46 protein-coding genes and 1 tRNA gene (1 of these 47 running past the window's edge) are annotated in these 57,671 nt (G+C 44.5%); 27 read left to right on the forward strand and 20 right to left on the reverse strand.

Translation table 11 applies throughout. The annotated features are described in order from the left end of the window. The first annotated feature begins 308 nt into the window (after window positions 1-308). Together AC58CZ_RS11910 and rimI are read left to right on the forward strand one after the other, a co-directional pair. The gene (locus AC58CZ_RS11910; protein WP_494224673.1) at window positions 309-836 is read left to right on the forward strand and encodes a redoxin family protein; all 528 of its coding nucleotides are present in this window, start codon (window positions 309-311) and stop codon (window positions 834-836) included. 290 nt (window positions 837-1,126) lie between these two features. Next, window positions 1,127-1,618 (forward strand): ribosomal protein S18-alanine N-acetyltransferase, encoded by a 492-nt coding sequence (gene rimI / locus AC58CZ_RS11915; RefSeq protein WP_494224672.1) that lies wholly within the window; start codon window positions 1,127-1,129, stop codon window positions 1,616-1,618. Window positions 1,619-1,697: 79 nt separating this feature from the next. Here rimI and AC58CZ_RS11920 read toward each other — a convergent pair whose 3' ends face one another. Genes AC58CZ_RS11920 through trxB form a run of 3 tightly spaced genes read right to left on the reverse strand, consistent with a single transcriptional unit; the run spans window position 1,698 to window position 4,001 of the window. Beyond that, window positions 1,698-2,132: a MerR family transcriptional regulator gene (locus AC58CZ_RS11920; protein WP_494224671.1), complete on the reverse strand. Its 435-nt coding sequence runs from the start codon at window positions 2,130-2,132 to the stop codon at window positions 1,698-1,700. 33 nt (window positions 2,133-2,165) lie between these two features. Beyond that, entirely contained in the window at window positions 2,166-2,978 is an 813-nt protein-coding gene (aat, locus tag AC58CZ_RS11925) for a leucyl/phenylalanyl-tRNA--protein transferase (protein ID WP_494224670.1), read from the reverse strand. After that, window positions 2,979-4,001 carry a thioredoxin-disulfide reductase gene (gene trxB / locus AC58CZ_RS11930; protein WP_277077510.1) on the reverse strand — a complete coding sequence of 341 codons (1,023 nt, stop codon included), beginning with the start codon at window positions 3,999-4,001 and terminating at the stop codon, window positions 2,979-2,981. Between the two features lie 812 nt (window positions 4,002-4,813). Between trxB and AC58CZ_RS11935 the strand changes: the two genes are divergently transcribed. Both AC58CZ_RS11935 and AC58CZ_RS11940 read left to right on the forward strand, forming a co-directional pair. Then, a complete protein-coding gene (locus tag AC58CZ_RS11935; RefSeq protein WP_494224669.1) occupies window positions 4,814-8,143 on the forward strand; it encodes a DNA translocase FtsK 4TM domain-containing protein in 3,330 nt (1,109 codons plus the stop codon). A 233-nt stretch (window positions 8,144-8,376) separates the two neighbouring features. Then, window positions 8,377-9,870, forward strand: coding sequence for an amidase family protein (locus AC58CZ_RS11940; RefSeq protein WP_494224668.1), 1,494 nt, complete (start codon window positions 8,377-8,379; stop codon window positions 9,868-9,870). A gap of 49 nt (window positions 9,871-9,919) precedes the next feature. On the opposite strand, the gene AC58CZ_RS11945 is transcribed toward AC58CZ_RS11940, so the two are convergent. The 8 genes from AC58CZ_RS11945 to dapC form a co-directional block, all read right to left on the reverse strand. Next, window positions 9,920-10,690: a DODA-type extradiol aromatic ring-opening family dioxygenase gene (locus AC58CZ_RS11945; RefSeq protein ID WP_430284607.1), complete on the reverse strand. Its 771-nt coding sequence runs from the start codon at window positions 10,688-10,690 to the stop codon at window positions 9,920-9,922. Between the two features lie 204 nt (window positions 10,691-10,894). Beyond that, the gene (gene rlmH, locus AC58CZ_RS11950; protein ID WP_212563868.1) at window positions 10,895-11,383 is read right to left on the reverse strand and encodes a 23S rRNA (pseudouridine(1915)-N(3))-methyltransferase RlmH; all 489 of its coding nucleotides are present in this window, start codon (window positions 11,381-11,383) and stop codon (window positions 10,895-10,897) included. An 89-nt stretch (window positions 11,384-11,472) separates the two neighbouring features. After that, the gene (locus AC58CZ_RS11955) at window positions 11,473-12,021 is read right to left on the reverse strand and encodes a DUF421 domain-containing protein (RefSeq protein ID WP_212563867.1); all 549 of its coding nucleotides are present in this window, start codon (window positions 12,019-12,021) and stop codon (window positions 11,473-11,475) included. Window positions 12,022-12,170: 149 nt separating this feature from the next. Further along, window positions 12,171-12,656: an ABZJ_00895 family protein gene (locus AC58CZ_RS11960; RefSeq protein ID WP_075106890.1), complete on the reverse strand. Its 486-nt coding sequence runs from the start codon at window positions 12,654-12,656 to the stop codon at window positions 12,171-12,173. Between the two features lie 152 nt (window positions 12,657-12,808). Continuing rightward, window positions 12,809-14,797 carry a D-alanyl-D-alanine carboxypeptidase/D-alanyl-D-alanine endopeptidase gene (dacB, locus tag AC58CZ_RS11965; RefSeq protein ID WP_494224667.1) on the reverse strand — a complete coding sequence of 663 codons (1,989 nt, stop codon included), beginning with the start codon at window positions 14,795-14,797 and terminating at the stop codon, window positions 12,809-12,811. Window positions 14,798-14,896: 99 nt separating this feature from the next. Continuing rightward, the gene (locus tag AC58CZ_RS11970) at window positions 14,897-15,502 is read right to left on the reverse strand and encodes a 3'-5' exonuclease (RefSeq protein WP_494224666.1); all 606 of its coding nucleotides are present in this window, start codon (window positions 15,500-15,502) and stop codon (window positions 14,897-14,899) included. A gap of 34 nt (window positions 15,503-15,536) precedes the next feature. Beyond that, on the reverse strand, window positions 15,537-17,483 hold the full coding sequence (locus AC58CZ_RS11975; RefSeq protein WP_494224665.1) for a DUF294 nucleotidyltransferase-like domain-containing protein: 1,947 nt from the start codon (window positions 17,481-17,483) through the stop codon (window positions 15,537-15,539). A gap of 142 nt (window positions 17,484-17,625) precedes the next feature. Continuing rightward, complete coding sequence (dapC, locus tag AC58CZ_RS11980) at window positions 17,626-18,858, reverse strand: succinyldiaminopimelate transaminase (protein ID WP_494224664.1); 1,233 nt, start codon at window positions 18,856-18,858, stop codon at window positions 17,626-17,628. Between the two features lie 253 nt (window positions 18,859-19,111). On the opposite strand from dapC, the gene AC58CZ_RS11985 reads away from it, so the two are divergent. Next, window positions 19,112-19,783: a hypothetical protein gene (locus tag AC58CZ_RS11985; protein WP_212563861.1), complete on the forward strand. Its 672-nt coding sequence runs from the start codon at window positions 19,112-19,114 to the stop codon at window positions 19,781-19,783. Window positions 19,784-19,818: 35 nt separating this feature from the next. Here AC58CZ_RS11985 and glnD read toward each other — a convergent pair whose 3' ends face one another. Both glnD and map read right to left on the reverse strand, forming a co-directional pair. Further along, entirely contained in the window at window positions 19,819-22,575 is a 2,757-nt protein-coding gene (gene glnD / locus AC58CZ_RS11990) for a [protein-PII] uridylyltransferase (RefSeq protein WP_494224663.1), read from the reverse strand. A 363-nt stretch (window positions 22,576-22,938) separates the two neighbouring features. Next, window positions 22,939-23,730, reverse strand: a complete 792-nt coding sequence (gene map / locus AC58CZ_RS11995; RefSeq protein WP_392397124.1) for a type I methionyl aminopeptidase — start codon at window positions 23,728-23,730, stop codon at window positions 22,939-22,941. A gap of 299 nt (window positions 23,731-24,029) precedes the next feature. Here map and AC58CZ_RS12000 point away from each other — a divergent pair, with 299 nt between their 5' ends. From AC58CZ_RS12000 to AC58CZ_RS12040, 9 genes are all read left to right on the forward strand, one after another. Next, a complete protein-coding gene (locus tag AC58CZ_RS12000; protein ID WP_494224662.1) occupies window positions 24,030-25,106 on the forward strand; it encodes an alpha/beta fold hydrolase in 1,077 nt (358 codons plus the stop codon). Between the two features lie 59 nt (window positions 25,107-25,165). Beyond that, entirely contained in the window at window positions 25,166-26,269 is a 1,104-nt protein-coding gene (locus AC58CZ_RS12005) for a lipase secretion chaperone (RefSeq protein WP_494224661.1), read from the forward strand. 530 nt (window positions 26,270-26,799) lie between these two features. After that, window positions 26,800-26,931, forward strand: a complete 132-nt coding sequence (locus AC58CZ_RS12010; RefSeq protein WP_257785223.1) for a hypothetical protein — start codon at window positions 26,800-26,802, stop codon at window positions 26,929-26,931. A gap of 434 nt (window positions 26,932-27,365) precedes the next feature. After that, window positions 27,366-27,854: an META domain-containing protein gene (locus tag AC58CZ_RS12015; RefSeq protein ID WP_494224660.1), complete on the forward strand. Its 489-nt coding sequence runs from the start codon at window positions 27,366-27,368 to the stop codon at window positions 27,852-27,854. Between the two features lie 156 nt (window positions 27,855-28,010). Continuing rightward, window positions 28,011-29,030, forward strand: a complete 1,020-nt coding sequence (locus tag AC58CZ_RS12020) for a Xaa-Pro aminopeptidase (protein ID WP_494224659.1) — start codon at window positions 28,011-28,013, stop codon at window positions 29,028-29,030. Between the two features lie 177 nt (window positions 29,031-29,207). Further along, window positions 29,208-29,726: a hypothetical protein gene (locus AC58CZ_RS12025; RefSeq protein ID WP_494224658.1), complete on the forward strand. Its 519-nt coding sequence runs from the start codon at window positions 29,208-29,210 to the stop codon at window positions 29,724-29,726. Between the two features lie 15 nt (window positions 29,727-29,741). Continuing rightward, complete coding sequence (locus tag AC58CZ_RS12030; protein WP_494224657.1) at window positions 29,742-29,882, forward strand: DUF2256 domain-containing protein; 141 nt, start codon at window positions 29,742-29,744, stop codon at window positions 29,880-29,882. A 79-nt stretch (window positions 29,883-29,961) separates the two neighbouring features. Then, window positions 29,962-31,182 carry a DNA (cytosine-5-)-methyltransferase gene (locus AC58CZ_RS12035; protein WP_494224656.1) on the forward strand — a complete coding sequence of 407 codons (1,221 nt, stop codon included), beginning with the start codon at window positions 29,962-29,964 and terminating at the stop codon, window positions 31,180-31,182. Continuing rightward, window positions 31,179-33,068, forward strand: coding sequence for an ATP-binding protein (locus AC58CZ_RS12040; protein WP_494224655.1), 1,890 nt, complete (start codon window positions 31,179-31,181; stop codon window positions 33,066-33,068). The genes AC58CZ_RS12035 and AC58CZ_RS12040 overlap by 4 nt, the downstream gene beginning before the upstream one ends. Before the next feature lie 285 nt (window positions 33,069-33,353). Here AC58CZ_RS12040 and AC58CZ_RS12045 read toward each other — a convergent pair whose 3' ends face one another. Beyond that, window positions 33,354-34,283, reverse strand: a complete 930-nt coding sequence (locus tag AC58CZ_RS12045) for a bile acid:sodium symporter (protein ID WP_494224654.1) — start codon at window positions 34,281-34,283, stop codon at window positions 33,354-33,356. 209 nt (window positions 34,284-34,492) lie between these two features. Then, window positions 34,493-38,296: a methionine synthase gene (metH, locus tag AC58CZ_RS12050; protein WP_494224653.1), complete on the reverse strand. Its 3,804-nt coding sequence runs from the start codon at window positions 38,294-38,296 to the stop codon at window positions 34,493-34,495. Between the two features lie 570 nt (window positions 38,297-38,866). Between metH and AC58CZ_RS12055 the strand changes: the two genes are divergently transcribed. After that, a complete protein-coding gene (locus AC58CZ_RS12055; protein ID WP_494224652.1) occupies window positions 38,867-39,421 on the forward strand; it encodes a fasciclin domain-containing protein in 555 nt (184 codons plus the stop codon). Between the two features lie 427 nt (window positions 39,422-39,848). Further along, on the forward strand, window positions 39,849-40,451 hold the full coding sequence (locus AC58CZ_RS12060; RefSeq protein WP_494224651.1) for a fasciclin domain-containing protein: 603 nt from the start codon (window positions 39,849-39,851) through the stop codon (window positions 40,449-40,451). Between the two features lie 220 nt (window positions 40,452-40,671). On the opposite strand, the gene AC58CZ_RS12065 is transcribed toward AC58CZ_RS12060, so the two are convergent. After that, on the reverse strand, window positions 40,672-42,210 hold the full coding sequence (locus AC58CZ_RS12065) for an amino acid carrier protein (protein ID WP_494224650.1): 1,539 nt from the start codon (window positions 42,208-42,210) through the stop codon (window positions 40,672-40,674). Window positions 42,211-43,229: 1,019 nt separating this feature from the next. Between AC58CZ_RS12065 and AC58CZ_RS12070 the strand changes: the two genes are divergently transcribed. The 4 genes from AC58CZ_RS12070 to AC58CZ_RS12085 all read left to right on the forward strand — a co-directional run bounded on the left by AC58CZ_RS12070 (window position 43,230) and on the right by AC58CZ_RS12085 (window position 46,953). Then, window positions 43,230-43,856 (forward strand): LemA family protein, encoded by a 627-nt coding sequence (locus AC58CZ_RS12070; protein WP_494224649.1) that lies wholly within the window; start codon window positions 43,230-43,232, stop codon window positions 43,854-43,856. Between the two features lie 123 nt (window positions 43,857-43,979). After that, a complete protein-coding gene (locus AC58CZ_RS12075) occupies window positions 43,980-45,164 on the forward strand; it encodes a TPM domain-containing protein (protein ID WP_494224648.1) in 1,185 nt (394 codons plus the stop codon). A 98-nt stretch (window positions 45,165-45,262) separates the two neighbouring features. Beyond that, entirely contained in the window at window positions 45,263-45,787 is a 525-nt protein-coding gene (locus tag AC58CZ_RS12080) for a TPM domain-containing protein (RefSeq protein ID WP_058024323.1), read from the forward strand. A 167-nt stretch (window positions 45,788-45,954) separates the two neighbouring features. Further along, entirely contained in the window at window positions 45,955-46,953 is a 999-nt protein-coding gene (locus AC58CZ_RS12085; protein WP_494224647.1) for an adenosine deaminase, read from the forward strand. 98 nt (window positions 46,954-47,051) lie between these two features. Here AC58CZ_RS12085 and AC58CZ_RS12090 read toward each other — a convergent pair whose 3' ends face one another. Then, window positions 47,052-47,852 (reverse strand): NAD-dependent protein deacylase, encoded by an 801-nt coding sequence (locus AC58CZ_RS12090; RefSeq protein WP_494224646.1) that lies wholly within the window; start codon window positions 47,850-47,852, stop codon window positions 47,052-47,054. Window positions 47,853-47,887: 35 nt separating this feature from the next. Here AC58CZ_RS12090 and AC58CZ_RS12095 point away from each other — a divergent pair, with 35 nt between their 5' ends. After that, window positions 47,888-48,250 (forward strand): hypothetical protein, encoded by a 363-nt coding sequence (locus AC58CZ_RS12095; protein ID WP_494224645.1) that lies wholly within the window; start codon window positions 47,888-47,890, stop codon window positions 48,248-48,250. Between the two features lie 133 nt (window positions 48,251-48,383). Here the strand turns inward: AC58CZ_RS12095 and AC58CZ_RS12100 are convergent. After that, window positions 48,384-48,460, reverse strand: a tRNA-Arg gene (locus tag AC58CZ_RS12100). Between the two features lie 352 nt (window positions 48,461-48,812). Here AC58CZ_RS12100 and AC58CZ_RS12105 point away from each other — a divergent pair. The 4 genes from AC58CZ_RS12105 (at window position 48,813) to queF (ending at window position 52,488) form a co-directional block, all read left to right on the forward strand. Further along, the gene (locus AC58CZ_RS12105; RefSeq protein ID WP_494224644.1) at window positions 48,813-49,469 is read left to right on the forward strand and encodes a c-type cytochrome; all 657 of its coding nucleotides are present in this window, start codon (window positions 48,813-48,815) and stop codon (window positions 49,467-49,469) included. 299 nt (window positions 49,470-49,768) lie between these two features. Beyond that, the gene (locus tag AC58CZ_RS12110) at window positions 49,769-50,731 is read left to right on the forward strand and encodes an ABC transporter ATP-binding protein (protein ID WP_058024026.1); all 963 of its coding nucleotides are present in this window, start codon (window positions 49,769-49,771) and stop codon (window positions 50,729-50,731) included. Window positions 50,732-50,760: 29 nt separating this feature from the next. Continuing rightward, window positions 50,761-51,534: an ABC transporter permease gene (locus tag AC58CZ_RS12115; RefSeq protein WP_057762348.1), complete on the forward strand. Its 774-nt coding sequence runs from the start codon at window positions 50,761-50,763 to the stop codon at window positions 51,532-51,534. An 84-nt stretch (window positions 51,535-51,618) separates the two neighbouring features. Next, the gene (gene queF, locus AC58CZ_RS12120; RefSeq protein ID WP_494224643.1) at window positions 51,619-52,488 is read left to right on the forward strand and encodes an NADPH-dependent 7-cyano-7-deazaguanine reductase QueF; all 870 of its coding nucleotides are present in this window, start codon (window positions 51,619-51,621) and stop codon (window positions 52,486-52,488) included. 117 nt (window positions 52,489-52,605) lie between these two features. On the opposite strand, the gene AC58CZ_RS12125 is transcribed toward queF, so the two are convergent. Further along, window positions 52,606-54,324, reverse strand: a complete 1,719-nt coding sequence (locus tag AC58CZ_RS12125) for a proline--tRNA ligase (RefSeq protein ID WP_494224642.1) — start codon at window positions 54,322-54,324, stop codon at window positions 52,606-52,608. A gap of 594 nt (window positions 54,325-54,918) precedes the next feature. On the opposite strand from AC58CZ_RS12125, the gene AC58CZ_RS12130 reads away from it, so the two are divergent. After that, a complete protein-coding gene (locus AC58CZ_RS12130) occupies window positions 54,919-55,662 on the forward strand; it encodes a DUF4230 domain-containing protein (RefSeq protein WP_494224641.1) in 744 nt (247 codons plus the stop codon). A 1-nt stretch (window position 55,663) separates the two neighbouring features. On the opposite strand, the gene AC58CZ_RS12135 is transcribed toward AC58CZ_RS12130, so the two are convergent. Continuing rightward, window positions 55,664-57,283, reverse strand: coding sequence for an FAD-binding domain-containing protein (locus AC58CZ_RS12135; RefSeq protein WP_494224640.1), 1,620 nt, complete (start codon window positions 57,281-57,283; stop codon window positions 55,664-55,666). Window positions 57,284-57,484: 201 nt separating this feature from the next. Here AC58CZ_RS12135 and AC58CZ_RS12140 point away from each other — a divergent pair, with 201 nt between their 5' ends. Then, window positions 57,485-57,671: the 5' portion of a phosphoribosylanthranilate isomerase gene (locus tag AC58CZ_RS12140; RefSeq protein ID WP_093069531.1), read on the forward strand. The gene runs 485 nt beyond the window's last position; 187 of the gene's 672 nt are visible here — the first part of the coding sequence; it begins with the start codon at window positions 57,485-57,487; the stop codon falls past the right edge of the window.

Consider the following 57,671-nt stretch of genomic DNA (forward strand, 5'->3'; position numbering starts at 1 on the left):
GTACTGTAGGCGCTGGTGTTGTTGCTAACGTATTGAACTAAGACTTAAGTCTCAGTAATGAGATTATGAATTAGTCATAAAAAAGCCATCCTATCTAGGGTGGCTTTTTTTTTGGGGTGTGAATGAGGAGAAGGGGTTAAATACTAGGGTTTTTCTCTCATTTGAAAAAATAAATTCTAAAGCTATAAATTACAAGGACTGCTTCATATACAGTAGATTAAAGATTTGCTTATAGATAGCTATAACCCTTATTATATAATGGCAGGATTTTAAAAATAAAAACACAATAACTTAAATCGGAGTAAATAATGATTACCCATGTACCTGATGTAACTTTTAAAACTCGTGTTCGTGATGAATCTATCGGTGGTGAAAACCCATTCAAATGGTATGATCTAACCACAGATGAGTTATTTGCCAATAAAAAAGTAGTGGTATTCTCTCTACCAGGTGCCTTTACGCCAACGTGTTCGACCAGTCATTTGCCTCGCTATGAAGAGCTTTACAATGAGTTTAAAGCGCTAGGTGTTGATGAAGTTGTTTGTGTTTCTGTCAATGATGCCTTTGTCATGTACCAATGGGGCCTGAAGCAAAACCGTGAAAACGTTTTCTTGCTTCCTGATGGCAATGGTGAGTTCACTCGTAAAATGGGCATGCTGGTTGATAAGAGCAATCTTGGCTTTGGTATGCGTTCATGGCGATATTCGATGTATGTCGATAATAAAGAAATCAAAAAAGTGTTTAAAGAAGCGGGTTTTGATGATAACTGTCCAACAGATCCATTTGAAGTATCAGATGCAGATACCATGTTAGAATATCTGAAAAGTAATGCTTAATCACAATTCTTAAGTGTGTTGACGTTTGACTGGTATCATCAGGCGTCGATAAATACTTGAATGCTAAAGCTCAAATACTGTTGAACTGCTTAATCCTTAAGTATAAGGACTAAGCAGTTTTTTTATGTTTTCTACAAAAATTTTGGCAATATTAAAAGAAATACCTAAGATAGTGTTAAATATGAGGCGCGAAAGCGGGTATTTATGACATAAATAATGTCATTTCTGAGTAATTATAAAAATGACGATAAGATAGCATTTATTGCATAAGAAAAATAAAGGGAGAAGCGGTGTTTATTATAAAGAAATTAGCAATCAGTACATCAGAGCGGCAACAAGCGCTTCAAGCCGTTGCAAATATCGAAGCGCTCGTACAGCCGCACGACGCATGGACTGAGCAGACGTTGGCTGGGATGCTCGCGCAAGATAGTATGCATATGCTCATAGTTTATAAACAAGAAGATAAAGCCGATAATAATAAAGTCATTGGCTACTGCCTCTATCAAGTGATTTTTGAGCAAGCAGAGATTTTGCGTATTGGCACGCATCCTGATTATCAACGACAAGGCATTGCTTCACAAATTATTGATAAGTTGCATGAAGTATTGCAGAGTAATCAGGTGGAAAATTTGTTGTTAGAAGTACGAGCAGACAATCATGCTGCGATAGCGTTATATGAAAAGCAAGCATTTGCAGTCATTCATAGACGCAAAGGCTATTATAAGTCACCGAATCAGTCCGCAGTTGATGCACTCATTATGCAACATGTCTATGGTGAGTGAAGAGAGTAAATTCTCATTAGGAGTTATAAGCGTGGTTTCTTTAAAGATAAATTATTTATCTCAACCAACGTTATCGTATTTAACTTGATGGTATTTTCTTTTTACAGATATTAGTGTCTAATTGATAATTGCTGTCTGCTTTCATCCGTGCAAGAACATCTATACGCTCGCTCAATAACTCTACCATCACGCTTATATTGGCTTGCTGTTTTTTAACTTGTTCTAGCTTTTGCTGAGTCAGCATGAGCTGCAAATCAATATCCAATTGGCCATCATAGTAATCGTTTAAGCTGTTTTTGATTTCAGTAAGGGTGAAGCCAATGGCTTGCGCGCTTTTGATTAGCTCAATACGTTCGACGCACTCGGGATGAAACTCAGTATATAAACGTGAGCCTGCTTGACGCTTACGTGACCTTAATAGGCCCAACTGTTCATAGTGACGCACGGTGTCTTTGGTTGTATTGGCTTTTGCTGCCAGCTCTCCGATTAGCAGAAATGAGGTATCAAGCGCCATAAAATTCTCTTAACTCTTTAGCTTTTGTAGATTTCATGATTGATGCTGCCAAGGATTTGCTGTATCGAGAAGGGATACGGCCAATGGTTGATGAAAATTATTGTGCCAATTGATGGAGCGATTGCTTATTAAGCGGTCTAATTGAGCAAGAAAGTCAGGACGCGGTAGAGTAGTGGCACCCAAACTCATGAGATGATCATTAGGTAACTGGCAGTCGACAAGTGCAACATGGCTTTGCTCACATAAGCGCATCAACCCCCAAAACGCGAGTTTTGACGCATTAGAGGCACGATGAAACATGGATTCGCCAAAGTAGATGCCATTTATTTTTAGCCCATACAGTCCACCAATGAGCTGACCTGTCTCGTCCCACACCTCAATGCTATGGGCAAAGCCCTGTGCATGCAGTTTGGTATAAGCCTCAATCATCTCTTCATGAATCCAAGTGTGTTCGCCTTCGGGCAGGTCATTATTAAGACCATCGCTACGCGGCAGACTACAGGCATGTATGACATCATCAAATACCTTATCAATTGTCAATTGCCAGCGCATGCGCTTCGCCTGTTTTCGTAAAGATTTACTCGGTTGATAATCAGATGGGACGATCACACAACGCGGCTCAGGACACCACCAAGCGATAGGCTCATCTTCATTGAACCATGGAAACAGTCCTTGTGCATAAGCAGATATTAATGTATCGGGTGCAAGATCGCCACCCATTGCGACAATACCAATGCCCTCAGGATCGATAGAGATAGGATCAGGAAAGTCATAACGCCCAAGACTTTGTAAAGTCTCAGGCGTGATGTATTGATCATGATCGCCATGTTGCGCAAAGTTATTCATTTAGTCTTCTTGATCAGCAGTCAGCGTTGACGCATAGGTATGGTCTTTCGCCGTTGCCTCACCGATAGCATCCAAATATTTCTCAGCATCCAGCGCTGCCATACAGCCAGTACCAGCAGAGGTAATGGCTTGACGATAGACATGATCAGCCACGTCACCTGCGGCAAACACCCCTTCGATACTGGTCTGCGTGGCATTACCATTCAAGCCACTATTGACGACCAGATAGCCATCTTTCATATCCAATTGACCTTTGAATAGGTCGGTATTAGGCTTATGACCGATGGCGACAAACATACCCATTGTATCTAATTGTTTGGTGCTGCCATCAATCATTGATTCGATAACGACACCATTGACGCCCATGTCATCACCGACAACTTCTTTGACTTGATGGTTCCATTCGATTTTAACATTACCGTTTTTGGCTTTTTCAAACAGCTTGTCTTGTAGGATTTTTTCAGATCGTAAGCTATCACGGCGATGCACTAAAGTGACTTCAGAAGCAATGTTAGAGAGGTATAAGGCTTCTTCAACGGCTGTATTACCACCGCCAATCACGGCGACTTTTTGATCTTTATAAAAGAAACCGTCACAAGTGGCACAAGCGGATACGCCAAGCCCTTTAAATTTGGTTTCTGATTCTAGACCTAGGTACTGGGCAGAGGCACCTGTTGAGATAATCAGGGCATCACAAGTATAGGTGCCATTGTTACCTGACAGCTCAAAAGGACGTACATTCAAGTTAACATCATTGATATGATCATAAACCAATTCTGTACCGAAACGCTCAGCATGTGCCTTCATACGCTCCATTAATGCAGGACCGGTCAAATCATGCGCATCGCCTGGCCAGTTATCAACCTCAGTAGTGGTCGTCAATTGACCACCCACTTCTATACCCGTCACCATAACAGGTTTGAGGTTGGCGCGTGCTGCATAGACCGCAGCCGAATAACCGGCAGGACCTGAGCCTAAAATGATGAGCTTTTCGTGACGTGAAGCAGTAGTGTCAGTTGCCATAAGTGGTTCCTTTCTAAATATACGAATGAAAAATATGAGTTATAAATCTAATAAAAAAACGTCAAGCGTTGCTACTAATATGGTTTTTCTAATTGCTGTGTGATAATAACATAAGGGTAGATAGCAAAAAGTGCAAGTTTGCTAAAACAAACACAGCTATCATTAGAATCAAAGCATGATAACCTTGAAATACTCGTGCTAGAAACAGCTGGTATTTTATAGGGTCTATACAAAATTGTTAGCAGTATTCTGTTAGGGCGTGTTGAACATTCGCAAATAGGCACTGCTGATCGCTAAAATTGTTCCAGACAAGGCACAAAGCGACGATAATGCAGATGCCTTAGCGAGATTGTAACGCAGTATGGGGCAATTTTAGCATCAGCCCGCAGGGACAGGACTCTTTTTTGCCGCTTCATCGTTAAAAATAAGCGCTTAGAGTGACTAAACTTATTATTTTTAACATCGAATCGCCTAAAAAATAGTCGCTGTCAGTGCCATGGTCGAATGTTCAACACGCCCTAGTAACTTTTGGATTATTCGCAGATTTTTTGCGCAAATCGTACATTGATTTACTTTCTTGCACGCTTTCTTTATAAGAGTGTCGCCACTGCACCTATGTATTTGTTATTATAAGAAGTTATGCCAAGTGTGATAGGGCTTAAGCGATGACTGCTATGCTCAGGCCTTTTGAGAGGTGAATCTCAACCAAACACTTTGCTAGGTACCTTTATATGTCAGCACTTTATGTCAGCATGATTAGACTTAATCATGCACTGGCGACCATTTAGTATTAACAACAAGGCAGATTTTACGTGATATCAGCACCGCTTATTGAGTATTTAAAAAAGGGAATATTTACCCTCCTTGGGTTAATACTGGCTGTTTATTTGTTTGTTATTTTAATGACTTACACAGGCAATGATCCTAGCTGGTCGCACATCAGTAGTGATATGACGACTATTAACAATATGGGTGGCCAGACGGGCGCTTGGTTGTCCGACTTGCTCTATAGCTTTTTTGGCTATGGTGCATGGTGGTTTTTAGCGTTTGTGGTTTATGAGTCTATCCTTATTTGGTGGGACAATAAGCCGACGTTTTGGCTCATGCGACTGGTCGCTTATGTGTTTTTGCTGTTGAGCGCCAGTGCATTATTTGCACAACTGGTTGCCTTAATTCAGCAAGTAGCCAATCCTGCATCAACGGGACTTGAAGGCGTGGCTGGTGGTATCATCGGTCTTGAGTTGCAGGAACGTTTGGCACAGTTGCTATCGCAGTGGGGCAGTGTGGTTTTCTTGGCGGTGTTCGTTGTGATTACCGCGACCTTTGCCTTTAACATCCATTGGCTCGCTATATATCAGAAGATTACAGCATTATCTTGGCTTGGCTCAGGGTTAAAAAATAAAGAAGATGCTGCCGAGTTGGATGAGCAAAGTGAGGTGACGCAAGACCGTGACAGTATCAAAGAGGGAAATCCCAATCAAACAGCCGAGTATGAGCAGCTGCCACTTGAGTTGCAATCAGCTGACGATGCGAATAGTGCTCACGCAGTAGATAATAGTGGCAGATTCAGCAATGTATTATCAGATTTTTTGTCGACGTCAGGATTGGCTGATAGTGTGAAAGCATCTATGGCGACAGCAAAAGCAGCAGCAACGTCTAGCGATGAAAAAAGTGAGTCACCATACGCGGTCGCAGCGACTGCTAATGCTACGGTTGGCAGTACAGTCAGTGACACCAACACATCAACGATACCAAACCCTATCGTAGCGCCTGCTCGCAAAGTCGAGCCAAGCTTTGCATGGAATGATGCAAATACGGTTGATGATCTGCTCGCGCGTGAACAGATGGCTTATAGCACTAACAGCATAGATAATTCTACTGTGCCTAACTATGCACAGAGTGAAGTCGTCACTGACGTGTCATTAGAAGAAGCAGTACAAACCTCTGTGGCAGCACCGATGGTAGAAACAGAAACTCAATCAGATTTATCTAATCAAGAGCTAGCTACTCAATCCTCAATGGATGAATCAACGAATGCTCAAGCTGTCAATCAGGTTATTACTGAGCCGGAAGACTCTCACCCAGATGATATAACGGAGAATGTCGATAAGTTGGCAGAAGCATGGTTGGCGGAGCATGGCAATATATCAGAACCTGTTGCAAAATCGTCAGTTGCTACTGCTGAGGAAACTAATGTCACTAATCAAATTCCGCAAGAAGAGCTATCAAGGCCTACGTCAGACGCCACTAATAGCATTCTAAGTGACGACTCTTATGGGCTCTCTGCTGCACAGTCCGAACTACTACAACGTGATGAGTCATCGCCTGTACCTGAGGTCACAGTGGCTCAGCCATCAGTAGAAGTGGCCGCATCAGTATCAGAAATTTCGGATATGACACCGACCAACACGCCGCCTGCCAATCCAAAAGCGGCGCCAACTGTGGAAGCGGTCAGTTCGGCCTCAAATACGCAGCCTGTAGCCCCAGCTAAACCTTCTGTCAGCTTTGCGGTACCAGAAGGTGATAGTAGCAACCATATCACAGATATGATGCCAGAAGATGACAGTGAAGACACGGCTTCACCCGTCATGCCGCATATCAGCGATGACGAAGCATTCAGCAAAAAATCGCGCTCAATGCAGACGGCTGCCTATCGCAGTAGCCTAACCCCTATTCCAGAAGTGTCTATATTGGACAAGCCTGATCCTGACCGTAAGCCTAGCTATACCATTGCTGAGCTTGAACAATTATCTGAGCTGCTTGAGATCAAGCTCCAAGAGTTCAATGTAAAAGCCAACGTCGTCAACGCTATCCCAGGGCCTGTGGTGACTCGTTTTGAAGTGGAGCTGGCGGCTGGTGTCAAAGCCAGCAAAGTTACTGGTATTTCACGTGACTTGGCGCGCTCATTATCGATGGCCTCTTTGCGTGTGGTCGAGGTCATCCCTGGTAAGCCGTATATTGGTATCGAAGTGCCCAATAAAAAACGTGAAATGGTACGCTTAATCGAGCTACTTAGTACCGAGATGTTCAAAGACCCTAAAGCACAAATCAGCATGGCGATGGGTAAAGACATTGGCGGTAACCCCATTATTACTGATCTGGCGCGTGCCCCGCATATGCTGGTTGCTGGTACCACAGGCTCTGGTAAATCGGTATTGGTCAACTCAATGCTATTGTCGATGTTACTCAAGTACACGCCCAATCAATTGCGACTCATCTTGATTGATCCAAAGCAGCTGGAGCTTGCCAACTATAATGACATTCCGCATCTGCTTACCCCAGTTGTCACTGACATGACTGAGGCCGCTAGCAGCTTGTCATGGTGCGTGGCCGAGATGGAGCGCCGCTATCAGCTAATGAGCTTACTCAAGGTTCGTAAGCTCAACGAGTTTAATAAAAAAGTCATCGCGGCAGAGAAATCAGGCAATCCAATGCTCGATCCGTTATGGCGACCAAACGACAGCGTAAGTATCAGCCAAGCGCCAAAGCTCAAAACCTTACCCATGATTGTTATTGTCGCGGATGAGTTTGCCGATATGATTATGCAGGTGGGCAAGCAAGCTGAAGAGCTCATCACGCGCTTGGCACAAAAATCACGTGCGGCTGGTATTCACTTAATGCTAGCTACTCAGCGCCCATCAGTCGATGTCATTACGGGTTTGATTAAAGCCAACATTCCTGTGCGTGCAGCATTACGAGTCAACTCAAAAGTCGATTCGCGTACGATTCTGGATAGTGGCGGTGCTGAGGACATGCTCGGTAACGGTGATATGTTGTTCTTGGGGCCAGGTCAGATTGAACCAGATCGTGTGCATGGTGCTTATGTCAGTGATGAAGAGGTCAACCGTGTCTGTGACGCATGGCGTGAGCGCGGTGCGCCCGATTATATTGACAACATGGCAGGAAATTTTGAGCTATCTAGTCCGGGCGGTGGTAGCACGGCTAATGCCTCTGGTGAAGATGATGATCTATATAATGACGCCGTCGCCTTTATTATGGAAACGCGTAAGGTCTCAGCTTCTAGTATCCAGCGTAAGTTCAGTATCGGATATAACCGCGCAGCCCGTATTGTCGACTCAATGGAAGATGCTGGACTGGTCAGCTCGATGGGCAAAAGTGGTAAGCGCGAACTGTTAATGTAGTGCTTAGTATTGAATGAATAATGAAAAAACGAGTCATGAAAGTGGCTCGTTTTTTTATGAAAGAGATTTAAGATTAATTTCATTTATAAACGAACTAGCTACCAAAATTTTCAAATGACCAGTGAGTTTGTTTATCAACCATAAGTCATGGTTTTTTATAATAAACTGACAGTTACTGATGAAATAGATATTTAAAAAATCTTACTACAATTACTCTCCAAGGAAGGTTGGTTATGTTTAAAGAATATACCCAGTACGATGCACTCGCCTTAGCGGCACTGGTTAACTCAGGTGAGGTCAGTGCAAAGGAGCTATTAGACGCCGCCGTTTATCAGGCCAATAAACTCAATCCCAAGCTAAATGCCATTATTCACCGTTTCGATGAGCGCGCTTACAACGCGGCGCAGGCAGGACTGCCTTCTGGCGTATTTACTGGCGTGCCGTATTTGCTAAAAGATTTATCATTTAGTTTTGCAGGTGAGCCTATTACGATGGGCAGCCGCAGCGTCAATATCCTCTCAGAAAAAGACAGCGAAATCGTCAAACGCATGAAAGCGACAGGCGTCAATACCTTTGGCAAAACCAATACGCCAGAGTTTGGCTTGATTATCACCACTGAGCCAAAAGCCCATGGCGCCACTCACAACCCGTTTAAAAAAGGCTATAGCTCTGGTGGCTCGTCGGGTGGTAGTGCCGCGGCAGTGGCGAGCGGTATCGTACCGATGGCAGGCGGCGGTGATGGTGGCGGTTCGATACGGTTTCCATCTGCCTGGTGCGGTACGTTTGGCTTAAAACCAAGCCGTGGCCGCAATCCGCTTGGCCCTAATCTTGGTGAAGGCTGGGATGGGGCAGTGGCCGATCATGTGATTACGCGTTCGGTACGTGATAGTGCCGCGATGCTCGATGCCACCAGTGGCGTGGAGATTGGCGCGCCTTATGTCATTGCGCCGCCAGACGGCACGTTTTTGCAGGCGGCGATGCGCGCGCCAAGGCCATTGAAAATCGCGTTACAGCAGCAGCCACTGATTGCCAATACCGTAGTAGACAAAGAAGTCCTTGCTGTACTGGAGCAAACCGCTAAGCAATTAGAGTCTATGGGTCATCAAGTGATACCTGCTGAGCCAAATATCAATATTGAGCAGTTTTGGCATGACTTTATCGTCGTGGTCTGCGCGCATACCGCTTTTACGATTGATAATATCGAGCGCGAGTTTGGGCCCGCCCATATCAAAAACCTAGAGCCGCAAACCTACAATATGGCGCTACTCGGACGTTCGCTATCAGCAGTGGACTTGGTTCATGCCAAACACGGTTGGCATAACAGTCAGTATCAAACGGGACTGTTATTAGAAACCTACGATATGATTTTGTCCCCGACGGTACCGACGCCTGCGGTCAAGCACGGCGTGCTACCACCCAGCCGCATGGATGAGATGATGATGCGTAGCGCTGGGGTGCTCAATAAAGGGTTTGACATGGGTAGATACGCTTTTAAGTCAGGCATGATCGAAAAGCTAAGCGCGCCTGTGCTAGGAAAAATGGGCTTCACATTGTTGGGCAACGTCACAGGATTACCAGCCATGTCGGTGCCGGTAGGCATGAGTAAAAAAGGCTTACCAATTGGCATGCAGCTGATTGGGCGTATGAATGATGAGGCGACGCTATTTAGTCTGGCTGGTGAGATGGAGCGTGCGGGTTTATTTACCAAACCTGCCTTTGAAAAGTAGGTTTGGTTTGTGTGCTTTAATTAGATAAGTAGGAAATAGTAAATAGAAGCTAATCAAAGCGGTAAATATCCATGCCCAAACTATGATGGGCCATACTCTGATGAACGACAGAAACGCGCTGACCGGCACCTAATGCAAAAAACAATGGCAGCAAATGCTCATCACTAGGGTGAATGTCTTTGTACTCTGGATATTGTTGCCAGTCGAGGGCAGTGGGTATGTCTATCTTGAGCTGCTGGAGCAACCACTGCTTAAATCCTTTAGCAGCCTGATCGATGCTATCGGCTTCCCAGCGTAGCGCTTGCAAGTTGTGGGTGATATTACCTGAGCCAATAACAAGAATTTTCTCATCACGCAGATGCGCGAGCTGCGCGCCCAATTGATAGCAAGCAATGCTATCGTAATGCTGCGGCAGTGACACTTGAACGATAGGCACATCTGCCTCTGGGTACAGGTGTCTGAGCGGTGCCCAAACGCCATGATCACAGGCACGTACAGGATTGACGCTACATGTGATACCGCGTGCGGTGAGCTGCTGAGCAAGTGTCTCAGCCAGCGCTGGTTGACCTGATGCAGGATACTGAAGATCGTAAAGCTCAGGCGCAAAACCCGAAAAATCATGCCACGTTTTTGGCTGCGGGTTACTGCTAATCTCGAGCTTTGCTGATTGCCAATGCGCCGACATAATGACGATAGCACGTGGCTTAGGTAAGTTTTGCCCGATACGTGCCAATGCACTGGTCGTGGCAGATTGCTCAATCGCAAGCGTGGGTGCCCCGTGCGAGATAAACAACGCAGGTAGTTTGGATGCATTGGGCATTATAGCAGACGCACTTTCCCATGCCGCAGCAGAGGTAATAGGTGTCTGTACAGTGTCGTGATGATGATCACGCTGATGCGTAGTCTGAGAGGCTTTGGATGTCGCGCGTTTTGGATATTTCATGTTCCATCTATTAGGGCGTACGCCAGTTTTTCAATCTATTTTGGGATTGACGTTTTAAATCAAAAAAAGCTTGGGGTTTGGTTAATTACCGCGATGATAAGGGTGGTTATTGTTGATACTCATCGCGCGGTATAGCTGCTCCATTAGTACAACGCGTACCAGCGGATGCGGCAATGTCAGTGCTGATAATGATAACTTTGCGTCGGCTTTTGCTAACACTGCTGGTGATACGCCATCTGCACCGCCGATGACCAACGCAATATCATCACCTTGCTGCATGCCATCAGCGAGTTTATCAGCCAATCCTTCCGTTGAAATCATCTTACCTTTGACGTCTAGTACCCATAATTGCTCACGGCTCGCGGCATTATGAGCGGCCAATATCGCTTGACCTTCTTGCTCACGGTACTGTGCTAGATTGGCATCTGATGGGTTTTTTGCCCGTTTTGCAGCGGCAATCTCTATAATCTCTGTGCTCAGCATGGGCTGAATACGCTTAAAATACTCATCAAAACCTGTTTGCACCCAGCTAGGCATCTTATTGCCAACGGTCAAAATTCTAACCTTCATAGTACGTACCATTTTTTAAATTGAAAAATTTTTACATTCGAGCACTGAATCTGAGTATTGATAGCCATCAGTGCTCAATTATCTAATCACTACATCAAAGGGGTAATGGTCTCTGACACGCTGTGATCTACATCCTGCTCATCATCACTCGTATCGGCTTGGCGTTGTTTTGGAATCACGCTGAGTTTGGCATCAGACTCGAAGACAATGGCTTCGATATCATCAAAATTATTGACCCCTTCAGCGCGCATCGCACATTCGATCTCTTGACGAGTCAGGCGCTCGGCACGCATCGCTTCTGGCAAAAACTGCCCTTGATAAAAGACAATACGTGGATCAGACAGAATAACACTGCTAAATTGCGGTGAGATAGAGGCGTATTTGGTTATCAAAAACTGTAAGAGATAGAGTACCAATATCGACGAAGCCCCTTCGATGAAAGGGATATTTTTGAGCAAAATGGTACTGGCACCCAATGAGCCAATCATGACGGTCACGATCCAGTCAAAGTTATTGAGCTGTGACGTCGAGCGTTTACCAGAGGCTTTGGTCACCAACACAATCAACACGTAGACCATAACAGTCGTTAAAACAATGCGACCGAGCTTATCTATGTTGTCAAAAAAAACCGTTTCCATGATGTTTGCTCCTATTATAAAGTAAAACAAATAACCGCTAAAATTTGACTTCTCAAAGTTAGCCTAACGGATTTTACGTATGAGTAGGAGAAAACTTTGTATTACCTTGTAGGTGGTCGGTTATGCTCGTTGTAGATGGTCTGGTATGCTCATACTGTTTTGGGAGCAGGGTTCAAGAAATGGTTGATGGCCCATAGGCTGATACGCGTACTGACCAAGGTGAATACCAGCATCAGCACCAATGAAGAAAGCAAGGGCAAAGGCCGCGCCATAGCCATCTCGAGTAATACCTCACGGCTAACCCCATCAAATAACCAAAACCATATGGCTAAAAAATAAAGGACCGTCAATAACCAAACCACCGCAACACCGCCAAACATGAGCCGGTTGATTTCATTTTTAGCCAAAGCGCGCTGCTGATGTTTGATGAATTTGCTGACCGCAATATAAGCACCGACGATGATAGAGACGACCATGACCAGTTGCGAATTAAGCGCAATCTTGGTCTGAATCATCATAAATATGGCGCTGGCAAGGATGTAACCAATGGCGAAAAACCCAATATATTGCGCCAGTTTAAGCTGACTTGACGCAAGCGTGCGAGGCTTACTGAGATTGGTTGTCTGGCGTGACATAAGCTTGCCTTTATAAAGGTAAAAATAAAAGTTTTAAAAATGTATTCATAAACATAGCAGTCATAATTGCTGTGCAAATAATCATGCCACTTGCGTCAAAATATCTGCTGCTGCTTTACTACTGCTTACTAAGCATCGCTTTAGCAAAACCATTAGCGCTGAGCGGTCCAGTCAAGTACTGCATCTAGTACAGGCCGAGCAGTGTACGGATTGAGCGCTTGCTCGGTATTGATGAGTCCGACAACCACATAGTCTTGACCTGATAATCCTTTGACATAGCCTGCCATTGAGGTGACGTTATTTAGTGTGCCTGTCTTGATCCACGCTCGGCCAATCGCTGCTGAGTCAGGTAGTCGCTCACTATGAGCGGCAATGGTGCCACTGACTCCAGCGATACCTAACGAGTCTACATACGCATCAAATCTTGGATGATTATAAGCATAGGTCAATAGCTCGCTTAGATTGGCAGCGGTGATGGTACAGTCGCGGCAGAGTCCCGAGCCATTGGTCAAATAAGGCGGCGGTGTGCTTAGGTTGGTTTGCCACCATTGGCTGATGTGTGTTAGCGCTGCAGGATAGTCAGTATGCATCGGCTGATACTGGTATAAGCTGGCGGCCTTTTGCGTGCTGTTTTTAGCAGGCATATTGGCGCGCTCAGTTGTGTCATAAGCGCCGATGGATAAGGCAACTTGCTCTGTCATGACATTGTTTGAAAAATGATTGATGTCATAAATTTGCTGCGTTAAGTCCAATGAAGGATAGCTGACCAAGGGCAGAGGTGACACGGTGATCGCACTGAGGCCTTGTAATGATTTTGAAGTATTTTTGGCATCGTAAGGGGTTTCTTGTGAGATCACTTGTCCGCTCAGTGTATTGCCTAGTGCTTGCCATTTTGCAGCAATGACGTGTGCGGCAAACGTTTTGGCATCAGGATACGCCACATAAAACACATGCTCACCGCAGCTTTTTGGCAGGTTGGCATTGAGTGCTAGCCGCTCCGCTTGCCACTGCGGCGATAGGCTGTAGCTTACCTGTCCGCAAGCCGCGTCGCGAGTGCGGATCTTATTAGGGAGTTGATAGTTAGCCAGTCGCGGCTTATAAGTCAAGCTTGCGTGGTCGTTGTCCAAAGGATGAGTCTTGATACCGACGGTGCTAAAGTTCACCAAAAACCCATCTGGACTGGCGTTGTAAGGACGCATTGGCGCATTGTCAAAGGCGGCAGGATCTTTGCTCACCGACTCAAAAATGCTGCTATCAACGATGATATCGCCATTGATATGGCGAATACCCGCCGCTTGCACTTGATAAAGGAGCTGCTTTAATCGCTCATGAGTCATCTTAGGGTCGCCGCTGCCTTGAATGATCAAGTCGCCCATCAAGGTATCACCGACTTGTATACCCGTATGATAAACTCGCGTGTGCCACACAAAACCTGCCCCCAATGTATCAAGCGCGATAAAAGTGGGTACCAACTTCATGGTGCTGGCAGGCGTGCGCGGTACATCAGGCTGATGTTTCAATAGTGGTGAAAAGGAGATTTTTACCGAGGCATTATCCGTGCTCACTGCGCTATTGTCATCATTAGTAAGGGAAGGGTTCTCATCAGGTACAACCGTCGGTATGCTCTCTACACTCTGATACGTATAAGGATCATCAGTATACGTATGTATTTTTCGCTCATGCTGTTCAATCGTACGCTGTTCAATAGTGATTAGCGCGCTTTGTGAGTCAGTATGAGTGGTGACGTTGGTCGCTGGGTTATCTGTCTTTGTCACGTTTTGGCTGCTATTGTTTTCATTAGCAGTCACAGCGTTATAGTCAGAGGGTCGCGTCGATTGGCGATCCGTATCACGGCTATCAATCACTTGCACAGACGCGGGCAGTCGACTGGCATTTTTGTCACCCACAGGCGTTACGATAAGACTGATATCAGACTCTGTCAGATTGGCACGTGACAATGCTGCTTCAATGGGGGCTGGTAGAGCCGCCTGTGCATAAGCAGGCGCTATGATCATCGCGGCGAATAGCGTGAGGGTAGGCAGACGTTTATTAGATAAGTGAGAGGGTAATACACGGCTACAGATTGCGGCAGTTTTGGCAGTAATGGGCGACTGATGGTCGCGCTTTGAACGGTATCGCATGAGCATCTTTCATCAGGTGGCAAAAACTGCTTATGGTAACATGAGTTGCTGTTTTCGCATATGCTCTCAGAAGCTCAATTTTATCGTCAATAATAAAGGCTAGCGTACATGCAAAAATGCCATCGCCGTCATTATTGCATCGTTATAAGCATCATGGGCACCAAGCTCAGGAATATCATAATGCGCCAGAATATTAGTCAAATGCTGCGTTTGATTGGGAATACCTTGCGTACGGTCGCCCATACGTCGACTGTATAATTGACGCACATCGATGACTTTGTTGGGCAGGGTCGTTCCCATATAGCGTTTGACCAAAGGATTTAAAAATACCATGTCGAGCTGTGTGCAGAACCCGACGATGGGTCGGTTATCAATAAAAGGTAACAAGAGAGCCAGCATCTCGTCATAACTCATGCCATGCTCTACATCAGCAGTACGCAGACCATGAATGACAATTGTATCCCGATCTGGCATTACAGGCGGTCTGCAAACTAAGTGCATGCCATTACCCGTATCGATCGTATTGCCATTGATATGTATCGCTGCCACGGATAATAAATGGTGCTTTTTGGGGTTCAGGCCAGTCATTTCACAGTCAATCGCTACCCACTGCTCAGCCGACGGTGTGGTGAACATTGATGCCAGCTCCGGACGCTGTAGCTGCGTCTTTTGCCAAGCGCAAGATAACTGCTGTAACCAGCTCATGTTGATCATCCATTTATTTATTCTATTGCTATATTTATGCTATTTCTAACTGATAGTGTTGACGCAGCTGATTTTTAAAACTTTTTACCACGGCCAGACATTCTTTGAGCAGGTCGCGTTCTAGTGCGGTTAGTGTCGTTGGATCGACTTGCCTTGCCTGTTTGTCATCGGTTGACAGTGCGACTGATAAACGCTGCGCCATAAAAAACTCCAAGGCTTCCAATAATGTATCAGCGCGCTCTTGGGTCAGGGCATGAGACTGCACCAATGCCTTTAGGCGATCTTTACTGCTAGGCACATCGAGCACATCATTTTCTAATGCCAACGTACGAATACCATGAACCAATGGAAAGATCCCTGCTTTTTTTAGATCAATATCTGCTGATATAGATTTACCCCCTATCAAAGGCACAAACTTTTGCCACCACTGATTGACATCGCCAAACTGCAATGCTGCACGGGCAAACTGACGTACAAACATTGGATCGGCTTGTCTGTGAGCCATTCTTAAATGCTGACGTACCTGTGTAAGTAGGGTTTCATCACCGCAGACGTATTCGCCATCCATTATGGCAGACAAGTAGATGCCATGCATGGGGTCAGTGTTCCTAAACCATGAGGCGATCTGTTTGTTGAACTGCTTGAGTGGTTGTCGCCACATAGGATTGGCCATCATAATATTGCCATCACACAGCGGATAGCCAAGCGTTGCCAAGTGATTATTAAAGGTATCGGCAAACTGTGCCAAATCCGGATGCGTATAGCCATCACGAATGAACAGGGCATTGTCTTGATCGGTACGCATGATTTGCTCGCCGCGACCTTCTGAACCCATGACGATGAGACAAGTGTTGCTTATCACTTCATCAGGTACGATCAGCTGCCAGAGCTTGGTAAATACTTGCGCATTCAACGTCTGTACCATGCGGCTGATATTACCGATTTTGACACCGTTTTGATGCTGCGCACGAATATAGCGACCGATGAGTTCGACTGCGGTATCTAGGCTTGGTAGATCGGTTGCTTGCTCGATTTGAATACTAATAAGCTGTGAGTGATGACCAATGTGGGCGAGCATATCGCTTTGTCCAAGCACGCCGACGACATCACCACTGCTATCAATGACCGGCAGCCTGTGAATGCGATAGCGGGTCATGGTGAGCAACGCATCGCCAATCTCGTCAGTGGCCTTGATCGTACGTAGGTTAAAATTGGTATAGCGCTGGCAAAGCGTAATAGCGGGATCTTGTCTGTCACTCACAGCACGGCAAATATCCGTATCGGTGAGAATGCCTAACAGCAGTTTTGGCTGCTCAGTGTCTCGTATATTTTCTACATAGTTCAGCGGTCGTACCAATACGTGCTTTAGCCCAGCCTTGGTCATGATACGCGCAGCTTCGTACAAGCTGTTATTGGCATCGACAATATGTACTGGCAATAAATGGACGTCGCTGACAGGTTGCAGCATGATTTGCTGCACTTCTTGTTGATGGGTATAGCCAGCAGGGTTTAGGGCTTTGTTGCTACGGCGCTGTCGCAATGCCTTTAGTCTTTCGGGTAGCTTGTCTGATAGCATTTGGCGTACCAGATGATTTTGCGCGCTGATTTTATCGACAGTCGCACCATCGACTTGTAGTAGCAATGTCTCTTCACTGGCCCGAAACTGGTACGGCTGTATAGGCGTGTTTTTACTTTCTGGCACACCATTTTTTATGAGTGACTCAGGTAAGCGGCGACTATCAAACCAGTCATTATTGTTTGGCTCATCAGAATGGTTGCTGCCCAAATAAGAGGCGACAAATTCACCACTCAGTGATTGCTCAATTTGTCCTTTGATGACCACATATAGATACTGCAAGTCTGCTGCGGGTAGGATCTCATTTCTAGCAAGATAACAGATCTTCGTGTTTTTTCTGATGCTTTGACGTTCAGCTAGACTCAGTACGTCAAAGGGCGGCTGGGTAAAGTCAAGATGGGGCATGGCATCATCCTTGATGGTATATTTTGCAGTAGAGACTTTACTATAGCACTATTCATGCAAAAAGCCTCTAATAACCCTATTTATATTGTGGTTATTAGAGGCTGCTTTATTAGCTTAAGATAAAAGCTTTTTGAGTGACTGTTTATGCCGCCAGCAACTTTCGAATACGACTGATTGCTTCGCGGCTCTCCTCGACACTCGCGACCAAAGCAACACGGACATAGCCTTTTCCAGGATTATTCCCATCAACCTCGCGTGACAAGTAGCGTCCTGCCAATGCATGGATATTGGCCTGCTCGTATAATGCTTTGACAAATACTTCATCATCGCAATCGAACGGTTCAGGTACTTTTATCCAAAAATAAAATCCAGCTTCTGGCATGCGCAAATCTAGCAACTCGCCAAGCTCTGACATCCATAGCGCGAACTTTTCTTGATAAAGGGCGCGATTGTGTGCGACATGCTTTTCATCTTGCCACGCAGCGATAGAGGCAAGCTGATGCGGTATCGGCATCGCACAGCCTTGGTAAGTACGATATTGCAAATAAGACTGCAAAATCTTGGCATCGCCCGCCACAAACCCAGAGCGTAAACCAGGTAGGTTCGAGCGTTTGGATAATGAATGAAATACGATACAGTTTTTGAAATTACGGCGACCCAGATTCGCGCAAGCTTGCAGTAAGCCAATCGGAGCAGTATCAAAGTACAGCTCGCTATAGCACTCGTCGCTGGCAATAACAAAACCGTATTGGTCTGATAAACGAATGAGATATTCCCAATCCTCCATAGTCATAACCGAACCCGTTGGATTATTCGGACTACAGACAAATACAAGCTGCGTGCGTGCCCAAACGTCTTTTGGCACCGCGCGATAATCCCCCTTAAAGTCATTGTCTAACGTACAGGGAACAAAATGGGGCATCGCTTGTGCCAATATTGCTGCACCTTCATATATTTGATAGAACGGATTGGGCATAATGACCAAAGGCGAAGCATTAGAGGCTGAAGAGGACGTGCTTTCGTTATCAGCGGCATCATGACTTATGACGGCTTGTACAAAGCTAAAAATGGCCTCGCGAGTACCCATCACTGGCAAAACTTGGGTGTTGGCATCGACATGGCTAAGAAAAAAACGCTTCTCTAACCAGTGCGCAATCGTCTGACGTAACTCAAACATACCATTGGTGGTCGGATAACGACTTATTTTGTCCAAGTTTTCGCGTAGTACGTCCAGTACAAATGCTGGTGGCTCATGTTTTGGCTCACCAATACCCAGTTTGATTTCGCTGTAACCGTCGGCAGGTATACTGTCAGCGAGTAAGGTTGCCATCTTGGCAAAGGGATAAGGATGTAGATGCTTTAAGTTGTGATTCATAAGTGTGATAACTATAATAGACAATTAATAATAAAGTTATAAAGAAAATTTACATTAGAGCAGTGTAATACCTCTTTTGCCTTTTTCTTCTCATAACGTGAATGCGAATTTATTGTGCTTGAACGGCTGACCTTATCATAGCCCATTCAGTCGTACTTACAAAGCGCATTGAACGCTTCGCGTCTGATAACTTATAACAATATAAAAGATGACTGTCAGTGCCAGAGACAGATCATTTTAAGGACAGTTTGATATGCCTAGTGCACTAAATCATAATAACTTCATCGCTAAAAATATCAATAATGACATTCCTGATGCAGGTGTGCACCCTATTAACGTATATGCGCTGCTAAAAGAACGTGAAGCGTGCTGGTGGCAGGCGAGGCGGCAATTGATTGAGCATCAAGAGAAGAAAATCTTTTGGTATGGCGAAAATAGTTTAATCATGTGGTTATTATGGCAGTTGGTTGGTTACGTGGTTGTCGCCATGGCGCTGATGCTGCTAAATAATATGTTGAATCTATCGTTATCTTTGTGGCAATACATTGCTTTATTTATCTTACAGACTATATTTTTTGTTGGTATTCTTGCAGCGAAAGGCCGTCTGGCGAATAAGTTGCAGGATGAGATAGACAATGATGAACTGATGCGTGAAGAGACGTTCAATGAAATGATTATTTTGGCAGAGGATAGTCTGTATCCTGACGTGCATGCCAAGTCGCCTATTTCTTTGAGGCAGCTGGGTGACTATCTTAATGGCGAGTTTCATTTATCAAGCTTGCATTGCTTATTACAAAAAGAAATCAAGGCTGGACGATTAATCATGGAGCAGCAGCTACTTGAAGTAGGTGTTTTGCCACCAGAGCTTGCTGATGTAGAGCTGATAGAACATGCTGACAATATAATATACAAGAGCACGCTGTAAAGCGCGCTCTTATCATCAAAGATGTTGTCATTCAATTAATAGCTATAAACCACGTTGTTTTCTCTTTTGGTCGCTAGGCTGGCGAGCAGTGCTGATTTTAACGCATCAAGTCGTTCAGCAGATAATGGCTTATCATTTTGATCGCTAATATAAAACATATCTTCTGCGCGCTCGCCTAAGGTCGTAATACGAGCCGCATGAACCTCAATTTGCTCCTGCAAAAATATCTGTCCAACCCGAGCCAAGAGTCCTGGCTGATCCAGTGTCTCTAAGCTCATGATATGCTGGTCAGATGCCTCATTAAACTCAAAGTTAATCACCGTAGCCACTTCAAAATGCCTGAGCTGACGTGGCATACGTTTGTTGGTGAGCTTTAGTACTGTTGGATCTTTAAAGGCATTAATCAGGCGCTGTTTAAGTTCTTGCTGACTGTCTTCATCGACCAACAGCGTACCACTAGGATCTAGCAGCACATAAGAATCCAGAGCAAAGTCGCGGGTAGCAGTAATAATACGGGCATCTAATACATCAAGATTCATCTGATCGAACACCGCCATCGTAACGGCAAACAGATTCATCTGATCTTGGGTATAGACAAATACCTGTACCGCATCCAGTGCCAGCTCGCGATGCTCACGCAAAACCACCAGTGGCGGACTATCCGCATTAGAAGCAAGCCCAATCGGTGGATGGTTCAAGATGGCTTCGGTGTGCCACAAGATGTCTTCTGCAATCTCTCGCAAAAAGTACTCATCGCCCAAATCGTCCCATAGTCGCAATACTTCATCGCGATTCATGTGCTGATTGTTGACATTGTCTAGCATCGCGAGCGCCTGCGCACGAGTGGCACTGATCATATCCTGGCGATTGGTAGGCGCATCAATATCGGCGCGCAGAATACGCCGTGTCTGCGAGTAGAGTTGTTTCATCAGCGTCGCCCGCCAGCTATTCCATAGCTGTGGGTTGGTTGCATTCATATCAGCAACCGTCAGTACATACAGATGATTCAAGTGCGTCACATTACCGATAAGGTCTGCAAAGACAGTCACCACCTCAGGGTCTGAGATGTCTTTTTTCTGTGCGGTAATCGACATCAATAGATGGTAGCGAGTCAGCCAGCCAACCAAATTAGCATCTGCCAAACTCATGCCGTGTGACAGACAAAACTCAATGGACTCTGTCTGACCAAGCTCGCTATGGTCGCCGCCGCGGCCCTTTGCAATATCATGAAACATCGCCGCCAGTACCAAAATCTCTTTGCGTTCGATGCGCTGAAAGATAGCGCTGACCAGCGGAAACTCTTCAGAAAACATAGGATCGGTAAAGCGGTGCAAAATTCGAATCAAAAATAACGTATGCGCGTCCACCGTATAGCGATGGAACAAATCATATTGCATCAGACCCGTGACTTGCGCAAAAGCAGGAATATAGTTGCCCAATACCCCATAGCGATTCATGGTGCGCAAACGATGGAACAGATAGTTTTGCTCTTTTAGATTAGATAAAAATAAAGCTTTGTGAACAGGGTTTTCTCTATAGGTCTGGTCAATGCCGCGTGCCGCAATTTTTAGCGCCCGCAAGGTATGGGTGCGAACCTTGTCGATACCGTGCTGACCCATCAATAAAAACATCTCTAAAATAGATTCAGGATGCTGAGCAAAAACCCGATGGTGCGCTATAGCAATATGATCACCCACACGGTTGAATCTTGCATTGATCGGCTGCTTTTTGGGGCGCTCATCATCAGGCAGGCTGGGCTCTATAATGGTCTCATAATAGTGGTTGGTCAGCATCTCAGACAGCGTTGATATTTGCATGGCACAGCGATAGTAATCACGCATAAAGCGTTCAACGGCCGCATTGGGCTGGTCATCTGGCTGGGTCTCGTAACCCATTAATTGAGCAATCTCACGCTGATAATCAAACAACAGCTTGTTTTCGTTACGACCTGTCAGTACATGTAAATAATGACGTATCTGCCATAAGTAGCCTTCTGCAAAGCTTAACTCATCAAACTCTTTTTCGGTCAAAAAGTTTTGTTGTACCAAGTCATAGAGCTTGCCCACACGAAAATAGCGTTTGGTCACCCAGCCGATGATATGAATGTCACGCAGACCACCTGGGGCCGTTTTGATATTTGGCTCAAGGTTATACTCAGTTGCATTATGTTGTAGATAACGGGCCTTGGACTCTTCCATTTTCACATCAAAAAAGGCACGAGGAGACCACTGCTTGTTAACGATTTGGATGGGCATATCTCGCAGTGCTTCGTTGCCGATTAACAATCGAGCTTCGAGCTGGGCACTGGCTATCGTATGGTCAAGTGCAGCTTCTAACGCATCGTTGACGCTACGTACAGACAGCGCAGGCTCCAGCCCGATGTCCCACAGCAATGCGACCAATTTATCAATCTTACCACTGGCATCAGCGCCGATTTCGTCAGGAGATAACAGCAGGATATCAATATCTGAATAAAGCGACAGCTCACCGCGTCCATAGCCACCCGTTGCAAACAATGCCAAATCCGTCTTATCTAGCTCAAACCATTTGAACAAAGCAATGAGTAAGCTATCAATCGCGCAGGCACGTACTTCGACCAATTGACGAATATTGGTACCACGCTCAAGGGCACGGCTGATATCCTCATTGATTTGTGCCAGCCATTCAGGAATGCCGAGTAGCGCTTTATCTGTCGTATTTTGCTCTGACAACAGCGAGTTATCTGTCGCCGTATCATTTGATAGTAGCGGTAGGGGCGTTAGATCAATAGAAGCGACATCACAAGTGAACATGAGTGTTATCCAATTAAGAGTTTAAAAATAGAGCGTTTGAGCTGCTGATAGCTGATAAAAGTCACCAATAGAATGTACTATAGTCAATCCTAAATAAAACAGATACATTATATATCAAGGTGGAACTGGTCTAAATTTTCCTTGCGTGCTGTGCCTACGCAGACAGAGGCTGCGAAAAATTTATCCCAGTCCCACTGTATCGCTTTTATACTGAATTCACTATAATAAATGTATCAATATAAATTGTTAACTCATCAGAGTATAAAGACAAAAAGCCAGTAAGCACAATACTCAATCTGTCCTAACTCGATACACGCTAACCATCGGCCAAAAAAAAGACCGCCTAGGCGATCTTTTCTTGTCTTACTGTGTCAAAAAACTCAAATCTTCTTCAGGGCGCGTGGTAAATACTTCACAGCCATTGTCGGTTACGACCATCGTATGCTCCCACTGAGCAGATAACTTACGGTCTTTGGTGATGGCTGTCCATTCATCTGGCAAAATCTTAGTCTGCCATGTGCCTTGGTTGATCATTGGCTCAATGGTAAAGGTCATGCCCGTCTTTAGCTCAAAGCCTGTGCCTTTTTTGCCGTAGTGCATGACTTGTGGCTCGTGATGGAATTCATCACTGATGCCATGACCACAAAACTCACGGACGATACTAAAACGCTCAGGCTCGACCACTGCTTGAATTGCTGCACCGACATCGCCGAGACGCGCGCCGTTTTTGACGACACTCATACCCGCATATAGCGCGTCTTGTGCGACTTTGCAGATACGCTGCGCCATGATAGAGCCGTTACCGACGATCCACATTTTTGAGGTGTCGCCGTAGTAGCCGTCTTTGATCACGGTCACATCAATATTGATGATATCACCATCTTTGAGTAGCTTGCTTTCGGTTGGGATGCCGTGACAGACCACGTGGTTGACTGAGGTACAAATAGACTTAGGAAAGCCATTGTAGTTCAGCGGAGCAGGAATGGCTTTTTGCACATTGACGATATAGTCATGAGCGATTTGGTTGAGGGCTTCGGTACTAACACCGACTTTGACATGTTCGTCGAGCATGACAAGGACGTCGCTGGCAAGTTTGCCGGCCACACGCATTTTTTCTATGGCCTCTGGGGACTGGATAAGGGATTTTTTAGTCATCATCTTGTGTCTTATAATTATGGGTTTAATGTGGGGAAATTATACCATAAATGGATGAATGGCAGTTTTATGATAAGTGATATTAAATCTATCATTATTATTGACAATAGTTACTTTACAGCCGCATTTGAGCCGTTATGACCCTCCAGTCACGATAATATATTCATATTTTGACAATTTAGTTGAATCTTGTAAAAGATAGAAGTAATGTAATTTTGCATGCTAAAGGGATTAGCAGCAGTCTTTGCCGACGTTATGAGGTAAAGGCACTCACCATTAATGATGACAAGGATGTTGTTATGACGCTCTCCTCGTACGTTCGTGCTGCGCTCACGCCGCGCACTTTTTTACCAATACTGGGCTCTATCAGTACTGGCGTTTTATTAATGACCATGCAAACCACCTCAGCGCAAGCGGCAGGGCAGTACTATAATTGTGCCAACGCCAATGGCTGCACGCTAGTCGATAGCAAATACTTTACCTCCAGTTATACCAAGACTCAGTATCCAGTGGTCATGGCTCATGGGCTTGGCGGTTTTACCAAGATGTTTGGGGTCTTAGATTATTTCAACGGGATTCCTAGTGAGCTGATGAAAGGTGGATCAGAGGTGTACACCACCAAAACATCAGCGGTGAATAATAGTGAAGTCCGCGGCGAGCAGCTATTACAGCAAGTCAAAACCATCACTGCCATTTCAGGCGATCCAAAAGTCAATTTGTTTGGGCACAGTCAAGGCGGTATAGACATCCGCTATGTCGCTGGCGTTGCACCAAAATACGTCGCCTCGGTCACCGCCGTATCAAGTCCAGAGCAAGGCTCAAAAACAGCCGATTTTGTCAAAAACGTCCTTGAACCAAACAATGACACAGGTGAGCCATCAAACGTCACGACACAGCTGGTATCAGGGGTGTTTAATTTGATTGGCGGCTTTACAGATGTTGGGTCAGGCATCAGCTTTAAAGAGATACAAGCGCAAGATGGCTGGCAAGCACTCATGGCGCTATCAACCGATGGTGCGGCCAAATTCAATGCCAAATTCCCTGCAGCAATGCCAACAAGTTACTGTGGTCAGCCAACCAGTACCTCTGCAAACGGTATCAAATATTACTCATTTAGTGGCGTCGGACAAGTCATAAGCGTCCTTGACCCTAGTGATTATCTGCTTGCAGCAACAAGCGTACCGTTTTTATTGGAGGGAAATGATGGTCTGGTCTCTGCCTGCTCAAGCCGACTTGGGTATGTGATTCGTGATAATTACCTCATGAACCATTTGGATTCAGCAGACCAAGTACTAGGTCTGACGGCATGGGGCGAGTCTGAGCCAAAATCTATCTATCGTACTCAGGTCAATCGCCTAAAAAACGCCAATCTCTAACCCCAATGATCATCTATTTAATGACGATCTATTTAATGATTGCCTAAGAACTAGTATCTATGTCAAAACATCGCCGTCCAGCCTATTTACCGATTGTTATAATCGCTGTGGTCATCATAGTCATCGCGGCGGCGGTGATTATGTGGTTTAAGCCAGATAGTCAACGAATGGAGACAGCACAATCAGCGTCCATTGCCTCTGCAGATACCTCTGAGAGTACGTTGTCCACTGCGCTAAATAGTGAGCAAACAGAACAAACCGCTTCAGCCCAGAACCAGTTTGCATTTGTCACTGGATTGGAGAGTTTGCCACGCTCATTAAAAGGCACGCAAGTGGACGGCGAAATCATCATCGATGAAAACAAGCAGTTGGTCGTCACTGAAGGTCTGCGGCGTTTATTCGATTATTTTTTATCAGCAATAGGAGAGGAGGACGAAGCCGTTATTTTTGCGCGTGTCGAGAGTTATATCCGTCACCATACCCCAGAGCCAGCTGCCAGCCAAGCGGTCGCTATCTTTGGCAAATATGTGGCGTATCTCAAAGCGCTTCCTGAGATAGAAAAGCGTTATGGCAATCTGCAACTGCAGGCGACCAAAAATGGTGAGCTAGATTTGAATGCCATTGCTCAGCAAAAGCAGGATGTGGCGAGTTTACGTCAGCAGTATTTTGACAAAACCACCATCGAAGCCTTCTTTGGTGCTAGCGATAGTTATGATGACTATAGTATGGAGATGGTCAGAATCAATCAAAATGAGCAAATGAGTGAGGCACAGAAACAGGCTGCCAGACAAGATTATGTGAGCCGTCTACCAGATGGTGCGATCAAAACCAATATCATGCAGCAAGCCAATCTTAATGAGCTTATGGCTCGTACTGAACAGATGAAAGCGGCAGGTGCCAGCCCTGAAGCACTATACAATATGCGTCGAGAGCTAGTAGGTGCACCAGCGGCAGAGAGACTGGCGCAAGTCGATCAAGAAGATGCCAATTTTGATCAGCGCTTCACTCAGTATCAAACGCAAAAACAGCGCTTACTAAATCAAAGTGCCAATCTAGCAGAGGCGCAAACTCAGATAGACCAACTTGAGCAGCAGTTGTTTGATGATGCTGAGCGCAAGCGTTTATCCGGTTATGCAGCGTTGCAGGAAACCAAAACTCAGTAAGCATATTTCCTTAATATTAGGGCGTGTTGAACATTCGACCATGGCACTGACAGCGACTATTTTTTAGGCGATTCGATGTTAAAAATAATAAGTTTAGTCACTCTAAGCGCTTATTTTTAACGATGAAGCGGCAAAAAAGAGTCCTGTCCCCTGCTTTTTATCGTTGGGGCTGATGCTAAAATTGCCCCATACTGCGTTACAAATCTCGCTAAGGCATCTGCATTATCGTCGCTTTGTGCCTTGTCTGGAACAATTTTAGCGATCAGCAGTGCCTATTTGCGAATGTTCAACACGCCCTANTATCGTCGCTTTGTGCCTTGTCTGGAGCAATTTTAGCGATCAGCAGTGCCTATTTGCGAATGTTCAACACGCCCTAATTAACTTACAGCAATATAAGAGATGGGTATGCTAAAAGTGTGAATAAGCTATGATCATTGGAAGAAGTACGGCCTGATATTTATAGCTTTAGTAAAATGCCAGTAATCTTTCAATTGAACCAACAGTCTATTAAAACGATTCTAGGAGCGAATATGAAAAACTTAACCAAAGCATTGATGACAGGTATTGTCATGGTAACGGTACTCGTCGGTTGCCAGTCGATGTCAAGTATGACAGCGCCCGCGACTGAAGAGCCAAACATTACTGGTACAGATGTGATCTAAAATAGTAGTACATACGCTTATTAAGACTGACGTTGTATCTACCGTTTTGATAAGTGATATCAGTCATCAGATGCGATAGTCGCACGATAAACACACTTCACTATTTAGTGGGGTGTTTTTGTATCAGCTGACATCTGCCAAGAGAAGGTTTAAATAAAACCTCATCAAGAAAAGTGACATTACCACTGGTAAATAGCGTCAATAGTAAATATCAGTAGTCAGTAGTATGTATGAGGCAAAAAATATCCGCTAAATACTTACTCAATTGATAATGACAGTCACTGGTGAGTCAAACACAATATCGCTACTGTCTGAAACAGTGAATAAGACAATTACCATAATAAATCAAAATTCTGAATGCGCTTGTTGGGTCTTGTGTCAAGTATGACCTTATGCTCGGCAAGGTTTTTGGATTCAATAAAAAAGGAATGTATATGAAAAATATGACTAAAGTGATGATGGCAGCTACCTTTTCAGTTAGTGCTCTTGCCGCTGGTTGCCAGACAACGGCTACCTTGCCTGCGCCAGTCGGTCAGCCCGTCACTGTAGAGGCATTACAAGCGCACAATTGGCAGTTGGTTGATGCCAAACGTAGCAACGGTGAACAGGTGTCTCAGCTGTTCTTTGATCCAGCCAAGCCGCTCACTTTGAGCTTTATGAATGATAACGGTAGAAACTACGTCGCATTTATGAATACCTGCAACAATATGAGCGCGGGCTACAGTGTCGTCAATGGTGATGTGCAGATCAAAAACGGCATCAGCACAATGATGGCCTGTCCTGAGCCGCAAGCCAGCTTTGACAAAGCGACCCTAGCAACGGTACAAGGCAAGTATAGCCTCAGCAAAAACGCCGAAAAAGTGCCAATCTTAACCATCAAAAATGACAATCAAGTGGCTTACTTTAAAGCCGTCTCTAAATAAGCCAGCGATGTATTAGAACGATATAAATACGCCGGTTAGATTTGATAAGGTCTCACTAATATGTGGGGCTTTTTTTCGTCCAAAGTTTGTCGAATTTTGCGCTACACTAGCGTAAAGCTGTTGTTATGTCTTATAGATTTCACTGGATACTATTTTATGTTTAAAACTATTATGTCAAAACCAACCACGAATAACATCATGATAAAAGGGGCGACGACGATCGCTATATTGGCGGCTCTCACTGGCTGTCAGACACTGCCGAGTGCTGAAATGAAAAAGCCGACCAGCACAGTGGATAGCAATCCACTGACCGCTGCTATGCCTGCCATTGATCGTCAAGGACACATTGCTTATGTGGAAGAGCAAGGGTCAGGGAGCGCAAAAGTATCGACACTCTATAGCATCCGTCCTGATGGCAGTGATCGTCAGCGCATTGATCAGATCACAGGTTATATCTATGCGCCAGCGTGGTCGGCTGATGGTCAACTGCTTGCTTATAGCAAACAAGCCTCGCGCGAGCATCCTAAAATATATATTTATGACCGTAGCAGCAAAACGCGCAATCTAGTCGTCAATGCTGAAGGCAGTAATATGTCAGCGTCATTTTCACCTGACGGTCAATATCTGCTCTATAGCTCAACGGTCGGTGGCAATGCTGATATTTATAAGATGCGCCTAAGTGATGGGACAACTGAGCAATTAACGACACTACCGAGCACTGAGGTACAGCCCAGCTATGCCGCTGACGGCAAAAGCTTTGTTTATACCAGTGACAAAGTCCGTGCTGGGCGCCCACGTATCTATCGCTATCACTTCGCGACTGGTAATGCTGTACCTGTGCCGACAAATGGTTATGTCGCCAGTCCTCAGCTCAGTGTAGATGGTCAGCGCATGGCTTATCTAAATGGTCGTAAGGCGGCTGTCATAACACTGGAGACTGGGCACGTGCTCAATCTGGCAGAGACTGGTCTCGATGAGCCGGCTCGTCTATCTCCTTCTGGCAAGTATGCAGTCTACCCAACGCGTCATTCAAAAATCAGTGGGCAAGTAGGCGGTCAAAGTTTAGGACGTCAAAAAGGTGGCGATTTGGTTATTCATTCGCTCTTAGGGAACACAAGTTACGCCATTAATAGCCAAAATGGTGGCGTCGTACGCTCACCGATATGGGGTCGTTAATAGCCACAGCTATATATTATGTAATGAAATGTATATATAATCACCTATAAAGAAACATAAGTCGATTCTAAAAATAGAAATATAACGGCATCAAGTCGAGCAATCGTCATTCATGTCATACCAAACTATGTAATTGGGTGATTAAAAACCAAAAATGGTCCAGAGCAAATCGCCCGTTTGCGAGAAGCAGAGCGTAAGGCTCAGTTAGAAACTCAGATGGAGGCGCAGCTCGCCTCACAAAAAATCCTCGCCGATAGTGTGATCAATAATGCCAAAGTCGTCAGCGATAGCATCGATAATGGCTTTGAGAAAAGCGTGAGCCAATTGCTACAAATATATAAGCATGATCATAAAGCCGAGGGCGAGTACCTCAAGCAAAACCAAGACGTGCAAAAAGCGCTGATGGTGCAGCTGGTCGATGCCGTGGAGCAATTGGCACACAATATGGCAGATAGCTTGTCTCGTAGCTTAGCCGAAAGCCTGATTAAAAATGATGACAGTAAAGCCGTAGAGAACGATGCGCCTGATATCCATGAGCAGACCACACTGATGGCCAATGCCTTCAAGCAAGCGCTGGCACCACTGACCATGCGCATGGATGAGAAGCTCGCGATTGATAGCAGCACTGATCAATCTGGTAAGCTGATCGTCAATAGCCTAAATAGGCTGAACAAAATATTTGACGAATATGAGTAATCGGTAAGGGTCATCATGGCACATAAAAAACAAAACCTACCGCAAAAAATCTGCCCCGTCTGCCAGCGCCCGTTTACATGGCGTAAAAAGTGGGAGAAGAATTGGGAGCAGGTGATTTATTGTTCTGAGAAGTGTCGGCGGGGGAAGGGTAAGTAGTAATAATCTTGAATCATAATGAGCTTAATTCTGATAACATGATATCATTTAAGGTTACATGTTTTTAAGTGAGCGCTTGATGAAAAAAATGAATTTTATTGACCTATTCGCAGGTGCTGGCGGGTTGTCAGAAGGTTTTGTAAAAGCAGGGTTTGAGCCAATTGCTCATGTTGAAATGGATGCTCATGCCTGCAAAACACTTGAAACTAGAAATTACTATTACTCCTTGAAAAAAGCTAATAAATTACAGGTATATTACGACTACCTACTAGGCAATATTTCGCACAAAGATTTATCAGAAAGTGTATTGAATAGACTTGATAATGTCATTAATGCTTCAATTGGTGACGACAATACAAGCATCTTCGATCGTATTGATGAATTAACTAAAGGTAGAGAAGTCGATTTAATCATTGGTGGCCCGCCTTGCCAAGCCTATTCTGTAGTCGGTAGGCATCGTATTAATAAGCTAGAAGCAGACGATCCAAGAAACTTACTATATCGACAGTACGCTCGTTTCCTCAAGAAGTACAATCCTAAAGTGTTTGTTTTCGAAAATGTTTTAGGAATATTAAGCGCAGAAGAAGGTAGGTATTTTAATAATATTAAAGTATATTTTAGGACATTAGGTTACGAGCTAGAGTCCAGAGTATTAAATACATCTGACTATGGTGTACTTCAGAACCGTAAGCGTGTAATTATTATTGGTTGGAAGAAGGGTAGTGATTTTTCTTATCCTGAACTTATAGCAGAATCAAACCCATATACTGTAGCCGATATCTTAGAAGATTTAGCGTATCTCAAGCCGGGCGATCAAAATAATATTACTAACTACGCTAGTGATACTAACGAATACCTTGAAAAATCAGCCATTCGTAATGGTGCGGATTTCGTTACTCAGCATGTGGCAAGAACACATAATGATAGAGATTTAGAAATTTATAAAATAGCTATTGATAAGTGGTTAAATGGTAAAGAGCGACTCAAATACGGTGATTTACCAGAACGGTTAAAAACACACAAAAACCAAAATTCATTTGTCGATCGTTTCAAAGTAGTTGATATAAATAGTTATAGTCATACTGTACTTGCGCATATCGCCAAAGATGGTCATTACTATATATATCCTAGTACAGAGCAAGTCCGATCACTCTCAGTAAGGGAAGCAGCTCGTATTCAGTCTTTTCCTGATGATTATTATTTTGAAGGTGGTAGAAGTGCTGCTTTTAAGCAGATTGGTAATGCTGTGCCGCCATTAATGGCTCTAAAAATAGCTGAAGAAATAAAGAGGGTTCTATGACTGCAAGTAGTATTAAGCCTGAAGACAAAACAGAAAAGCTCAAATTACAATTTGATCCCAATACAATTGAGCATTTAGGTATTTCATTATATTCAAAGCTTCCTAGTGTATTATCAGAGTTAATATCCAACTCTTGGGATGCAGACGCAGAAAATGTTTCCATTGATTTTATTGCAAATGATGATAGTAAAGAAATTATTTACTGTGATGATGGCAATGGTATGACTTTCGATGAGTTAAAAAATAAATATTTAGTTATTGGACGTAATAGAAGAAAGAAGGAAGACGCACAGAAAAGCGAGTTCAAAGATAGACCTGTTATTGGTAAAAAAGGGTTAGGGAAGCTATCAGTATTTGGTATTTGCAACGTTGTAGAAGTACGCTCTATACGAGATAATTTGAAAAATGAATTTCACATGGATCTGGATCAGATTAGACAGTGTACGAATGGTGACTATGAACCCGAAATTTTATCTTTAAATGAAGCGACTGAAGAAAAAAGTGGAACGATCATAACTCTTAAAGACATTAGAAGAAAATCTGATTTTGACTTGGAAGATATAGCTTTAAGCTTATCAAAGAAATTTCAGATTTTCCATGAGATGGCTGTAACATTATCTAAAAACTCTAATGATGATAGCTCTGTAGAAATCAATAATGAACTCAAGTTCCAAAGTTTTCAAAAAGAGTTTGAGTGGAGCTTCCCAGATGAGAAATATGATAAGGATTATGCTCAATGGAAAAATGTATCTGGGCATATATTTACTTTCGAAACCCCAGTTAAAGATCCTGACATGCGTGGTATTTATCTAACATCTCGAGGCAAAATCGTAAATTCAGCAGAATTTTATGGCGCTCGTGATAATGACCAGTTTCATAGTTATATTAGTGGATATTTAGACGTCAGTTTCATTGACGACTTTGACGAAGATGTTATCTCCACAGATAGACTTTCACTAAACTGGGAAAACGAAGAAACACGAGCATTACAAGATTACTTGCATAAAATTATAAAAAAAATTGGTAACGAATGGCGTAGTAAAAGAGCTGAAAAGAAAAAAGCTACTTTAAAAGCACATAATAATATTGATATCGATGAGTGGCAGGACAAGTTACCTACTTACGAGAGAGAGTTAAGTAATAAAATTATCAATCCTATTCTTGAAAACTCTGATATATCTACTGATGAGAGTGAGCAAATTGTCACAGGTGTAATGGGACAGTTCGAGAACGAAACTTTTAAACAATATGCGTCCCACATAGCTGATATATCTCAACCTGAAGAGATGCATAAATTTTTACAGTTAATGGATGAATGGAAGTCTATCGAAGCAAAAGAGATTCAAGGACTAGCTTATGCGCGAGTTGAAGTGATTAAGCAGTTTGAAGAGTATCTAGATACTGATACTAAAGAGGTTCCTACGCTACATACCTTTCTTAAGAAGTTTTCATGGCTTTTAGATCCTAGAATCCTTGAGTTTAGAGATGAAGTTAGATACTCAACGCTATTGAAAGAAAGCTATCCAGATGAGGAGTTGGAGGAAAAAGATAGAAGAATTGATTTTCTATGCTCTAGTGCATTAGGTGAAATACTTTATGTAATAGAGATTAAAAGAAGTAACTATAAAGTTGACCTGAAAGCCTTAGATCAAGCATATGAATATGGTGCATTTTTAACTGAAAAATTTGCTTCTATCAGTGGATTTAGTAAAGTTGTATGTTTTGTGGTTGGAGGTGAAAAGAGTGGTGAGAGAATATTCAGAAGAAAAGAGAATACTTATTTTCAATCTGGTGAAGTATTTGTTAAAACATATACTGAGCTATTGGAGCAGTCAAAAGAATATCATAAGGAGTTTCTAGAGGCATATGATAGACATAAACATTAACGTTTATAGTTATGCTAGAAGAGGCTCAGCGAATTTCATTTCTAAGCCTCTTTTTTATGAAGTGTAACCTATCCTTTTCTCAATAAATTTTATACTCTGACTATAGTCAATCCACTAGAAAATCGTTACAGCGTTAACCTCGCTTGAATTATGACGTATACATCTGAACTCGGTTGCCTTGTACCACTCTTAAATTGGATTAACTATATTATGCTCAATTTCTTTGCTTAGCTAATCTTACTTACATTCAAGTACTTAGAATCCACCCCTAAACAGTAAAACTTCTTACCCATCATCTCTCTTATCAAAAATATTCGCAACCAGCGCACCGCTAAAGTTATGCCACACACTAAATATCGCACTCGGTAAGGCAGCGACAGGATTGAAATAAGTCGCGGCAAGGGCAGCGCCCAGACCAGAGTTTTGCATGCCTACTTCTACCATAATGGCACGGCGCTGTCTCTCCGTAAATCCAGACAAGCGCGCGATCACATAGCCCAAGGTATAACCCAGCATATTGTGCAGAGCAACGACGATAAAGACGATCGCACCGCTATCTAAGATGGTCGCTTTGGACACCGCGACCACTGCCGCGATGATGATAGAGATGCCCAGCACCGAGACCATCGGCAGTATGGCGGTGACGAACTCGACCCTGTCACCGAGCAGCTTATGAAACACGATACCCAAGACGATGGGCACGATGACGATTTTGGTAATCGTCAGCATCATGTTTGCCAAGTCGATATCAATCAGCTGACCTGCGAACAGGTTGAGCAGCAGCGGCGTCAAAAAGGGCGCGAGCAGGGTAGATATGGAGGTAATCGCGACACTGAGTGCGACATCGCCCTTTGCCAAAAAGGTAATGACATTGCTCGATGTGCCACCAGGGCAGCAGCCGACCAAGATGACTCCGACCGCAATCAGCGGATCAAGGTGAAAGACCAGCGTGAGCAGATAGGCAATCAGCGGCATGAGGGTAAATTGCGCGAGCAGTCCAATCAGTACAGGCTTGGGGCGTTTGACAATCTCTAGAAAATCTTCGGTTTTGAGCGTCATACCCATGCCGAACATGATGATGCCAAGTATTGGCACAATCAAAAAAGCCAATGAGGCAAAAAATGTAGGAAACACAAAGCCTAACACAGCACTGACCAATGCCCAGATTGCAAAGGTTTTGCCAATCCAACTAGAAAGTAATGCAATCTGATTCATAGTCTGTCTCACAACGATAAAAGGGATAAAATAGACAATAATTTAACATGGTTATTGGCAGCGAATGATAAAAGTATTTTGTGATACGTGCAGCGATAAGTTTGCTGAGAGCAGACAGAAGAGGACACAATAAAAAGGCTTAATCATGTTAAATGAATAAGCCAAAAAATAGCGATAAATGATCTAGGCGTTAACTGATTTGTATGTTCTTACAAATTCGGATTTAACCACTTCTCAGCCGTCTTTATATCCCAATCTTTACGAGTGGCATAATCCTCCAACTGATCTCGGTCGATTTTTCCGACGTTGAAATACTCACTATCAGGATGCGAGTAATAAAAGCCACTGACCGAAGATGCCGGCCACATTGCATAGCTTTCCGTCAGTCTTGTACCGATAGCGTCCACTGTACCCAGCCAATCAAACAATTTGCCTTTTTCGGTATGCTCAGGGCAAGCCGGATAGCCAGGCGCTGGGCGGATGCCAACGTATTTTTCTTTAATCAGCTCATCATTGGTGAGGGTCTCATCAGCCTGATAGCCCCAGTAATCTTTACGAATGCGCTCGTGCAAATGCTCGGCAAAGGCTTCGGCTAAGCGGTCAGATAGTGCTTGTACCATAATGGCGTTATAATCGTCGCCTGCCGCTTTGTACTGCTCAGCGAGGTCTTCGGTGCCAACGATCGACACCGTAAAGCCGCCGATATAATCGTCAGAGTCCTCTAACGGCGATATAAAGTCGGCGAGGCTAAAGTTTGGCTTGCCGCTCGCTTTGTCTGATTGCTGGCGCAGATGCTCAAAGGTATGCGTAGGTCGGCCACCATCTGTAGGCGATTTGTCATAAACGCTAATCGTATCTGCGCCAGTGCGTTTGGCTGGAGCAATTTTGAACACGCCTTTAGCGATGATTAACTTTTCATCAATCATTTTTTGCATCAGGTTCTTGGCGTTATCGAACAGATCACGCGCCGCTTCACCAACGACCTCATCTTGCAAGATTTTTGGATACTTACCTGCCAGACCCCAAGAGATAAAGAACGGCGTCCAGTCGATATAAGGCAGCAGCTTATCGATAGGGTAGTCGTCCAATATCACCTGACCGAGCTGATTCGGTACAGGCGGTGTATAGTTGTCCCAATCGTATTGAAAACCACCCTCAATTGATTCAGCATAAGTCAGCTTCGCCGCTTTGGGTTGACGCTTCGCGAGACGCTCGCGCACTTTGATATACTCTTCGCGGGTTTCATCGATGAGACTTTGACGGTTGTCTTTGGAGAGCAGCTTGGTCACCACGCCGACCGAGCGCGAGGCGTCCGAGACGTAGATGACCGCATCGTTTTGATACTGCGGTTCGACTTTTACCGCGGTATGGGCTTTGGAGGTTGTTGCGCCGCCAATCATTAACGGCAGGTTCATACCGCGCTCTTGCATTTGCTTGGCGACATAGACCATCTCATCGAGACTCGGGGTAATCAGCCCTGACAGACCGATGATATCGACTTTTTCTCTGATAGCGGTATCGAGGATGGTCTCGCATGGTACCATCACGCCCAGATCGACGATATCATAGCCGTTACAGCCAAGTACCACGCCGACGATGTTTTTGCCGATATCATGGACGTCGCCCTTGACCGTTGCCATAAGAACTTTACCTTTGACTTCGCCTTCGACTTTTTCCGCTTCGATGTACGGGTTGAGCCAAGCGACCGATTGTTTCATGACGCGTGCCGACTTGACCACTTGCGGCAAAAACATTTTACCCGAGCCAAATAAGTCACCGACGATATTCATGCCATCCATCAAAGGCCCTTCGATAACGTCGAGTGGTTTGGGGTATTTCTCCCATGCTTCTTTGGTATCGGCTTCGATAAAGGTGGTGATACCTTTGACGAGTGCGTGGGCGATACGCTCTTCTACCGTACCCTCACGCCAGCTCATATCGACGGTGCTGTCTTTTTTCTTGCCGCCATCTTGGTAGTTTTCAGCGACCGTCATCAGACGCTCAGTCGCATCCTGACCAGTTTCGCCTTGATTGCGGTTGAGCATGACATCTTCGATGGCGTCACGTGCTTCCTTTGGAATATCATCGTACAGCTCAAGCATGGCTGGGTTGACGATACCCATGGTCAGGCCATTTTTGATCGCGTGAAATAGGAACACAGAGTTGATCGCTTCACGAATCGGATTACCACGGAAACTAAACGACACGTTGGACACACCGCCTGAGACCATCGCGTTCGGTAGGTTTTCCGTGATCCAGCGTGTGGCATTGATAAAGTCCGCGCCGTAGTTGTTGTGCTCGATGATACCCGTGGCGACCGCAAAGATATTGGGGTCAAAAATAATGTCCTCGCTAGGGAAGCCCACTTCGTTGACCAATACATCGTAGCTGCGTTTAGATATCTCGATTTTGCGCTTGTAGGTATCGGCTTGTCCGTCTTCATCGAATGCCATGACGATAATGGCAGCGCCGTAGCGCATACATAATTTGGCGCGCTCAACGAATTCAGCATGACCTTCTTTTAGCGAGATGGAGTTGACGACAGATTTACCTTGCGTACGCTTGAGGCCTTCTTCGATGATGTCCCATTTGGACGAGTCAATCATGAGGGGCACACGGCTGATATCTGGCTCGCCTGAGACGAGGTTGACGAAGTGAATCATGGCTTGCTTCGAGTCGAGCATGCCTTCGTCCATATTGATATCGACGATCTGCGCACCGCCCTCGACTTGATCGCGCGCGACATCGAGCGCCTCGGTATAGGCTTCGGTCTTGATCAAACGGAGGAATTTTTTGGAGCCTGTGACGTTGGTACGCTCACCGACATTGACGAACAAGCTATCAGGCGTGATATTAAATGGCTCAAGCCCTGAGAGTCGGCAGGCAGGCGCAATCTCTGGGATGGCGCGCGGCGGATAGTTCGCCACCATATTAGCGATTTGACGGATATGCTCAGGCGTCGTCCCGCAGCAGCCGCCAACGATATTTAGGATTCCTGCTTTGGCAAAGCCTTCGAGTAGGGCGGCGGTCTCTTCAGCGGTTTCGTCATATTCACCAAACTCATTGGGCAGCCCTGCGTTTGGATGCGCAGAGACATAGGTATCAGCAATGTTCGATAGCGTTTGGATGTGTGGACGCAGTGCATCCGCGCCAAGCGCACAGTTAAAGCCAATGGACAATGGCTTGGCATGGCGGATCGAGTTATAAAACGCCTCTGCCGTTTGACCAGATAATGTACGACCTGACGCATCAGTAATCGTACCAGAAATCATAATAGGCAGCTCAAAGCCAATATCATCAAACACACCCGTGATGGCAAATATCGCTGCCTTGGCATTGAGCGTATCAAAGATCGTCTCAATCAAAATAAGATCGACGCCGCCTTCTATCAAGCATAAGGTCGCTTCACGGTAGTTTAGGACCAACTCATCAAATGTAATGTTACGAAAGGCAGGGTCATTGACATCAGGTGATATCGAGCACGTGCGTGAGGTTGGGCCAACGACACCAGCGACAAACCGCGGCTTCTCAGGCGTCTTGGCGGTAAATTCATCAGCCGCCTCGCGCGCAATTTTAGCTGCTGTTTTATTCAGCTCGGGTACCAAGTACTGCATGTCATAGTCAGCCATCGACAGACGCGTACCGTTAAAGGTATTAGTCTCGATGATATCCGCACCAGCCAAAAGATGATCGTGATGAATATCTTTAATCATGTGCGGCTGGGTTAGCACCAGCAAATCATTATTGCCACGCACATCTTGGTCGATATCGGCAAAACGCTCACCACGATAATCTGATTCTTCTAGTTTATAGGTCTGAATTTGCGTACCCATTGCCCCATCTAACATCAAGATGCGTGATGCCATCTGCTCGGTGATACGGGTGCGCGCGGTGAGCTGCTGCTCCTTATAAGGAAATACAGCAGGCGGCGTCAATATAAAGTCATCAGCAGATGATGAATCAGAAGTAGTATCAGAGTGAGAACAGGTCGGTGAGGTCATCGTTTGAGTCATAGGTGCGCTGCTTATATCGTCAATATTATAAAAGGAAGGAATAACAAACCAATAGAGTACAAAGTCTTATAAAGGAAATCATCAAATTTGAATTATTTTAGCATGAAAAATATAGCACACATGGATACTGTTCATTCTACTTTTACCATAGACAAGCAGATACCTATTCATTGAACTGCTGAGCATAGCATTAAATTCTGTTTCACAAAGAATATGTGCACAAATGAATATCATTTCGTTTATGGATTACACAAAGCTTTGCTTATGCAAATGAAAGCCAACGCTTGTGCTTAAAAGTCCGACAGAGTTTACACCGGTACTACAAAAAGTTGCGTAAAGGCAGGTTGATAAAGGTTTTATACATGTTAATTTTATTTCAGGATAATTAGGTCTTTGTAAGTTTTTCTTATAAATCACTTATGGGCAAAAATTTATTATTGTTCTGTTGGTCTATCTAGATTTTGCTTATCAAGAAATAAGCGTTTAAATAGCACGAGCAACTGATATCAGAAGACAATCTAACCTGTAAGACAATAAGCAAATACATACTCAATCATTAAGGATAATGTTATGAAACTGACTAAAATTGCGACTATCGGCACGCTAGCTATCTCTATCGCTGGCTTAAGTGCTTGTAACAATATGATGCCAGCAAAAAGCGCAGATATGAAGCCGCCAATGCATAGCCAAACTATGGCAAAAATGAACGTGGTACAAGTTGCTCAAAGTAATTCTGATTTTTCAGTCTTAGTAGAAGCGGTACAAGCAGCAGGTCTAACGGGTATGCTCGCTGATCCTAACGCTCACTACACCATATTTGCCCCAACCAATGAGGCGTTTATGCAGGCAATGAAAGAGACTGGCATGACCAAAGCGCAACTGTTTGCTGATAAAGCAATGCTAAGAAAAGTACTAGGTTATCATGTCATCAGTGGTGATATGGCTATGTATGCCAAAGATGTCAAACCTGGCAATGTCATGACCGCAAGTAAAGACACGCTAATGGTGACGAATCAAGGTAAGTTGATGGACGAAAACGGCCGCACTGCCAATATCGTAAAAACAGATATCCCAGCGACCAATGGCGTTGTCCATGTCATCGATAGAGTGCTACTACCTAAATAAGCTTTAGCGAAATAACATCTACGTTTATGATGAAGCTTAAGTAAGCAGCCATTATTTTATGAATTTTTCATTAGATAACGGCTGTTTTAGTATTTAATTGGCATGATTTAGATATAAATAACGCCTATTTTAATGAGTGAGCATGACCAATAAGCGCGATCCTTCATACATCGCAATAACCGATATACAAGTGAACAATGGTATATACGTGATTGATACAGTGCTACTACTTAAGTAAGTATCAATTAAAAATTAAATCGTTAGAATTGAAACTATTGATATAGCGAATATCAGTTTACTTACAGCAAATTGTCTATAGCTAAAAAATGTCAATTATTGATATACGTATTAGCGTCAGCTATTCATGTAGTAAAGACAGTTATTCGCTAGACAAACCAGACATCCAATTATTAAAAAGGAATGACCCATGTTAAAGAAGAATTTATTATCGATCGCAGTAGTAACAGCAGCGATGTCATTAGCAGCATGTAACGATACTGAAACAGTCGCAGATCCAGCTGAGCCTGAAGTTACCACTGAAGAAGTGGTGGTTGAGCCAGTAGCAGAGACCGAAGCCGAGCCAATGGCAGACGACATGAATATGGAAGCGACACAAACCATCGCAGAAATCGCTGCAAACAACGACAATCTCACTATTCTGACAGCGGCACTAAAATCAGCGGGTCTTGACACCATGTTGATGGAAGACACCAAATACACTGTATTTGCGCCAACTGATGATGCATTCGCCCCTGTATTAGAAAAATTAGGCGTGACCAAAGACGAGCTATTGGCTAATAAAGACTTATTAAAAACCGTATTGCCTTATCACGTTGTTCCAATGGAAGTGAAAGCAGCTGATATCCCTTATGGTACCGATATCGAAACGGTGAACGGCAAAACCATCTCAATCAGCGAAGACAATGTTATTACTGATGCGGCTGGTAACACAGCCAACATCACAGGTACTGATATCATGGCAAGCAACGGCGTGATTCATACAATCGACACAGTATTGATGCCTGAGTAAGATTAATATTTAGTTAAGTCACTCTGAGACTTAACAAGAGTAAAAGAGCCTGGCTATAATGCTGGGCTTTTTTGTGTCTATAAGATGGTGGCGCGTAGCAGCGGTATCTTAAAAATCTGTGTTATTTATTTGCAATAAAAAAGCCCGAGACCATTGTCTCGGGCTTTTAGGAAGACTGAATAAGATTGAGCAGTAGCTACGTTAGCGCATATTATCTATATTACTTACGTAGTGGGTCTACATTCGTTCTTTTTTGGTCTGCTAGATGACGCTCTTCCCAATAAGGTGCGTTTTTGATACCGAATTTTGCAGGATCAAAACTATAGCGTGCCACACCAGCTTTACGTTGTGCTTCGTAGTCTTTAAGCATGGTAAGCGTTGGACGAGCCACGATAAAGATAACAAGGATACCAACAATGTTGAGCCAAGCCATAAGACCAACACCGATATCGCCGATGGCCCAGATATAACCAGCTGAGTTAAGACCACCATAAGCAACCATCGCCATGATCAATACTTTAACGAGGAATAGACCAGTTTTGTTTGCGTTACGACCAAGGAAGCGTGTCAAGTAAGCGACGTTTACTTCAGCGATGTAGTAATACGCTAGGATTGTGGTAAAGGCAAAGAAGAATACAGCAATTGCGATAAAGGCATTACCAAACGTACCGTATACCGATTCCATTGCCATCTGCGTAAACGCAGGCGCATTGATTTCAGTAGCAGCAGCAACGTTCTGAACGATGAACTGACCATCTGGTAGTGTACCTTGGATGTTGTACATGCCAGTAGATAAGATCATGAATGCAGTCGCAGAACAAACCAACAATGTATCAACATATACTGAGAATGCCTGAACAAGACCTTGCTGTGATGGATGCTCAACTTCAGCAGCTGCGGCAGCGTGAGGACCTGTACCCTGACCGGCTTCGTTAGAGTAAATACCACGCTTAACACCCCAACCGATTGCTGCACCGAAACCTGCTTGTGCAGTGAATGCATCGCCAATGATCATGCCAAACACATCTGGAATCAGGCTGAAGTTGCTGAACATGATGATTAAGGCGAGGACGATGTAACCAAGTGCCATAAATGGAACGGCAAACTCAGTAAAGGTTGCAATACGCTTAATACCACCGAAAATGATGACACCTAGTACGACTAAGATAATGGCCAAGCCAACCAAGCGCATAGAGCCGACTTCTAGGCCTGCAACGTTCATGATCGTACCTTCGCCCATTAATTGTGCGAATGCACTGATAACACCGTTGGCCTGTACGCCAGGTAAGAACATACCGCATGATAAAATAGAAGCGATGGCGAAGAGGATGCCGTACCATTTTTGACCAAGCGCACGCTCAAAGTAATAAGCAGGGCCACCGCGATATTCGCCAGTTACCACATCTTTTTCTTTGTAAATCTGTGCAAGGGTAGACTCGACATAGGCAGTAGACGCGCCTAAGAACGCCACGATCCACATCCAAAATACAGCACCTGGACCACCGAAGCCGATAGCAGCAGCTACCCCAGCGATGTTACCCATACCCACACGTCCTGCGAGGGAAACGGCTAGTGCCTGAAATGACGAAATACCATCAGTACTGGACTTACCAGTGAATAGTAGTTTGATCATTTCGCCGAATAGACGTACTTGTACGAAGCGCGTCATGATGGAATAGAACAGACCAGCGCCCAAGCACAGATAGATCAGTGCTGGGCTCCAGATAATTCCGTTTACTAAGTTAACTAAACCTTCCATATGTATATTCCTAGTACTGTCTCAAGGTGGCTCTGTATGCTAGGAGTAAATTAACTGGTTAACTTACTTATTTAAGTTAAGCAGTTAAATTATCTGCATCGACTCATATCTATATTAGTTAAGTCTCATACGTGCTTAGCCACCAAGAATGGACTGTAGTTGTCTGTATTTATCCGCTTGGCTTATCATTGATAAAAACTACTGAGATAGCGTTTATCATTGATAGCATTAATATCAGCTGAGTTTGTGATTGTTCTACAGCCTCAATTATTGCAGTCCCTTATCACCAAGTCGTAAGCAAGATGCGTTATAAGTGAACCCACGGATAAAACAGGCGGTTATATAATTAAATGCGCATCACAATGATGACACCCAATTGCTATGAGCCGTCCCGATTGGCTACACTGCTGGTAGGGCGAATTGATGGTATTAGTGGAGTATTCATAAGTTGAATAATGTCTTTTTTACACATCTATCAACTCGCTAATACGTATCAAACTATAAGTCCACTACCAAATGTATTCAAACCGTACGGCTACGTAACTGCAATTTGCCATATTTTTGTCCTAATTACTAGAAATTTCTTTGTGTATGGACGGATGAGTTTTATTTTTGGACCATCGATTTATGCATCATTAGCCTTAATAAAGAAGCGAATTTATGAGCTGGCAATCCATTTAATAAACTTTAATCTATCTAAATAGTAATAGCACTACATAAAGGTATAACCAAAAAAATGACACCCAGTTGTTGCGGTTGTGTTTTGGTAACGGTCAATTGTAAAAGCATCATGATAGCGTCATTATGAGCAGTATATCTTGTAGCTTATAAGATTGAGCAATATGCATGAGTGGTTTTTCATGTTGTGTCTGTAGATATAAAAGCTACAAGCACGTGCCTTTATACAAAATATAGAACGCATATGACCGTTAGATGATTGTGAAGGCATAAGCGCAAAAAAATTATTAAAAAACGTGTTACCAGATATTTGTTATTTATCATTATTAGGAGAAACAACGATGACGCGTAAATCTATTATGAAGCCGATGTTGCTAGCAGCACTATTGACGACGTCTACTGTCGGTCTGAGCGGCTGTGGTTATAACAATCTTCAGGCGCAAGATGAGCAAGTAACGGCTTCGTGGTCAGAAGTGGTCAACCAATATCAGCGCCGTTCTGATTTGGTGCCAAACTTAGTCAAGGTCGTACAGCAGTATGCAACGCAAGAGCAAGAGGTCTTTACTCAAGTGGCGGAAGCGCGCTCGCGTGCGGGCGGTATCACGGTGACGCCTGAAGTGCTCAATGACCCAGAAGCGATGGAACGCTATGCCGCTGCACAAGATCAGATGACAGGGGCGCTATCACGTTTGATGGCCGTGTCTGAGCGTTACCCTGAGCTCAAGTCAGATGCACTGTTCCAAGATCTGCAAGCGCAGCTAGAAGGGACTGAGAATCGCATCACGGTTGCTCGTAACCGCTATATTCAAGAAGTGCAGGGTTACAATACCACCGTGCGCCAGTTCCCAACCAATATCACCGCAAAAGTATTTGGCATGGACACCAAGCCAAACTTTAGCGTCGCTAATGAGAATGCCATCTCGACAGCGCCTAGTGTTGATTTTGGTGACTCTGCCCAAGCAGAGTAGAGCACAATTGATATATAAGAATAGAGCGGTTTCTGCCGCTTTATTTATTTGACTGATGACGTAATGACGATTGGTTGATGTCTCGTAACTTGTAAAAATGTCATTTGAGGTGGTATAGATTAGATGAATAATTCAAAAGCAATCTTATCAGCGTTACTGTTGGTACTTAGTGTCAGTGGTGTATCGGTGTCACATGCTGCGCCCGGTGACGATGTTGGCACGGCTGTAGCGACAGATAGCCCCTCAAATCTGCAAAATCGTAGTGTTGAAGACTTGGTGGCTATTGCCAAAGCAGGAGAGTCCAATGAGGCGATCAATGATGCGGTATTAAATAATGATGCCATCAATGGCGCGGTGCTTGGCAACGATGCCATTAACCAAAGTGCGGCAAATGGTGAGGCAGCCGCCAGCGCGCAAACGCCAGATCAGCCACCAGTACGCTCAAGTGCCGAGAGCGTCGATGCTGACAAACTCATACTGAATGAACCAGTCGTTGATCAGGCCAATATCTTAAATCCACAAGAGAAGCAGCGTCTAGAGGCTCAGCTAAGAAATATTTATCAGCAGGGTTTGGCACAAGCAGCAGTGGTCATCGTACCAACAACCAATGGTTTGCCTATATTTGACTATGCTTTACAGGTTGCAGAAAAATGGCAATTGGGCGACAAAGATATCGACGATGGTCTGCTCATCGTCGTAGCAGTCAATGACCGTGACATGTATATCCTCACAGGCTATGGGTTAGAGGGGGTATTGCCAGATGCGGCGGTCAATCGTATTATCCGTGAGGACATCACACCATTATTTAAGCAAAACAACTATGGCGCTGGGATACTGGCAGGCGTGGATGCGCTCAAAGCTCGTCTCACTGCCGATCCTGAGGTCTTGGCACGTGCTGATGCCCAAGCTGCTGAGCGTAGTGCTGAGCAAGGCTCAGATGAGCTACCGTCACCTATTTTCTTATTTATCATGGCCATGATATTTGGTAGCTTTATTACCAATATTTTGGGCCGAGTATTTGGCTCTATCGTTACTGCAGGGGGCTTTTTCGCCGGTTCATTAGCGCTTGGCGGCGGCTTTTTTATGACATTGATCATGGCGATATTTATATGGATGTTTTTGATTTCCCGTGGCGGCGGTGGTGGCAAAGGCGGCGGCGGTAAAGGTGGGCGTAGAGGCGGTATGATTTTCTTGCCAGGTATGGGCGGCGGAAGTGGTGGCGGCTTTGGCGGTGGTGGCTTCGGTGGCGGCGGCTTTGGTGGTGGTGGCGGCGGTTTTGGTGGTGGCGGTGCTGGTGGCTCGTGGTAAGTGTCTATTTATTAAAAGCTTAGAGTCTTAATAAGAACGTTTGCAACTATCCAAACACCAGTAATCATCAACAATGACGTATTTTAGGAAATAACATAATGGCAGAGAACCATGCTTCAACTTCTAGCTTTGCTCGATGGTGGCGTCAGGTCTTGTTTGTCCCTTTGCTGCATAGCAAGTGGCTGACAGCAGAAGCCAAAGCACGCCTGACAGATGAGGTGACACGCGCTGAGCGTGGGCATCGCGGTGAGGTGTTTTTGATTGTCGAAAACCATTTACCGATTCAAGACGCTTATCATATGGATTGCCGCGAGCGAGCAATTGATCTGTTTAGTGAATATCGAGTTTGGGATACCGAAGAGAACACAGGCGTTCTCATCTATGTCAATATCTGCGAGCATCAGTTAGAGATTGTGGCGGATCGCGGTATCAGCACTCATGTAAGCCCAACGGTTTGGCACGCCATGTGTGAAAAGGCCGTATCAGGTATCAGCAACAAGAAGACAGAAGAGAGCTTGGCTGAATTGTTGGATGAAGTGGGACAAGTGCTGCGCCAGTACTATCAGCTTGAGCACAATCCAGCAGGCAATGAGCTGTCTGATACCGTGGTATTTTTAAAATAGTAATACGGCATCTTGAAGCGCATTATTGATAGAGTCGAAGGTGACTGTTCTCGTCTCTAGGGTTTTGATGCTAAAATATCGCACGCAAAATGTTCGTACCCTTTAAAGACGGTACAAATATATAAATTGTCTACAGCTCGTCTCGATAATACCATTATTGGAATACTATGATTGATTTAATACAGAAACTACCAAAAGCGGAACTTCATTTACATATCGAAGGGTCATTAGAGCCTGAGCTGATGTTTAGACTGGCAAAAAAGAACAACGTAGAGATCCCTTATGACAGCGTAGAAGACGTGCGCGCCGCCTACAACTTTAATAATCTGCAAAGTTTTTTAGATATCTACTATGCTGGCGCAAATGTCTTACTTACCCAAGACGACTTTTATGATTTGACGTGGGAATATATTCTTAAGTGTGTTGAAGACAATGTCATCCACACAGAAATATTCTTCGACCCGCAGACGCATACCGAACGCGGCGTGGCTTTTGAAGCGGTCATCACAGGTATCAAAGAAGCACTAGCAGATGCCAAAGAAAAGTACGGCATCACATCTTGTATCATCATGTGTTTTTTACGCCATTTATCACAAGAAGCAGCGTTTGAAACATTAGAGCAAGCGCTGGCATTTAAAGATGACATCATCGGTGTCGGTCTGGACTCATCAGAGCTTGGTAACCCACCATCGAAGTTCAAAGAAGTCTTTCAAAAAGCCAAAGAAGCAGGCTTTAAACTGGTCGCTCATGCAGGCGAAGAAGCGGACTTTTCATATATCTACGAAGCGCTAGACTTATTGAATATCAATCGAATCGATCATGGTGTGCAGTCTATAAAAAGCCCAGAGCTGATGCAGAGACTCAAAGACGAGCAAATGCCACTAACCGTTTGCCCGAACTCAAATATCGAACTGCGAGTTTTTGATAATTACAAAGAGCATAATATCAAAGCGCTTTTGGATTATGGTCTAAATATCAGCGTCAATTCAGATGATCCTGCCTATTTCAAAGGTTACGTGAATCAAAACTTTGTTAATTTGCATGAGAATCTACCGATAACAGAAGAGGATGTTATTACGTTAGTAAAAAACTCATTTAGATCGGCATTTATCAGCGACGAGCTAAAAGAAGATTACTTGGCGAAAGTGGACGCGGTATTGCAATAGATATTGATTGGCTATTAGTATAGTAAAGGCTTAACGGTTGATAGCAATCGTTAAGCCTTTTTTATTGTTTATCAGGTAATGACATTAAGCAGTCGCAGTTATAACGCAGTAATCTCTTCTATAAGTAACGGCAAAATCACTCCAGCTTTTTCTATTAGCGTGATATCGACGATGGTATTCGGTGTTGGGTCAGGGTTTATCTCGATAACTTGCGCACCATTTTGCTTGGCTAGCTGTGAGAGTCCGGCCGCAGGGTAGACCAAGCTTGAGGTACCGATACTGATAAACACATCACAGTTAGCCGCAGCCTCTTCGGCAGTCTGCCATGCTTGTACAGGTAGTGCTTCGCCAAACCACACAATATCTGGTCTGATGTAACCGTCGCAATGCGGACAAGTAATCAGCTTATCATCAAAACGTATCGTATCTTGCTTAATATAGGCGGCTCTTGATTGTTCTAGATAAGGTATCTCACACTGACCACAGCGATCATGCCACAGATGACCGTGCAAATGAGTTACTGCGCTTCCAGCCTGCTCATGTAAGTCATCGACATTCTGCGTGATAAGTGTGACTTGCTGCTCGGAGGTTTGCGCATGATACTGCCACTGAGCCAATGCATGATGGGCTGGATTTGGTACTTTATCAGCCACCAACTGCCTGCGCCACTGATACCACGACCATACAAGCTTTGGATCACGAGCGAATGCTTCAGGAGTGGCCAAATCCTCGACGCCGTAGTTTTCCCACAAGCCCGTTTGCTTATCTCGGAACGTCGGAATACCACTTTCGGCTGAAATGCCTGCCCCTGTCAAAATGCAAATGCGCTCTTTCGATGCCAACAATGTTGCCGCAAGTTTTACTTCTGCTATTACCGCTGGTGATAATTCTGCTAACATGAGCCAACCTTTGTTAGTAATGGATATTTTTACTTATGATAGACGGAATTTGGTGGCTTGTCATATTAATCGCCATCATCATGGCCTTATGGTTGGTAGCGAAATCGCGCGGGGCAAAAGCAGGCGAAAAGCACGGTAGTGCCAAGTCAAAAAATACAGTACCGAATGATGCCCTGCAAAAAACATCCGCATTATTAAAGCAGTATTTTCCTGCTTATCGAGTCACTCGTAAGGCAAAACACTTGCTCATCAGCCAACAAGGCAAAAAAATCGCGATGATTACCATTGATAAAAAAATTGCTGAAGGTCAGCGTCGTTTGGGTGAAATACCCGTGATTAATTATCACCGTGTGCCCAGCCGTGCTCAATTGACTGCCAACTTACAAGATGCGGAGTGATTTATATAGATGAGAGCGCTAGATGTATGCGCACACAGAAAGACTGCCAACATTTTGATATATAGGTTTGATGAGTATGAGCAGTTTAAGATAGCACTAAGGAAGGGTAGAGCGAGGTTGTAAGCATCGTAATTGGTGCGCCCGGCGGGAATCGAACCCACGACCCTCGGCTTCGGAAACCGATACTCTATCCAACTGAGCTACGAGCGCATATGATAACGATATGTCTGAATGTCACGCTTAGATGCGCATGATAACCAGCATAAGATGCCTAGAAATAAAGACCGCTTAGTCTAACAAATAAAACGCATAAAGCCAATAAATGACAGTCGTGATTGAGGTTTTTTAAGAAAAAACAGCCAAGTCATTAAACAAGCATGGCAATTTACCTGCCTTTTCCCTTATAATGTTGGGGAAAATTCATATTTATAATCACCGATTGCAAGTGCGCTGGCACGCGGGATGGCTGTCTGCTATTGAGGACTTAGAGGTCGTCAAAGGAGGACAGACAGAATGTCTGCGCTGTGCTAGTCCTTGTATACGTAATAAGAGAACGTGACGAATGAGAAAAGTAGTTATGTTATCGGCAGCTGCCATTCTAGGAATCGCTAGTATCGCGGTGAGCCAAGCTGAAGATATTGTCGACACGCCTGTAACTGTGACTGACGTCGCAGAAGGCCAAGAAGTCGTAGAAGAGGCGCCTCAAACGCTAGGTGGTGAGCCCCAAGCTGCTGCAGACACAACAGATGGCGCTGCACCTGCTGATGGTGCCGCTCCAGCAGAAGGTGAAGAGACCGCCGCTGCAGCGCCTGAAGCTGACGAAGAGCCGATTCCGCAAGATACGCCGCAAGTACAAAAGCTGATTGCTTTGTATCCTAATCTGATTGCGCGTATTCAACCTGTTGCAACTGTATGTTTTGAAGACGATGAAGTGTGTGACGTAACAGCACGCTCATCTGGCCCATCTGCTGGTGACGGTCCTCGTGATGGTAAAGCAGTATACAATGCGGTATGCCATACTTGTCACGCCGCTGGTTTGTTAGGTTCACCTATCTTTGGTGATGCTGGCGCTTGGGGACCACGTATCGCGAAAGGTAAAGATACGCTATATACCCATGCTATCAACGGTTTCAATGCGATGCCTGCTAAAGGCGGCGCGGACATCCCTGATGAAGAAGTCCAAAACGCTGTAGACTATATGGTTGCAGAAGCAAGCTAATTTTTGCTAACGGCTTTGCTGGCTCTTACAACAGTTATTGATAAAGCGCCTATTTCAGTAATGAGATAGGCGCTTTTTTATAATAAGTATTATTAATACGGTACTTCAAATATAAAGCAGTTGAAATTTGCGATTAGCAGCCTCATTTTATGAGATTACACCGTGTCTTCTAGATAGTAGAGCGTGTTGAACATTTTTATATGGCCTCGGTCAGTATGATAATGACAGTCGAATGTTCAACACGGCCTATTATTCTAAAATCGTGTTTTATACAAATTGATAAAAAATAAGAGGTCTTCATGTCTGATGTACCAGCACTTTCTATCCAAGGCTTATCCAAAACCTATGACAATGGGTTTTCGGCGTTAAAAGGGGTTGATTTAACCGTACCACAAGGTGGGTTCTTTGCACTGCTTGGCCCAAATGGCGCAGGTAAGTCTACCATGATTGGCATTATCAGTTCACTATTTAAGCCAACAACGGGTAGTGTCCATATTTTTGGGACAGATTTATTAGAGAACCCTTCGATTGCCAAACAGTACCTTGGCGTAGTACCGCAAGAATTTAATTTCAACATGTTTGAGAAAGTCGAAGATATCTTGATTACGCAAGCAGGTTACTTTGGTATTCCAGCAAAAGAAGCCAAACCACGCGCAAAAAGACTGCTGACAGCACTGGGGCTTTGGGATAAGCGTGACAGCAAATCACGTGATTTATCTGGCGGTATGAAACGCCGTCTGATGATCGCGCGCGCCTTGATTCATAAACCAAAATTACTGATTCTCGATGAGCCCACAGCGGGTGTCGATATTGAGCTGCGCCGCTCGATGTGGGAGTTTATGCAGCAGATCAATATCGAAGAAAACACCACGATTATATTGACCACCCATTATCTCGAAGAAGCCGAGCAGTTGTGTAAACGTATTGCGATCTTGGATCACGGTGAGATTCGTATCAATACAGAAATGAAAGATTTATTGGCGCAGTTGTCAGTAGAGACGTTTGTCTTTGATCTAGAGACGCCGCTCAATGAGCAATTGGCTCTGACTGGAGTGACAGACATCTCCCAGCCAGATAAGCAGACGCTAGAAGTCACCCTGACAGAAGGCGAGTCATTAAATGGTGTCTTTGATCAGTTATCCGATAAAGGCATCAAAGTCGGCAGTATGCGTAATAAAGCCAACCGTCTAGAAGAGTTGTTTATGCGCTTGGTTGACAAAAATATTGAAAGTGCAAACAGCATGAAGGAGGCGGGATTATGAGTCAGGAACTAATCGATCATAATAAAACGATGTCACTGAGTAAAAAGTGGATTGCGTTTCGTACTATTTGGTTCAAAGAAGTGCGCCGTATTCTGCGTATTTGGCCGCAGACGCTCTTACCGCCAGTGATTACGATGAGCTTGTACTTTGTCATTTTTGGTAAGATGATTGGCTCGCGCGTGGGTGAGATGGGCGGCGTGCCCTACATGCAGTTCATCGTACCAGGTTTGATCATGATGTCGATCATTACCAACAGTTACTCGAACGTGGTCTCAAGCTTCTTTAGTGCCAAATTCACGTCTAGTATCGAGGAGCTGCTCGTTTCACCCGTCTCCAAGCATGCAATTTTGATGGGTTATATCAGCGGTGGTATCTTCCGTGGACTGGCTATCGGGGTGATTGTCTCGATTGTCGCGTTATTCTTTACTGACCTCGGTATCGAGCATTTATTTGTCACTGTATTTACGGTACTTGGCACGTCTATTTTGTTCTCACTAGGCGGTTTTATCAATGCGGTGTTTGCGCGATCATTTGATGATATCTCTATCATTCCAAGCTTTGTATTGACCCCGCTGACCTATCTTGGCGGCGTGTTCTATTCGATGGAAAATTTATCACCATTTTGGCAAAACATCTCGCTATTAAACCCTATCGTCTATATGGTCAACTCTTTCCGTTACGGTATTCTTGGCTATTCTGATGTCAACGTTTGGTATTCGATGGCAGCGATTTTTGTATTTTGTGCAATATTTTATACCATTGCTTATCGCTTGCTCAGTAACGGTTCGCGCGTGCGCTTGTGATGGTCAGCGTGTGAAGCGATAGCGATGCCCAAAGCGCTGTCGGTTGAGCAGTTAGGGTTTAACGATTAAATAGTAGGAAAGTAAATGAGTATTCATGGTATTTTAGGAGAACAAACCACCGATTATCCGACTGAGTATAGCCCAGAGACGCTATATCCTATTGCACGTAGTATGGGACGTGATGTGATTGGTTGGCACGCTGACAAACTAACGGTCGGCGTAGATTGGTGGCAGGCATTCGAGATCTCTTGGTTAAATCTACAAGGTATTTCGCAAGTGGCGATGGCGCGGTTTAGTATTCCTGCCAGCTCGCCCTTTATCGTAGAGTCAAAATCGCTCAAGCTATATTTGAACAGTATCAATTTTACTGAGTTCGCCAGTTGGAATGACGTTCAAGCGTTGATCGCTAAAGACCTGTCAGCCTGTTTGCAAGCGGAAGTACAGGTAGAACTATTTGCGCTGAATGATGCAGCAAGCCTGCTAATAGCCCAGCCAACAGGTATTTGTATTGATGACGCATTGGCAGGTAGCACGGGAAAAATCGAGTTAACTGAGCATCCGGATGCATCACTGTTGAGTAATGATGTAACAGAAGCGAGCAGTGAACGTGTGGCAAATAACAGCAATCAGCCTTATGTTTTTTATTCTAATCTGCTGCGTAGTAATTGCCCTGTGACCAATCAGCCAGATTGGGGCACACTAGCCGTGTCGATAATGACTGACAAGACTTTTAACAACGCAAATATGCTACGTTATATATTAAGTTTTCGTCAGCATAACGGCTTTCATGAGCAGTGTGTTGAGCAGATATTTGCAGATTTGAGCGAGCATTATGAGCCAAGTGAGTTGATGGTACGCGCATGGTATACACGCCGCGGCGGTATCGATATAAATCCTTGCCGTGTTAGCGATATGGCACTATTGCCTGCGCCGAGTCGCCTGATTCGCCAATAATTTATAAGTCGTACAAAAAAGCGCCTATCTCATTTAATGGGATAGGCGCTTTTCTTGTGTCTCAAATCAAACATATCTGACGTTCAATTTACTGACGCTGTATGCTTGGACTACGATTTATTCACAGCCAAGTTTTGCCAGTAGCTCGTCACGGCTAAGCAACTCTTTTTCACCGTCACGACGATTGACATATTCGTATTTGTCTTCAGCGATGTTACGATCAGACACGACGATACGGTGTGGAATACCAATCAATTCTAAATCAGCAAACTTCACTCCTGGGCGTTCGTTACGATCGTCCAGTAGGATATTGACACCTTTGGCCTTTAGCGTCTCATAAAGCTCAGTGGCAGTCTGCATGACCGTCTCTTCTTTTGACTTCATCGGTACGATAGCCACTTCAAAAGGCGCAAGTGAGTCTTTTACATCAGGCGTTTGTGGCCACATGATACCGTTATCATCGTGGTTTTGCTCGATGGCAGCCGCGATGATGCGGCTGACGCCGATACCATAGCAGCCCATCATCAAGGTTACAGGCTTGCCAGCTTCGCCTGAGACGCTGCAGCCAAGTGCTTGTGAGTACTTATCACCCAACTGGAAGATATGACCAACTTCGATACCGCGTTTGATTTGTAGGGTTCCCTGACCATCAGGTGAGGCGTCGCCTTCGAGTACGTTGCGGATATCAACGATGCGTGTGATGTGCGCGTCACGATCCCAATTGACTCCGGTTGCGTGTTTGTTGACTTCGTTGGCACCAGCGACAAAGTCAGAGAGAATAGCCGCTGCGCGATCGACGAACACAGGGATATCTAGATCGACACCGATATAGCCTTTGAGCAGTCCTGCGGCTTTTAGCTCCTCTTCGCTCGCCATAGTCAGCGGCGTGTTTACTTCTTCGATTTTTTCCGCTTTGATGTCGTTGAGCGTATGATCGCCGCGCAGTACCAGCGCAACCAACTGCTCTTCGCCTTCTGGCGTATGACCTTTGACAATCAAGGTTTTCACGGTGGTGGCAAGTGGAATGTCTAAATGCTCAGCAACTGCTTCGCAGGTTGGCATATTAACGGTATCAACGTTGGTCAGTTCTTGAGTCGCAGGCTGACGCTCGCCTGTGCTGATGGCTTCAGCAAGCTCAATATTGGCTGCGTAGTCAGAGATGGTTGAGAAGGCAATGTCATCTTCGCCACTGTCTGCCAAAACATGAAACTCATGTGAGGCAAAGCCGCCGATAGAGCCTGAATCCGCTTGTACCGCGCGAAAGTCAAAACCCAAACGGCTAAAGATACGAGTATAGGCGTCGTACATATCTCGATAAGTCTCAGCAAGTGAGGCTTGATCGATATGAAACGAGTAAGCATCTTTCATGGTAAATTCGCGTGCGCGCATCACACCAAAGCGTGGACGAATCTCGTCACGGAATTTGCTTTGAATCTGAAAGAAAGTAATCGGTAGTTGCTTATAACTACGTAGCTCGCCTTTTGCCAGATTGGTGATGACTTCTTCATGCGTTGGACCCAGCACAAAGTCACGATCATGACGGTCTTTGAAACGCAGTAGCTCAGGGCCGTAGTCTTCAAAGCGTCCGCTGGTCTGCCATAGCTCAGCAGGCTGCGTCATCGGCATCAGCAACTCTTGTGCGCCGATGTTTTGCATCTCTTCACGAACGATGCGCTCAACCTTTTGCAAAATACGCAGACCCATGGGCAACCAAATATACAATCCAGAAGCGATCTTGCGGATAAGACCAGCACGCACCATCAATTGGCTTGAGGCGATGTCGGCATCACTTGGGGTTTCTTTTAGTGTGGCAAATAAAAATTGACTGGCTTTCATAAATAAAGCGTAACCTTATCAACGATAAAAAAATAAGAAATAGTAGGATGTTGAGCGTATGGCTAATCGTTTCATTGCCGCCGCAAGCTTACCTTTATCACTTAGCAATATTCTAGGGTATTTCCTAGTTACTCACATGCTGGTATAAAAAAGCACATCAGTAAGAACCGCTCTTATAAGAGTAAACAAGAGAGGCAAATTTGATTTGAGGTATGAATATGCCGAAATGCAAGATATTCAGGGCAAGAGCCTGATAATGCTAAAAGACTGACATTTTATACATACAATCTGACTATGTTAGGTAAAGTTCGCCTAAGACGCAATGACTTTTTATATTTTCAGACCGAACGTTATACAAAGGCTGAGATGAGGCTCAAATAATTGACTTGTTTATAAGCTTTTAAGCCAAAGGTAATGTATGTTTTGGAGATTGCCTGATTTATGTATTATGTAGAAGATTGGTAGCCACTACTTGAATTTACTGCACAATAGTCGCATTTACAGGTTAAGTATTTGTTTTAATTATATAAAACCGTTGGTCATCTGAAAAACGATGCACTCTTATAACGATGCACCTTTATAAAGGTAACTTCTATGAGTACTCCTGATATGAACAATACCAATGGCACCCACAAGCCAGCGAAGCAGCCTATTGCCATGATGTCTTGGGTAATATTACTCATTGGCTTAGCAGCCATCGTTTTTGCTATTTATAGCGCGCAAAAAATCACAGAAGAAGAACCGATAGAAACCATTACTCGAGAAGGCGTGGTCACGCAAATCCAGCAATTAAACAGACTCCATACCGTCGCGTTTAGTGTTGATACGGTGATTACGAGTGAGCGTCCAGGGAGTTGGATGAAGTTGTGGCAAGATGAACAAAAAGCGCTGTTCATCGCTCATGGCCGCGTCGAAGCAGGGGTTGATCTGAGTGCTTTGACGCCTGAGATGGTGCAGGTCATTCAGCCTACTCAGACTATAACTGGTGCAGAGGATGAGCAAGCAGCGAATAATGCACCTGCCTCAGCCATGCCACAAATCAATATTACCTTACCACCTACAGAGATATTTTCAGTATATTTAGATGATATCGAGATTTATGACTGGCAGACAGGCGCTTTTGGCATGATGCAAGTTGATCCTAAGATATTGGCGCAAGCACAAATCATGGCAAAAAAAGAAGTGCTAGAGCGTGCCTGCCGAGGAGATGTCATGAACATGGCGCTGCAAAATGCTCAAACGCAATTGCAGCAGCTGTTTGCTTTAACGGGTGCTGTCGTGACGGTCAACACGCAGGGTGCAGGCGCATGCCAGTTGCCAGCAGTCACTAATAGCTAGTTTACTCTTTTTTAAATTCAGCAATGGCGAGCTTACGTGCTGATTTATGTTCGACCATTGGCGCAGGGTAGTCAGCATTTGCAAAGTCTCCACCCTTCGCCAGTGCTTTACGCATTTTATCCTCACTATGCAAAGTGCTCGCGGGGATGTCTTTTAGTTCTGGTAGCCACGTTTTGATAAATATCGCTTTTTTATCATGAGTGCTGCCTTGGCTAAAGGGGTTCATAATACGGAAGTAGGGTGCTGAGTCAGTACCTGTTGATGCGCTCCATTGCCAGCCGCCATTATTGGAGGCAAAATCCCCATCGATGAGCTGCTGCATAAAGTAGCGCTCACCCAAGCGCCAATCAATCAACAAGTCTTTGGTCAAAAACATTGCTGTGACCATGCGCAGTCGATTGTGCATAAATCCAGTAGCGTTTAGACAGCGCATCGCCGCATCAACGAGTGGTACGCCTGTTTTGCCCGTGCACCATGCTTGAAAATCCTCTTCATCGTATGACCAACTCACTTTGGTGTCAGTGTCCTCTTTATACGCTTTATGGCGAATCAGGTTTGGCTTATCGATCAGCACATGACGATAAAAATCTCGCCAAGCAAGCTCGCTTATCCAGCGGTCGATATCTTCATTATCGCCATCATTACCGTGTAGCTTTTCTTGTACTTTGCTGGCTTGTAAATAACAGAGCCGAGGGCTGATAGTGCCTATAGTGAGATAAGCGGATAGCTGACTGGTGGCATGCAGGTGCGGCACATCGCGGCTGACATCATAGTCATTGATATCATCAGCGACAAACTCATCTAAGCGCTGGCAAGCAGCAGACTCCCCTGCAGGATAGGCGTCCCTTGCGGCAGTGAGTTGGGCTTTTATATCGATATGCTGTAACGAGTCCTCTTTTTGCAGCGTCTTTTGATAATCACCAAGCATTTCTTCACTGAGGGCTTTGATATCGTCAGCTGTATAGGCACTATTTTTCGATGATTTTAGCTCGATTTTATCATCGCAGTCGACTGCTGGTGCGTCATGCATTTGAATGGTGCTAACGTCTAGCGTATGTCGCCATTTCTTATAAAACGGCGTGAAGACTTTATACATACTATCGCCGTCATTTGTCGTAATACTCAGCGGTGGCAAGTTACATTGGTCATGCCAGCGGACAAACTCGATGTCGTCTTTTGCAAGCTGCTCACTCAATGCCTCATCACGATCAATCTCATTGCCTTCGTATTCATGGTTAGCCATGACGCAGCTGATGTCGTTGTCCTTGCATAAGCTCGTCAGAGACTCTATACAGTCAGAAAAGCTTGGACAGAGCTGTACTGTTAAAGTGATATTCAGTTGTGATTTCAAATCCTTTGCTAGTATAGGTAACGTACGGGCAATATGGTCGACTTGCACCAGAGAGGTGTCATGCTGTTGCCACTGCTCAGGTGTCAAAAAGAATATGGCGGATACCGATGCATTGTCTTCATTAGCCCGCTCGCACAGTGCTGCCAATGCAGTATTATCATGAATGCGCAAATCTCGACGAAACCACATCAAGTAATGCAACGGACTGTCGCTATCGCTACTGTCATTGTTTTTATTATTGCTACCATTGTTGTTAGTAGTCTTTGACATCAAAGTATCCCTATATGAATCAATCGCAATCATAAACAAAACTCGGCATAAAAGTATGCTAGGATAAGTTTTTGGATGCAATGGCTTTGCCGTTTGCGTAACAAATTCTCATCATATCTCACGATTTATCTTTAGTCTGACGCTATCTGATGCCGCTATAATCGATGTCAGATTTATGTATATAAAATCCAAGGTCACAAAATGCACGTTAAGTTTTGCGGATTTACTCAGCTTAGTGACATACAGACTGCGGCACAGTTAGGTGCAGACGCAGTCGGTTTGGTGTTTTATCCGCCAAGTCCGCGTGCGGTCACGATAGAGCAAGCACAGACATTGAGTGCTGCCGTGCCTGCTTTTGTGAGCGTGGTGGCGTTAGTGGTCAATATGC

The organism is Psychrobacter sp. CR212 (assembly GCF_059693765.1).

Bases quoted from the DNA above. Each gene is read 5' to 3' on its own strand.
- metH (WP_494224653.1), bottom strand. From the start codon at position 38,296: ATGACTCAAACGATGACCTCACCGACCTGTTCTCACTCTGATACTACT.
- AC58CZ_RS12030 (WP_494224657.1), top strand. From the start codon at position 29,742: ATGGCACATAAAAAACAAAACCTACCGCAAAAAATCTGCCCCGTCTGC.
- AC58CZ_RS12045 (WP_494224654.1), bottom strand. From the start codon at position 34,283: ATGAATCAGATTGCATTACTTTCTAGTTGGATTGGCAAAACCTTTGCA.
- rlmH (WP_212563868.1), bottom strand. From the start codon at position 11,383: ATGAAGGTTAGAATTTTGACCGTTGGCAATAAGATGCCTAGCTGGGTG.
- map (WP_392397124.1), bottom strand. From the start codon at position 23,730: ATGACTAAAAAATCCCTTATCCAGTCCCCAGAGGCCATAGAAAAAATG.
- AC58CZ_RS12080 (WP_058024323.1), top strand. From the start codon at position 45,263: ATGGCAGAGAACCATGCTTCAACTTCTAGCTTTGCTCGATGGTGGCGT.
- AC58CZ_RS12115 (WP_057762348.1), top strand. From the start codon at position 50,761: ATGTCACTGAGTAAAAAGTGGATTGCGTTTCGTACTATTTGGTTCAAA.
- AC58CZ_RS12095 (WP_494224645.1), top strand. From the start codon at position 47,888: ATGATAGACGGAATTTGGTGGCTTGTCATATTAATCGCCATCATCATG.
- AC58CZ_RS12060 (WP_494224651.1), top strand. From the start codon at position 39,849: ATGTTAAAGAAGAATTTATTATCGATCGCAGTAGTAACAGCAGCGATG.
- AC58CZ_RS11940 (WP_494224668.1), top strand. From the start codon at position 8,377: ATGTTTAAAGAATATACCCAGTACGATGCACTCGCCTTAGCGGCACTG.
- AC58CZ_RS12090 (WP_494224646.1), bottom strand. From the start codon at position 47,852: ATGTTAGCAGAATTATCACCAGCGGTAATAGCAGAAGTAAAACTTGCG.
- AC58CZ_RS12020 (WP_494224659.1), top strand. From the start codon at position 28,011: ATGTTTAAAACTATTATGTCAAAACCAACCACGAATAACATCATGATA.
- AC58CZ_RS12005 (WP_494224661.1), top strand. From the start codon at position 25,166: ATGTCAAAACATCGCCGTCCAGCCTATTTACCGATTGTTATAATCGCT.
- queF (WP_494224643.1), top strand. From the start codon at position 51,619: ATGAGTATTCATGGTATTTTAGGAGAACAAACCACCGATTATCCGACT.
- glnD (WP_494224663.1), bottom strand. From the start codon at position 22,575: ATGTTCACTTGTGATGTCGCTTCTATTGATCTAACGCCCCTACCGCTA.
- AC58CZ_RS11970 (WP_494224666.1), bottom strand. From the start codon at position 15,502: ATGAGCTGGTTACAGCAGTTATCTTGCGCTTGGCAAAAGACGCAGCTA.
- AC58CZ_RS12075 (WP_494224648.1), top strand. From the start codon at position 43,980: ATGAATAATTCAAAAGCAATCTTATCAGCGTTACTGTTGGTACTTAGT.
- AC58CZ_RS12040 (WP_494224655.1), top strand. From the start codon at position 31,179: ATGACTGCAAGTAGTATTAAGCCTGAAGACAAAACAGAAAAGCTCAAA.
- AC58CZ_RS12070 (WP_494224649.1), top strand. From the start codon at position 43,230: ATGACGCGTAAATCTATTATGAAGCCGATGTTGCTAGCAGCACTATTG.
- AC58CZ_RS12015 (WP_494224660.1), top strand. From the start codon at position 27,366: ATGAAAAATATGACTAAAGTGATGATGGCAGCTACCTTTTCAGTTAGT.
- AC58CZ_RS12125 (WP_494224642.1), bottom strand. From the start codon at position 54,324: ATGAAAGCCAGTCAATTTTTATTTGCCACACTAAAAGAAACCCCAAGT.
- AC58CZ_RS12105 (WP_494224644.1), top strand. From the start codon at position 48,813: ATGAGAAAAGTAGTTATGTTATCGGCAGCTGCCATTCTAGGAATCGCT.
- AC58CZ_RS12035 (WP_494224656.1), top strand. From the start codon at position 29,962: ATGAAAAAAATGAATTTTATTGACCTATTCGCAGGTGCTGGCGGGTTG.
- trxB (WP_277077510.1), bottom strand. From the start codon at position 4,001: ATGGCAACTGACACTACTGCTTCACGTCACGAAAAGCTCATCATTTTA.
- AC58CZ_RS11975 (WP_494224665.1), bottom strand. From the start codon at position 17,483: ATGCCCCATCTTGACTTTACCCAGCCGCCCTTTGACGTACTGAGTCTA.
- dapC (WP_494224664.1), bottom strand. From the start codon at position 18,858: ATGAATCACAACTTAAAGCATCTACATCCTTATCCCTTTGCCAAGATG.
- AC58CZ_RS12135 (WP_494224640.1), bottom strand. From the start codon at position 57,283: ATGTCAAAGACTACTAACAACAATGGTAGCAATAATAAAAACAATGAC.
- dacB (WP_494224667.1), bottom strand. From the start codon at position 14,797: ATGCGATACCGTTCAAAGCGCGACCATCAGTCGCCCATTACTGCCAAA.
- AC58CZ_RS11985 (WP_212563861.1), top strand. From the start codon at position 19,112: ATGCCTAGTGCACTAAATCATAATAACTTCATCGCTAAAAATATCAAT.
- AC58CZ_RS11945 (WP_430284607.1), bottom strand. From the start codon at position 10,690: ATGCCCAATGCATCCAAACTACCTGCGTTGTTTATCTCGCACGGGGCA.
- AC58CZ_RS11910 (WP_494224673.1), top strand. From the start codon at position 309: ATGATTACCCATGTACCTGATGTAACTTTTAAAACTCGTGTTCGTGAT.
- AC58CZ_RS12110 (WP_058024026.1), top strand. From the start codon at position 49,769: ATGTCTGATGTACCAGCACTTTCTATCCAAGGCTTATCCAAAACCTAT.
- AC58CZ_RS12130 (WP_494224641.1), top strand. From the start codon at position 54,919: ATGAGTACTCCTGATATGAACAATACCAATGGCACCCACAAGCCAGCG.
- AC58CZ_RS12000 (WP_494224662.1), top strand. From the start codon at position 24,030: ATGACGCTCTCCTCGTACGTTCGTGCTGCGCTCACGCCGCGCACTTTT.
- AC58CZ_RS12010 (WP_257785223.1), top strand. From the start codon at position 26,800: ATGAAAAACTTAACCAAAGCATTGATGACAGGTATTGTCATGGTAACG.
- AC58CZ_RS12055 (WP_494224652.1), top strand. From the start codon at position 38,867: ATGAAACTGACTAAAATTGCGACTATCGGCACGCTAGCTATCTCTATC.
- aat (WP_494224670.1), bottom strand. From the start codon at position 2,978: ATGAATAACTTTGCGCAACATGGCGATCATGATCAATACATCACGCCT.
- AC58CZ_RS11920 (WP_494224671.1), bottom strand. From the start codon at position 2,132: ATGGCGCTTGATACCTCATTTCTGCTAATCGGAGAGCTGGCAGCAAAA.
- AC58CZ_RS11960 (WP_075106890.1), bottom strand. From the start codon at position 12,656: ATGTCACGCCAGACAACCAATCTCAGTAAGCCTCGCACGCTTGCGTCA.
- AC58CZ_RS11955 (WP_212563867.1), bottom strand. From the start codon at position 12,021: ATGGAAACGGTTTTTTTTGACAACATAGATAAGCTCGGTCGCATTGTT.
- AC58CZ_RS12065 (WP_494224650.1), bottom strand. From the start codon at position 42,210: ATGGAAGGTTTAGTTAACTTAGTAAACGGAATTATCTGGAGCCCAGCA.
- AC58CZ_RS12085 (WP_494224647.1), top strand. From the start codon at position 45,955: ATGATTGATTTAATACAGAAACTACCAAAAGCGGAACTTCATTTACAT.